This window comes from Roseibium sp. RKSG952, from assembly GCF_009711355.1.
The window spans coordinates 1-54,026 of record NZ_SMMF01000941.1; the positions used below are offsets into that span (position 1 = coordinate 1).

Here is a 54,026-nt window from a genome sequence, read left to right on the forward strand (position 1 = left end):
CACAATCGGTCGACGGAGCGCAGGAAATCTTCTTTGAAATGGAGGATAAGCTGCTTCGCGTCATCATGCGCCCTGCAATGATCGTGGCATGGGTCTGCGGTTTGATCATGGTCTTCACGCCGGGGATTGTCGGATGGGACTGGTCATGGCCCTGGGTCAAAGGTGCAGCCGTGATTGGAATGACCTGGTTCCATCACTGGCTGATGGCGCGACGCAAAGACTTCTTAGAGGGACGAAATAAGCTCACTGGGCGCCAGTACCGCATGATGAACGAGGTACCGACCGTTTTGATGGTTATCATCGTTCTGGCGGTCGTTCTGAAGTTCTGAGGGCCTGTTTGACTCCGACTGCTGTCACGCTTATGTAGAGATCAACACGCCCGTCCGGGCGGCGTATCTTCCGTATTGAATTTCCACTCTGTGCCGCGACCTATGCGGACAAGGTTCGTATCATCATGACAACTGAATCCCTGAATCTGGCCGACCTGAAGGCCAAAAGCCCCAAAGACCTTCTGGCGATGGCCGAAGAGCTGGAGATCGAAAACGCCTCGACCATGCGAAAAGGCGAAATGATGTTCCAGATCCTGCGCGAACGCGCGGATGAGGGCTGGACCGTTGGCGGTGACGGTGTGCTGGAAGTCCTGCAGGACGGCTTCGGCTTTCTGCGCTCGCCTGAGGCGAACTATCTGCCGGGTCCGGACGACATCTACGTCTCACCTGAAATGATCCGCCAGCATTCGCTGCGGACTGGGGACACGGTGGAAGGTGAGATCAAAGCCCCTGATGATAACGAGCGCTACTTTGCCTTGACCAAGGTCACCAAGATCAACTTTGAAGATCCTGAGAAGGCCAAGCACAAGATCCTGTTCGACAACCTGACGCCTCTGTATCCGGATGAGCGTCTGAAGATGGAAATCGAAGATCCCACTATCAAGGACAAGTCGGCCCGTGTGATCGATCTGGTGGCACCCATCGGTAAAGGTCAGCGTTCGCTGATCGTGGCGCCTCCGCGGACCGGTAAAACCGTCATCCTGCAGAACATCGCGCATTCGATCGAACAGAACCACCCTGAGTGCTATCTGATCGTCCTGCTGATCGACGAACGCCCGGAAGAGGTGACCGACATGCAGCGCTCGGTGAAGGGTGAGGTCGTGTCCTCGACCTTCGACGAGCCGGCAACACGCCACGTGGCCGTATCTGAGATGGTGATCGAAAAAGCCAAGCGCTTGGTCGAACATAAACGAGATGTTGTTATTCTTCTCGACTCGATCACAAGACTTGGTAGAGCATTCAACACTGTGGTGCCATCCTCGGGTAAAGTTCTGACCGGTGGTGTAGACGCAAATGCTCTACAACGTCCCAAGCGTTTCTTTGGCGCGGCGCGGAACATCGAAGAGGGTGGTTCGCTGACCATCATCGCCACCGCCCTGATCGACACCGGTAGCCGGATGGACGAAGTGATCTTTGAAGAATTCAAAGGCACCGGTAACTCGGAAATCGTTCTGGACCGTAAGATCGCAGACAAGCGCGTGTTCCCGGCGATCGACATCCTCAAGTCCGGTACCCGGAAAGAGGATTTGCTGGTCGACAAGGGTGATCTGGCCAAGACCTTCGTTCTGCGCCGCATCCTCAACCCGATGGGCACCACCGACGCAATCGAGTTCTTGTTGTCCAAGTTGAAACAGACGAAGACGAACGGTGAGTTCTTCGATTCGATGAACACCTGACACAGGTCTTAAACGACGCGAGGCCTTCGAATGGATACGATATTCGCCTTGGCCAGCGCACAAGGCAAAGCAGGGGTGGCGGTCATCCGCCTCTCTGGCCCGCAGGCTCATGCAGCCGCGGGCGCGCTGACTGGTTCCGATTTACCACCCAGGGGAATGCGGTTGCGTGAGCTGCACGCAAGTGATGGATCAAGGTTGGACGATGGGCTGGTTTTGACTTTTGCAGCACCGGCAAGCTTTACCGGCGAGGATGTCACCGAACTGCAAATTCACGGAAGCACCGCTTCGGTCAATGCAGTGTTGCGCTGCCTGTCCGATATGAAAGACTTGCGAATGGCAGAGCCCGGTGAATTCACCCGCCGGGCATTGGAAAACGGCAAGATGGATCTGGCTCAGGTCGAAGGCCTTGCCGATCTGATCGATGCCGAAACCGAAGCGCAGAGAAAGCAGGCCCAGACCATTCTGGCAGGTGAGCTTGGGGATCTGGCCGAACGCTGGCGGCGGGATCTGATCCGGGCTGCCTCACTGTTGGAAGCAGTGATTGATTTTGCCGATGAAGAAGTGCCAACGGATGTATCACCCGAAGTTCGCGAACTGATTACAGGGGTAATGGGCGATCTGGAGCGTGAAGCGCGCGGGGTAAAGATTGCGGAGCGTATTCGTACGGGTTTCGAAGTCGCCATTGTTGGGCTGCCGAACGCTGGGAAATCTACGCTTCTGAACGCACTTGCAGGACGGGAAGCGGCGATAACGTCTGAGTACGCTGGAACCACCCGAGATGTGATTGAAGTGCGAATGGATTTAGCCGGGCTACCAGTTACCCTTCTGGATACTGCCGGGTTGCGGGAAACCGAAGATCATGTCGAAGGATTGGGGATAGCGCTGGCCCGGAAACGCGCTGAAACAGCGGACCTGCGTGTGTTTCTGACAGATGATCCAACTGAGCTTGGGGTCGAGATGCAGCCGGGAGATGTGCAGGTATTGCCTAAATCAGATCTCAGGGGCAGTGGTGAAAACGGGATCTCGGGAAAGACAGGGCAAGGGATTGATCAACTGATTTCCCAGATTTCGCGTGTTTTGTCTGACCGAACCACAAGCACTGGTATTGCAACCCGGGAACGCCACCGCGTTGCAATGACAAAAGCACTGGACGCGCTTAGCCAGGCTATGACGGTTCTGGAATCAGGACCTGACCTGTATGATATTGCTGCCGAAGAGTTGCGCACAGCCATTCGGGCACTTGAATCTTTGGTTGGCAGAATAGATGTCGAGAATCTTCTGGATGAGATATTCTCCAGCTTCTGCCTTGGTAAGTAAGGAGTGTTTCACGTGAAACATTCACAGTTCGACGTCATTGTTATTGGTGCAGGTCACGCCGGTGCTGAGGCCGCGCATGCTTCAGCCCGTATGGGTGCAGTCACTGCTTTGGTAACCTTGTCAGAAACAGATATCGGTGTGATGTCCTGCAATCCGGCTATTGGCGGATTGGGTAAGGGGCATCTGGTGCGCGAGATTGATGCGCTGGACGGCGTCATGGGGCGTGTTGCGGATCAGGCGGGTATACAGTTTCGTCTATTGAACCGTCGAAAGGGCCCTGCTGTTCAAGGCCCACGGGCTCAGGCAGACCGAGCCTTGTATCGTGCGGCGATGCAAAGAGAAACGCGCAATCGAGAAAATCTTTCGGTGATTACCGGTGAAGTTGTTGATTTCCTGATGAATGGGAACCGTGTTTCAGGTGTGAAGCTTGCAGATGGTTCGGAAATCCCGGGAAAATCAGTAATTCTCACCTCGGGTACCTTTCTGCGCGGTGTTATTCATATCGGAGATGTATCTCGCCCCGGTGGTAGAATGGGCGATCGACCATCTGTAAAGCTGGCAGAGCGGCTGGATACTTATTCACTACCTATGGCGCGCTTGAAGACGGGTACACCTCCACGTCTGGATGGTCGGACAATCGATTGGTCAGATTTGGAAAGGCAGGATGGTGACGAAGAACCTACCTTGTTTTCGTTCCTGTCCAAAACCGTTGTTGCTCCACAGATTGCTTGTGGAATCACACATACGAACGCCAAGACACATGAAATAATCGAAAAGAACCTCTCGCGTTCGGCGATGTACGGTGGTCATATCGATGGGGTGGGGCCGAGATATTGTCCTTCGATCGAAGACAAGATCGTGCGATTTGCGGATAAGGATTCGCATCAGATCTTCCTTGAGCCAGAAGGGGTCAATGATCATACTATTTATCCCAATGGTATCTCAACATCGCTCCCCCAAGATGTGCAGGTGGAATATGTCCAGTCGATAAAGGGATTGGAGAAGGCCGAGATTCTTCAGCCGGGATATGCCATCGAATATGACTACATCGATCCCCGCATACTAACAGCTTCGTTGGCTCTTCCAGAGATTCCTGGACTATATCTTGCAGGTCAGATCAATGGAACCACAGGATATGAGGAAGCAGCAGCCCAAGGGCTTGTTGCTGGTCTTAACGCCGCGTTGGAGGTTCAAGGGAAAGATCCTGTCCATTTCACGCGTGCCGATAGCTATATCGGAGTGATGGTGGACGATCTGACCACCCGTGGAGTCGCGGAACCTTACCGTATGTTCACCTCACGCGCCGAGTTTCGATTGTCGTTGCGCGCTGACAATGCAGATCAACGTTTGACGCCAATCGGGAATCAGATTGGTTGCATTGGAAGTGAACGGCAGACCTCATTCAACGATAAGATGGATAAGCTTGATAAAGCTAAGGGAAAGCTCACAGATCAAACCTATACGCCTAAAGAAATTCGCACAGCCGGAATTGAGGTTAACCAGGACGGGAACCGACGCGATGGGATGGCGATCTTGGCGTTTCCGAACGTAACCTTCGATGATCTGCTTCCTCTCGTTGAGGGATTGGGTGAAACCGAAGATGAAATTCGTCGGCAAGTAGAGCGGGATGCCTTATACGCAAACTACATTGCACGGCAGAAGCGCGATGTCGAAGCAATGAAGCGGGATGAATCGTATGTAATTCCACGTGATTTTGACTTCTTTGCTCTGGACGGTCTTTCCACAGAAATGAAGCAGAAGCTGTCCAATGCGAAGCCTGCAAACATAGCGCAGGCAGGGCGGGTTGAAGGTGTAACACCCGCAGCTTTGACGCTGGTCCTCGCTAAATTGCGGCGTGAACAGAAAGCGCTCAAGGCATGATCCCTGAAAACAATGCGGTTCTTAAGCGTTTAGATGTTTCACGTGAAACATTAGACCGCCTGTCGACTTACGTCGATCTAGTTGCTCGTTGGAACCCAAAGATCAACTTGGTGTCGCGCAAAAGCCTGGAAGATATCTGGGATCGGCATATTCTGGATTCTGTTCAGGTCTTTCGTCTTGCAGACAAAGTAGACCACTGGGTTGATCTGGGAAGCGGTGGGGGTTTCCCGGGAATGGTCTGCGCAATCATGGCAATTGAGACTTCACCCGAAACGCGGTTTACATTTGTTGAAAGCGATCAGAGAAAATCCGCTTTTCTGAGAACTGTGTCTCGAGAATGCGGAGCTAATTGCAAAGTGATCTCCAAACGAATCGAAGCTGTTGAGCCATTGAATGCCGACATACTTTCTGCACGTGCGTTGGCGGATCTGCGCCAATTAATGTCCTTTTGTGATAGGCATTTAGGAGAAAATGGCACAGCTTTGTTCCCAAAAGGCGCGATCTGGAAAAAAGAGCTGTCTGATGCCCGCGAGGAATGGAATTTCGAAGCGGAGCCTATTACAAGTTTAACTGAACCCCAGGCCGTTATCCTGAAGATCAAAGGAGTCTCACGTGGTTGATCTGTCTCGCCCTTCAGGGCCCCGGATTATCGCGGTTGCCAATCAAAAGGGTGGGGTGGGAAAGACAACGACGGCGATAAACCTAGCAGCTGGATTGGCCGAGGCAGGTTGCAGGGTTCTGGTGGTGGATCTGGATCCACAAGGAAATGCCTCGACAGGTTTAGGTGTCGAAGATCGGGATTGGACGACCTATGATCTGATTCTGGACGACGCCCCGTTGAAAGCGGTTGTTCAGGAAACCGAAATCGGTGGTCTTTATGTGGTTCCTGCAACCGTCGATCTTAGCTCAGCTGATATTGAGCTTATTTCCAATGAAAAGCGCAGCTATCTTTTGCACGATGCGCTCAGACAGACTGCAATTGATGAGTTCTCGTTCGATTTTGTACTGATCGATTGCCCACCCTCGCTGAATCTTCTCACTGTAAACGCAATGGTTGCGGCGCATTCCGTCCTTGTGCCACTGCAAAGTGAGTTCTTTGCTCTGGAGGGGTTGTCACAACTGATGCTGACAATTCGTGAGGTTCGGCAGACCGCGAATCCGGATCTCAGAATCGAAGGTGTTGTGTTGACCATGTATGACAACCGCAACAACTTGTCCCGCCAGGTTGAAAAGGACGCACGTGACAATCTGGGTGAGATGGTATTTAAAACCAAAATACCCAGAAATGTGCGGGTCAGCGAGGCGCCATCATATGCGCTTCCGGTTCTGCAATATGATTCCGGGTCCTTGGGCGCTATGGCTTACCGGCATCTGGCGCGCGAGATCATGCATAAAAATAACAAAGTGGCCGCCTGAGCGGCTGTCAGGAGGGCGAGTTGAGCGCCAAGAAAGGAAAACCCAGAGGTTTGGGGCGGGGGCTGTCCGCATTGATGGCGGATGTCACACAGGATGTTGAAGGCCGCGTTTCTGCTGAACCGCGCCGCCCGGACATGAAAGTTCCAATCGAAAAGCTTCGCGCCAACCCAAATCAGCCGCGTCGCACTTTTGCCCCTGAACAACTGGATGAACTAGCGGCATCGGTTAAGGAAAAAGGGATCATTCAGCCACTGATCGTGCGCGCTGTGAACGACAGCGAATACGAGATTGTTGCCGGTGAACGTCGCTGGCGCGCTGCGCAAATGGCGCAGTTGCACGATATCCCGGTAATTATACGCGAGTTTGACGATACCGAAGTACTGGAAGTCGCGATTATCGAGAACATCCAGCGCGCGGATCTCAACGCTGTTGAAGAAGCGGCAGGCTATAAGCAGCTGATGGATCGATTTGGCCATACGCAGGAAAAGCTGGCCGAGGCCTTGGGAAAAAGCCGAAGCCATATCGCCAACTTGCTGCGTTTGTTATCATTGCCGATTGATGTGCAAACCCTTGTAATCGAAGGGAAACTGTCTGCCGGTCATGCTCGGGCGTTGATTACGGCAGAAGATCCGTCGGAACTGGCAAAAATTGTTGTCCGTGACGGTTTGTCAGTGCGTGCAACCGAGGCTTTGGTGAAGAAGCAACAGCAAGGTGATGCAGATCGTCCTGCGCCAAAGTCGCGGAACCTGAATGCGGGCAAGGATGCGGATACACGGGCATTGGAAAAGGACCTTTCTGCGATCCTGGCCATGAAGGTTGCGATTAACCACAAGGCGGGTACTGAGACAGGGCAGGTGGTTCTCACCTACGAAAACCTTGATCAGCTAGACGATCTTTGCGCGAAACTCAGCCGTTAGGCCGGGTCCAGATAAAGATCATCACGCCGCTCAGTACGACAGCTTGAATGATCAGAACATGTGACGGAACTGAGAAAATCAGGGACAACCCAAAGACAGCGGCGACCGATATGGTGGCCGCTTTTTTTGCGGCTGGTCGAATTGCCCCGGATTGCTGCCAATCTATGATCATGGGGCCAAATGTTCTGTGGCTCAAAAGCCAGTTGTGCAGGCGGGACGATGAGCGTGCAAAAAAGAAAGCCGCCAGAAGCAGAAAGGGAACCGTTGGCAATAAGGGCAGCACTACACCGATTGCCGCCAGCGCAACGCAAAGCAATCCCAATCCTGCCCAAAGAAACTGCATGCTTTACCCCAATAGTTCCCGAATAACGGCATTCAGAACTGCGCGACCATCTCTTGTCGCCTTTATACGGTTATCCTCCTGGCACAACATGCCAATCTCGCAGAGATCATCTACTTTGTCCTGATCGAGAGAGGTACCAGACAGTAGTTTGAATCGATCAACATCTAGACCTTCTGCAATTCTCAAACCCATCATGAGGTATTCATTGGCCTGATCCGAGCGACTGAGCTCTTCTCTATGGGATTCACCGGAACCTGCTGAGACGGCATTTATCCATGTATTCGGGGACAGGTGCGTTTCAGTTGCGAATTTGCGCCCTTGTGATGTGATGCGGCCATGGGCTCCGGGGCCAATTCCAACATAATCACCATAGCGCCAGTAGATCAGATTGTGCTGAGATTCCGCTCCGGGCCGAGCATGGTTCGAGACTTCGTAGGCTGGCATGCCGTGGCTTTCGCAGATTTCCTGAGTCGCAAGGTACATGTCAGCCGCGCTGTCATCCTCGGGCAGACCGCGTAGTTTGCCGATTGCATAGCGGTCACCGAACGCGGTGCCGTCTTCGATCGTCAACTGATAAAGGGACAGGTGGTCGACCGCCATCGATAGTGCTTCGTTCAATTCTGCGCGCCACGCCTCTACAGTTTGATGCTGGCGCGCATAGATCATGTCAAAGCTGACGCGATCAAAACAATTCCGCGCGATGTCAAATGCTGCGCGCGCTTCAGCCACTGTGTGAATGCGACCCAACCGCCTCAGGTCTTCGTCGTTCAAAGCCTGAACACCCATGGAAATGCGATTCACCCCGGCATCACGGTAGGCGGCAAAGCGACCAGCTTCGACTGATCCGGGATTGGCCTCAAGCGTGATTTCCATGTCGTTGGCAGGGCGCCACAAGGCCCGCGCTTCATCAATCACTGCTGCGACTGTTTCCGGGTCCATCAGAGACGGAGTGCCACCGCCAAAGAAGATCGTATTCAAGACCCGGTCTGGCGTTTCAGATGCTGAGCGTTTCAGCTCACTCAGATATGCATCAAGCCATTGTTTTTGATCAATTTTCTTTGATACATGGCTATTGAAGTCACAATAGGGGCACTTGGCCTCGCAAAAAGGCCAATGCACATACAGGCCAAAGCCCCCGTTGCGCCAATCATCCGCCAAAGCAGCCCTTCACGAACATCTCCACCGCGCGACCGCGATGGCTGATCTTGTTCTTTTCCCAGCGATCCATCTCGGCAAAGGTAATGTCGTATCCGTCAGGGACAAACATTGGGTCATAGCCGAACCCTTCGGAACCGCGGATCGGCCAGACAAGGTGGCCTGGCGCGACGCCTTCGAACACTTCATCATGACCATCGGGCCAGGCCAGAACCAGCGTGCTGCGGAATTGAGCGGTGCGCGGGTGCGGGGCGTCTTTGGCCTCCAATTCGTTATGCGCGCGCGTCATCGCCATCAGGAAATCGCGGCCATTGCCGGTTTCTGCCCAGTCGGCAGTATAAACGCCCGGCGCGCCGTCCAGCGCGTCGATGGTAATCCCGGAATCGTCCGACAGGGCAGGCAGGCCGGTGGCCTTGGCAGCGGCATGTGCTTTGATCCGGGCATTGCCGACGAATGTATCTTCGGTTTCCTCGGGTTCCGGCAGGTTCATCTCACCTGCGCCAACAACCGTCACACCAAAAGGTTCTAGGAGATGAGTCATCTCCTCAAGCTTGCCTTTGTTATGCGTGGCCACCAGCAGCCTGTCCCCGTCGAACTTGCGGGTCATGCGGTGGCAGCCTTTTGAGCAGCGGCCAGCTCGGCAACGCCTTTTTCAGCCAGATCCATCAGCTGATCCATCTGTGCGCGGCTGAAGACAGAACCTTCGGCACTCATCTGAACTTCAATCAGTTTGCCCGAACCGGTCATGATGAAATTGCCATCGACGCCGGCCTCACTGTCTTCTGGGTAGTCCAAGTCCAGCACCGGTTGGCCTGCATAGATACCGCAGGACACCGCTGCAACCGGATCGACCAGCGGGTCAGAAATCACGTCGCCAGCTTTCATCAGCTTGTTCACGGCCAGACGCAGCGCAACCCAACCGCCGGTGATCGAAGCGCAACGGGTGCCGCCATCGGCCTGAATTACATCACAGTCCACGGTGATCTGACGTTCGCCAAGTGCAACCCGATCCACACCGGCGCGCAGGGCACGGCCGATCAGCCGCTGGATTTCTACCGTGCGACCACCTTGCTTGCCACTGGCTGCCTCGCGCCGCATCCGGGTGTTGGTTGCGCGGGGAAGCATGCCGTATTCGGCAGTGACCCAGCCCAAACCCGATCCCTTGATGAACGGTGGCACGCGATCCTCGATCGTGGCGGTGCACAGTACGTGGGTGTCGCCTATTTTGATCAGGCAGGAACCTTCGGCATGTTTGGTGAACCCTGTTTCGATTGAAACCGGGCGCATTTCGCTTAAATCTCGTCCAGAGGGTCGCATGGAAAATCCTTTGTTTGCTGGGTTGGGGATAACGTCCCCGTGCCTTAGGATGCAACCCCGATTGACCTTTCATTTGCCTGCGATTTAATGCCGGTCCAGCAGGGGAAGACGCATGAGCGAAGCGCGCAAAATTCTGGACGAGATGAATGACCGGTCACGCGAGGTGTTCCGGCTGATCGTCGAGAGCTATCTGGATAGCGGAGAACCGGTTGGCAGCCGTACGCTGACCCGCACTTTGTCGGAGAAGGTCAGCGCCGCGACCGTGCGCAACGTGATGCAGGATCTGGAGTTTCTCGGCTTGCTTGACAGCCCTCATGTCAGTGCGGGGCGGATTCCCACGCAGCAAGGGCTGCGGATGTTCGTGGACGGATTGCTGGAAGTGGGTGATCTGGGCGCGGATGATCGGCAGAAGCTGGACGAAACATTAGGCTCTAATGCAGGCGATGTGGGCGGAATGCTGGATCGTGTCGGTTCGGCTTTGTCACACGTGACACATGGCGCATCGCTGGTTCTGACGCCCAAACATGAATCCGAGATCAAGCATATCGAATTCGTTTCATTGGCCCACGACCGCGCTTTGGTGGTTTTGGTCTTTGCCGATGGGCATGTTGAAAACCGCCTGTTTACGCCTCCTCCAGGACAGACGCCCAGTTCGATGCGCGAAGCGGCGAACTTCCTGAACGCGCTGATCGAAGGACGCACGCTCAGTGAAGTGCGGCGTCAGATGCAGTCCCAGATCACAGCGCGCCGGCAAGAAATCGACGTGCTCGCGCGTGAGATGGTAGAAAGTGGCATGGCCGCTTGGGATGGGGACGGCACCGACTCAGCCCGTTTGATCGTGCGTGGGCGAGCGAATCTGCTGGGAGAACCCGGCGAAGCCGAAGAGCTGGACCGAATCCGAACGCTGTTTGATGACCTCGAGCGCAAGCAGGACATCGCTGAATTCCTCGAATTGACCGAGGAAGGCGAGGGTGTGCGCATTTTTATCGGGTCTGAGAACAAACTTTTCTCACTTTCGGGTTCCTCTTTGGTGGTGTCTCCATATATGAACGCTGATCGAAAGATAATCGGTGCGGTCGGGGTCATCGGACCCACGCGTCTGAATTATGGACGGATCGTGCCGATCGTGGATTATACGGCGCAACTGGTCGGCAAACTGATTTCCGACCGGAGCTAGAGGGTAAGAGATGGCAGAGCCCAAGAACGAAGATTTTCTGGACGATATCGCAACCGCCGAGGCGGAAGAGCTGGCCGAGGAATTTGCCGAGATCAGCGAAGAGGCGCTGGAAATTGATGCGCTGCGTGCTGAGCGGGACGATTTCAAGGACAAGTTCATGCGTGCACTGGCGGATGCCGAAAACGCGCGCAAGCGTGGTGACAAGGCCCGTCGGGATGCTGAACAGTACGGCGGATCGAAACTGGCCCGCGACATGCTGCCGGTTTACGACAACATGAAACGAGCGCTCGAAGCCGCAACCGACGAGCAGAAAGAGGTGGCAGGTCCGCTTCTGGAAGGCGTCGAGCTGACCATGCGCGCATTGAAAGACGTGTTCCAAAAGCACGGGATCGAAGTGATCACGCCCGAAGTTGGTGACCGGTTCGATCCGAATGTGCATGAGGCGATGTTTGAGGCACCGGTCCCCGGTACCCGTGCTGGTGACATTATTCAGGTTTCGGCCGAGGGCTTCATGCTGCATGATCGCCTGCTGCGCCCGGCGCAGGTCGGGGTATCTTCGACCCCGGCAAGCTGAACGATTTCAGTTCAAACGAATATTGAGGCGGTCAGGTTCTGGCCGCCTCTTTCAGTTTGTAGATCAGGTCCAATGCTTCACGTGGAGTCAATTCGTCCGGCAGGATTTCATCGAGCATGTCGGTGACAGGTGATGCCTTGGGCGCAGGTGGTGGTGGAGGGGGCGCAGCCGAAAACAAAGGTAGGTCGTCGATCAGGGCTTTTTGCTTACCGCCTTCGCGTTCGGTTTTTTCCAGCTGATCCAGCACGATACGCGCGCGTTCGACCACAGATACCGGCAGTCCGGCCAATTGGGCGACCTGTACACCATAGGATCTGTCTGCCGCACCTTTGTGGACCTCGTGCAGAAAGATGACCTCACCTTCCCATTCTTTCACTGCGACAGTAGCGTTTTCGACGCCTTCCAGTTTTCCGGCCAACACGGTCAATTCGTGGTAATGCGTTGCAAACAGCGCACGGCATTTGTTTGAGGCGTGAAGATGTTCCAGCGTGGCCCAGGCGATGGACAATCCGTCATAAGTGGCTGTGCCGCGGCCGATCTCATCCAGAATGACGAGGGCACGGTCATCTGCCTGATTGAGGATGGCAGCGGTCTCGACCATTTCGACCATAAAGGTCGAGCGTCCGCGCGCCAGATCATCCGACGCTCCGACGCGGCTGAACAACTGGCTGACAAGGCCGATATGCGCCTGCTCTGCCGGGACGTAGCTGCCCATCTGGGCAAGCAGGGCGATCAGCGCATTCTGACGTAGGAACGTCGATTTACCGGCCATGTTGGGACCGGTCAGCAGCCAGATCGCCGCGCCATCGTTGGCGCTGAGATCGCAGTCATTGGCGATGAAGGCGTCGCCGCTTTGCTGGCGCAGGGCGTGTTCGACAACCGGATGTCTGCCACCCTGAACATCAAAGGCGCGCGAGGCATCGACTAGAGGACGGCACCAGTTTTCTCCACGCGACAGATCGGCCAGAGCGGTGGTCAGATCCAATTCAGCCAACCCTCGGGCGGCTTGGTTCAGGCGGGCGGCTTTTCCCAGAATTTCATCAGAAAGCGTTTGATAGAGCCGCTTTTCGATCTCCAGCGCCAGATTTCCGGCGTTCAGAATACGGGTTTCGATCTCGGACAGCTCGACTGTGGTGAACCGCACCTGATTGGCTGTGGTCTGCCGATGGATGTAGGTTTCGCTGAACGGCGGGTTCAGCATTTTCTCGGCATGGGTGGCCGTGGTTTCAATGAAGTAACCCAGCACGTTGTTGTGCTTGATCTTCAGTGATGTGATGCCAGTGTGTTCCGCATATTTCTGCTGAAACCCGGCGATGACCGAGCGGCCTTCGTCGCGCAGGGTGCGGGCTTCGTCCAGCTCGGCATCGTACCCCGGCGCGACAAAACCACCGTCGCGGGCCAGCAACGGGGGTTCTGCTACAAGGGCGTCATCGAGCAGGTTCAGTAGATCATCGAAACCGGTCAGGTTTTGCAGTGCAGTTGCGAGAAGGACAGGTACGTCTTGATTGGCGCAGAGTTCGGCGATTGCGGATGCTTGTGTCATACCATTGCGAACGGCCGCCAGATCGCGGGGGCCGCCGCGATCCAGCGACAGGCGGGACAGTGCACGGTCCAGATCGGGAGTTTTGCGCAGCGCTTCGCGCAGATCCGATGCGATCAGGCTATCTTCGGCAGCGAAACTCACCGCATCCAACCGTCCATGGATGACGTCCAGATTGCGGGAGGGGCTTGAAAGGCGTTGCTCCAACAGGCGCGCGCCACCCGGTGTCACGGTTCGGTCGACCACAGACAGCAGCGAACCTGCGCGACCTCCGGACAGGGAGCGAGTCAGTTCCAGATTTCGTCGAGTTGCAGCGTCGATCTGAACAACTCGGTCTTCGGATTCCTTGAGTGGGGTCTGCAGCAGCGGCAGTTTGCCCTTTTGAGTGATCTCCAGATAGTCGATCAACGCACCCATGGCCGAGATTTCCGCGCGTCCAAAACTGCCGAACGCGTCCAGAGCACCCACGTGGAACAATCCGCATATGCGTTTTTCCGCCGCAGTGCTGTCAAAGCTGGCGCGCCCGATTGGTGTGAGCGAGATACCCAAATCCGCAACCGGTTCGTTCAGTTTGTCCTGAATCCCATCGGCCACGATCAGCTCGGATGGTGCCAGCCGTGCCAGCTCCGGGCTAAGACGCACGGACGTCAAAGGCATCACGTGAAACGCCCCGGTCGAGATATCGGCCCAAGCCAGAGCAGCCTCATCCCGGACCTCGGCATATGCGGCAAGGAAGTTGTGGCGGCGGGCCTCCAACAGCGCGTCTTCTGTCAGTGTGCCGGGCGTCACCAGACGCACGACATCGCGCTTTACCACTGATTTAGAGCCCCTTTTCTTCGCCTCAGCGGGGCTTTCCATCTGCTCGCAGACGGCGACACGAAACCCTTTGCGGATCAGTGTCAGCAAATAGCCTTCGGCCGCGTGAACAGGGACGCCGCACATCGGAATGTCGGATCCGTTGTGCTTGCCGCGCTTGGTCAGGGCGATGTCCAGCGCTTCGGCTGCGTTGACAGCGTCCTCAAAGAACATCTCGTAAAAGTCACCCATGCGATAAAACAGCAGGGCGTCGGCATGGGCCTCTTTGATCTCGAGATATTGCGCCATCATCGGCGTGACTGTGGACAAGGCTGACCCCTTCTGGCGTATTCCGGACGCGACCTTACAAATCCCCCACCCGCGACGAAAGGTGAAAAGTATTCTCGTTGAGGCGCGCCTCTTGCTGCGCTATGAGGCGAAAGCCCAACAGATGTAAAGAAACGACCTATCTCATGCCCAAAGCGAAGATCACTAAAGAAGAGGCGCTGGCCTTTCACCTCGAACCAACTCCCGGCAAGTGGGAGGTTCAAGCCACCGTTCCGATGACCACTCAGCGTGATCTGTCGTTGGCCTACAGCCCCGGCGTGGCTGTTCCATGTGAAGCAATCGCGGAATCCCCGGAAACAGCCTACGACTATACCAACAAGGGCAATCTGGTTGCTGTGATTTCAAACGGCACAGCGGTTTTGGGTCTTGGCAATCTGGGTGCGCTGGGCTCGAAACCGGTGATGGAGGGCAAGTCAGTCCTGTTCAAACGGTTCGCTGATGTGAACTCGATCGATATCGAATTGGATACCGAAGACCCGGATGAGTTTTGTCGTGCTGTGCGCCTGATGGGGCCGACCTTTGGTGGCATTAACCTTGAAGATATCAAAGCGCCCGAGTGTTTCATCATTGAACAGCGCCTGAAGGAAGAGATGGATATTCCTGTCTTCCATGATGACCAGCACGGCACGGCGGTGATCTGTGCGGCGGGTCTGCTGAATGCGCTGCATATTTCGGGCAAAAAGATCGAAGACGTAAAGATCGTCCTGAATGGCGCGGGTGCGGCAGGGATCGCTTGTATCGAGCTGCTCAAGTCGATGGGCGCACGGCATGAGAACTGCATCGTCTGTGACACCAAGGGTGTAATCTATCAGGGCCGCACCGAGGGTATGAACCAGTGGAAGTCGGCGCATGCCATCACCACGGATCTACGCACTCTGGAAGAGGCCATGAAGGGCGCGGACGTCTTCCTTGGCGTGTCGGTTAAGGGTGCTGTGACGCAGGATATGGTTGCGTCAATGGCAGATAATCCGGTGATCTTCGCCATGGCGAACCCTGATCCCGAGATCACGCCGGAAGAGGCGCATGAGGTGCGGGTCGATGCGATCGTCGCCACCGGGCGCAGCGACTATCCGAACCAGGTGAATAACGTTCTGGGTTTCCCATACCTGTTCCGTGGTGCGCTGGACATTCATGCCCGTGCCATCAATGACGAGATGAAGATCGCCTGCGCCCACGCGTTGGCGCGTCTGGCGCGCGAAGATGTGCCGGATGAGGTTGCGATGGCCTATGGAAAATCGCTGACCTTTGGTCGCGATTACATCATCCCGACGCCATTTGACCCGCGCCTGATCCACCGTATCCCACCCGCTGTTGCCAAGGCTGGTATGGATACCGGGGCGGCGCGGCGTCCGATCATCGACATGGACGCCTATGAGCTGAGCCTGAAATCCCGCATGGACCCGACTGCCAGCATCCTGCGCGGCCTGAACGCACGTGCCCGCGCAGCGCAAAGCCGCATGATCTTTGCCGAGGGCGATGATCCGCGCGTTCTGCGCGCAGCGGTCATGTATCAGCGCTCGGGCTTCGGAAAGGCGCTGGTTGTTGGTCGTCCCGATGACGTCAAAATCAAGCTTGAGGCCGCAGGGCTTGGCGATGCTGTTCGCGAGCTGGAGGTGGTGAACGCCGCCAACACCATGCACCTCGATGCCTATAAGGAGTTCCTCTATAAACGTCTGCAGCGTAAGGGATTTGACCGGAAGGATATCCACCGTCTGGCCGCGCGTGACCGGCACGTGTTCTCATCTTTGATGCTGGCCCATGGACATGGCGATGGTCTGGTTACGGGCGCAACCCGGAAATCAGCGCATGTGTTGGATCGGATCAATCACGTCTTTGACGCGGATGCGGCCCATGGCGCTGCCGGTGTCACCGCATTGCTGCACAAAGGCCGGATCGTCCTGATGGGCGATACGCTGGTTCACGAATGGCCGGATGAGAACGATCTGGCCAATATCGCAGAGCGCGCAGCAGCCGTTGCCCGTCATATGGGACTGGAGCCGCGTGTTGCATTCGTCAGCTTCTCGACCTTTGGTTATCCGGTCTCGGAACGTGCGGAAAAAATGCATGTCGCCCCCGAAGTTCTGGACGGGCGCGGCGTAGATTTCGAATACGAAGGCGAGATGACCGTCGACGTTGCCCTGAACATGGATCAGCAAGAGGCTTACCCGTTCTCGCGCCTGACCGGTCCTGCGAACATTCTGATAGTCCCCGCACGGCACTCGGCCAGCATCTCGACCAAGCTGATGCAGGAAATGGGTGGCGCGACCGTAATCGGTCCGATCCTGTCGGGTGTCGATAAACCCATCCAGATCTGTTCGACCGTTTCGACTGCAAACGACATCCTGAACATGGCCATCCTGGCCTCTTGCGATATCGGATAAGCGATGACGATCTGGAACCTTGGCTCAATCAATGCCGATATGGTCTACGGCCTGCCGCACTTGCCCGGTCCGGGGGAAACCCTTGCGGCCAAGGGGCTGGAACGGTTTCTGGGCGGCAAGGGTGCGAACATGTCCGTTGCCGCCGCACGCGCCGGATCTCAGGTCAGCCATATCGGAGCTGTCGGGCCTGACGGGCGCTGGGCCAAGGACCGTCTGACCGAGTATGGTGTGGATACACGCCATATCACCGAAGTGGATGTACCAACCGGGCATGCAATCATCGCGGTCGATGCCGAAGGTGAGAACCTGATCGTTCTTTACCCGGGGTCCAACCACGCGCTTGAGGTTCAGCAGCTGGAACAGGCGCTGTCTTTGGCCTCGGCAGGCGATCTGCTGGTCATGCAGAACGAAACCAATGCACAGGTCGAGGCTGCCCGACTGGGGCATGAGCTTGGTCTTACAGTCTGTTACGCAGCAGCGCCGTTTCAGGCGGATGCGGTTGAGGCTGTCTTGCCCTATCTGGATTTTCTGATCCTGAACCAGATTGAAGCGGAACAGCTACAGCAAGCCACCGGTCTCAGCGCTGCAGACTTGCCGGTCGAGCATGTGGTCGTGACACTAGGTTCCGATGGCGCCCGCTATCATAAGCGCGGCAAAGATCCGGTGGTGTTTGATGCCCACAAAGTTCAGGCCGTGGATACGACCGGGGCAGGTGATACCTTTACCGGCTATGTCCTGGCAGGGATGGACCGAGGCATGCCGCTGGCGCAGGCCATAACACAGGCAAACCGTGCCGCGGCTTTAATGGTGACGCGACACGGTACGGCTGATGTGATCCCTGATCTCAAGGAAGTTCAGGCGGCTCGTTTCGATTAGGAACCGACAAAGGGTGCTGCACTGCCCCAAAGCTGTTTTACCCGGGCGTCGCGACCGCAGGCCTTGCGATAGGCTTTGTACGCATTCTTTTGGCGCTTGGGACCAAAACGGGTGAAGACCAGCTTGTCTCCCTTGTAGTAATCCTGGTGATAGGCTTCCGCAGGATAAAAGGTTGATTGTTGCAGGATTGGCGTCACGACTGTTTGTCCCAATGCCTGCTGGGCATTTGCCTTAGCCTTCTGCGCCTGTGCTTTTTCGCCTGCGTTAGAGACGAAAATTGCCGTGCGATAGCTTTCACCACGGTCACAGAACTGACCACCAGCATCTGTCGGGTCGACCGAGCGGAAGAACATGTTCAACAGTGTTTCACGTGAGACGCGGGCGGGGTCAAAGGTGATCTGTACAGCCTCATAGTGGCCTGTACCGCCTTTGGAAACCTGATCGTAAGTCGGGTTTGCAGATTTGCCGCCGGTATAACCCGAGACTGCGCCGATCACGCCGGGTACCGATTCAAAATCGGATTCAACACACCAGAAACAGCCGCCGGCAACGGTCAGTGTTTCAGTTCCTGCAGCAGGTGCAGGCATCGCGCGTAACAACGCAACCAGAGCAATCAGAACAAACAGAAGAGCGGACTTGAAATGATCGAAACTGTAATTCCGGGTCATGGGAGATCTCCTTTGAGATCAGGCTGCCGTGCGACCCGGAAGTTGGCAATCCACTGACATCATTTGTCACGTGCTGGTGAGACGAGTTTATCGGTCAGCCCAGCAACTGCCCCAGTTTCATAGCGACACCCATGTCGCCTGAAATCTTGAGCTTGCCCATCATCACACCCGTCATCGGGTTCAGTTTACCGGTAAGCAACTTGCCCAGATTGTCACGAGAGATGCGAATGGTGCAGTCGGTATCTCGATCCTGTGTCGTTGCAGTGTTGTCGGCGAGGACGATGACACCATCCTCACCGCAATCGAACTTGAGCGATCCGTCAAAGGTTTTGCCGCCCAGACCCTTTTGGATACCGTCTGCTATTTCCTGAAGCATATGAATTCCTTTCGCAGTTGTGCCCTGCGTAAAGAGAAGTCTCAGCTTCAGGCAAGCATGACCCTACTGGAACCAGCCAAGGCTAGCCGTTGATCAACGCCTGTTTGGTTGGCTCACAGATCTGACCGTCATAAAAAGCTGTCAGGACATCCTGAAACTCGGATGGTGCGCCGGGTACAGCCGCAAACAAGGTCATGGACGAGCGTAGCTTCTTGGCATCGACCTTTCCCAGAATACCAGCCGGGTCCGAGCCCTTGTGCGACAGCATCAGGCGGGACACCTGAATCAGGCGCTCACGCAGGACCGGATGCCCAAGATAGGCGGTTGCCTCATCCAGATCTTCGATTCCGTAAAGCTGGGCCATATGAGATTGGCCCAGTTCTGCCAGTTGCGGAAAAACGAACCACATCCAGTGGCTGGTTTTCTGCCCCTGTTCAAGTTCACGCAGGACATCCGGCCAAACCGTGTCCTGCGCTTCGATGAACATTTCGAGCTCTTCGTTTATGCCTTCGTCTTCAGTCACTTGGACAAACGCTTGTCACGAGCGGCCAGAAGTTTCAGACGCAGAGCGTTCAGCTGGATGAAACCAGCCGCATCGGTCTGGTCATAAGCACCGGCGTCTTCTTCGAAGGTCACGTGCGCTTCGGAGTACAGCGAGTGATCCGACCAGCGGCCCACGGTCGAAGCCAGACCTTTGTACAGTTTCACACGAACGGTGCCGGTGACATGTTCTTGCGACTTGTCGATGGCTGCTTGCAGCATTTCCCGCTCGGGCGAGTACCAGAAGCCGTTATAGATCAGCTCGGCATACTGCGGCATCAGCTGGTCTTTCAGGTGCATCGCGCCACGGTCCATGGTGATGGATTCGATACCGCGGTGCGCTTCCAGTAGGATGGTGCCGCCAGGAGTTTCATAGATGCCACGCGATTTCATACCGACGAAACGACCTTCGACCAGGTCTAGACGACCAATGCCGTGCTTACCGCCGTATTCGTTCAGCTTGGTCAGGATTGTGGCCGGGCTCATCGCTTCGCCATTGATGCTGACTGCGTCGCCTTTTTCAAATCCGATTTCGATGAACTCGGGCTCGTTCGGCGCGTCTTCGGGATGGACGGTGCGCTGGTAGACATAGTCGGGCGCCATATCGGCGGGGTCTTCCAGAACCTTGCCCTCGGACGAGGTGTGCAGCAGGTTGGCATCGACCGAGAAGGGGGCCTCGCCACGTTTGTCCTTGGCGATCGGAATCTGGTGTGCTTCTGCCCATTCGATCAAACGGGTACGGCTGGTCAGATCCCACTCGCGCCACGGGGCGATGACCTTGATTTCGGGGTTCAGTGCATACGCGGCCAGCTCAAAACGAACCTGGTCGTTGCCTTTGCCGGTCGCGCCATGCGCAACGGCATCAGCACCGGTTTCTTTTGCGATCTCAACCAGACGTTTCGAAATCAGCGGACGCGCGATTGAGGTGCCCAGCAGGTACAGACCTTCGTATTGTGCGTTGGCGCGGAACATCGGGAAGACGAAGTCGCGAACGAACTCTTCGCGGATGTCCTCGATATAGATGTTTTCGGGCTTGATCCCCAGCATTTCAGCCTTTTGGCGTGCCGGTTCAAGCTCTTCACCCTGACCCAGATCGGCGGTGAAGGTTACAACCTCACAGCCATACTCGGTCTGCAGCCATTTCAGAATGATCGAGGTATCAAGGCCACCGGAATAGGCCAGAACAACTTTCTTGGGCGCGGACATCTGACTTCCCTTTATGCGTAGAACGATTGGCCCCTAGCGGGTTTTCGACCCGGGGGCAAGTTGCGAGCATTGACGCAGGACGGGAATTGGGATGAAACGATTGCAAAGATAACAAGGATTGGTTGAGAGGGCGGTTCAGAATGCTTGGTTGGCAGATTTTCATCCATTCAGTTCGAATGGTGTTCAGTAATCTACAGGAAGCTTTGCAGATTGGATTGATACCATCAGTTGCCGCCGCGATATTCAGTACCCTCGTCCTGGGCCTGACGAGTGCGAACGGGATTGATGCGGGTGATCCAGCAATGCACTTGACTGCGAAAGACGCGCTGAACGTCGTTGTAGCAGCGTTGATCAATGTCCTTGTGAGCTTGTGGATTTTCGTCGCCTGGCATCGGTTCGTACTGCTGGAGGAGTATCCCAAAGGTTGGATCCCATCGTTCAATTTAGACCGGATTGGAGCCTACATCTGGTGTACGGTCCAGCTTATCGTTGTTTGTGTGATCGCATCGGTGGTAATTCTGGTACCGCTGCTTTTGATTGGCTCAATTTTGGCCGCCATCGTGCCGCCATTGGGTTACCTGCTTCAACTTCTGCCGTTTGCCGCCTTCTTTGTTGTTTATGTGCTTTTCATAAGGCTTGGCGCAGCCTTGCCAGCCGCGGCGATTGGGGAACCGCTTGGTTTTATGGACGCGAAAAGAGCAACTGAAGGCTCGAACGGCACCATCACAATTGTTGTGTTGCTTCTGGCGTTTGTTCAGGTTGTCCTCAGTCTTCTGATCTTTCAGGCCAGTCAGATCTTGCCTATAGTGGGAATAGCAAGCCAAACGATTATCGGGTTGGTCATTTCGCTGGTAAATGTCAGCGTTCTGACCACGGTGTACGGTATTTACGTCGAAAAACGCGAGCTGGCCTGATACCCGTACACATATGTATTCCTTGCCCTTTGGGCAGCGATACGACACTGAGACCGATATGACCGATTTCATGACCCGCGCCCGCGCTGCCGAACAGGCGATGCGCACTGTGTTTCCTGCAACGCCACTGCAGCGGAATGCTCATCTGTCCGATCGCTACGGGGCTGATATCTGGCTCAAGCGCGAGGACCTCAGCCCGGTGCGGTCCTACAAAATCCGCGGCGCGTTTAATGCCATGCGTAAGCAGCAGGGTCAGGAATTGTTTGTGTGTGCCAGCGCAGGCAATCATGCGCAGGGCGTGGCCTATATGTGTAAGCATCTGGGCGTGAAGGGCGTGATCTTCATGCCGGTGACGACCCCGCAGCAGAAAATCCAGAAGACCCGGATATTCGGCGGGGATAACATCGAAATTCATCTGACCGGCGACTATTTTGATGACACGCTGGCGGCCGCGCAAAGCTGGTGTGCGCAGCAGGGCGGGCATTTCCTGTCACCTTTTGACGATGATGACGTGATTGAGGGCCAGGCTTCGCTGGCGGTTGAGATCGAAGCCCAGTTGGGTGCTGTCCCGGATCACGTGATCCTACCGGTAGGTGGGGGCGGCATGTCCTCTGGTGTTGCGACATGGTTCGGGGATCGCTCGCACTGCCTGTTTGTCGAACCCGCAGGTGGGGCGTGTCTGCGTGCTGCGCTTGCGGCAGGTCATCCCGTTGCCTTGGATCACGTGGATACCTTTGTAGATGGCGCTGCTGTCGGTCGCATTGGCGCGAAGCCATTTGAGCTTTTGCGTTCACGACACCTCTCAGACGTTTTGGTCATGTCCGAGGATCGCATCTGCGCAACCATGATCGAGATGCTCAATGTCGAGGGCATCGTTTTAGAACCAGCAGGCGCTTTGGCTGTCGAAGCGATAGGTGACGTTCAGAGTTTTGTTCGCGGCAAAACGGTTATCTGTGTGACCTCGGGCGGGAACTTTGATTTTGAGCGTTTGCCCGAGGTCAAAGAGCGGGCGCAGCGTTATTCCGGTGTGAAGAAATACTTCATCTTACGTCTGCCGCAGCGTCCAGGCGCGTTGAAGGAATTTCTCGGCATACTCGGGCCGGAAGATGACATTGCCCGCTTCGAATATATGAAGAAATCGGCACGCAATTTTGGTTCGGTCCTAATCGGAATCGAAACCCGCAAACCCGAGAATTTCATGCGCCTGTTTGCTCATCTGGATGAGGCCGGATTCACTTACACGGATATCACCGAGGATGAGACGCTTGCCCAGTTCGTAATCTGATTCACTTCAGATTATCTGCCAGACCTGCCTCGAACACGGATCTGGACTGGTCAAACTCAGAATAGATTTCGGCAAGGTTGACGTCAGAACCTTCTCCGGCCGCGGCTTTTCTTTCCCCGTCCTGACAGAGCTTTGAAAATCTGTCGAAACCCAGGCTCAGTGCGCTGCCTTTGAGGAAATGCAGGTTCTGCTCAATCTCGGTTCTGGAGGTGTCCTCACGCAGTTTCGAGATCACTTCCTGCACCTCGTCCATGAAAATCTGGACAACCTCATCAAACTCATCCGCGCCCACTTCATCGCGCAGCTGATTTACCCGGGGCCAATGTATCATCATGCCCTCCGTCTGGACCTGCTTACCTCTCTGATAGGGCGTAACGCGTAAACAGCTGATTAAAATCGCTCATGCGAAGTAGCCAACCCGCTTTCACTCAATTTTAAGCTGCAGATTTTAGCTTCTCCACATCTCGGTTTCAGGGAATGCGTGGGGTAAAAGGTGACGCCAGCCAGTAAGACAGACACTGTGGGCAAACCGAAATTTGGTGCAATCCAGAAGGTGCTGGTTGTTGATGACAGCCGCCTTCAACGAAGAATTCTTGTGGCCTCGCTTAAAAAGTGGGGTTTTGAGGTTGTCGAGGCTGACAACGGCGAAGATGCGATCGCGTTGTGTAAGGTTGATCCACCAGATCTGGTTCTCAGCGACTGGGTGATGCCTGGCATGGGTGGGCTTGAATTTTGTCGGGCTTTCCGTGCGCTGGAAATGGATCAGTACACATACTTCATTCTTCTCACTTCCAAGAGCGAAAAGCAGGAGGTCGCACGGGGCCTTGATGCAGGCGCAGATGATTTCCTGATCAAACCGTTAGAGGCGGATGAATTGCGGGCCCGGATTTCCGCAGGCGCCCGCATTTTGGATATGCAGCGCGAACTCTCTGACAAGAACCGGCTGATCGAAAGCGCCTTTGAGGAGTTGCGGTTGGCCCATGATGCCATCGACAAGGATCTGATGCAGGCGCGTAAAATTCAGGATTCACTGGTGCCCGAGCTTCGGCGCGACTTCGGGAACTCGCGGGTCAGTATGTTGCTGAAGCCCTGTGGCCATATTGGCGGTGATCTGGTCGGTATGTTCTCGCCCGGTCCAAACCGTCTGGGATTTTATAGCATCGATGTTTCGGGTCACGGTATTACGTCGGCCATGATGACGGCGCGCTTGGGCAGCTATCTTTCCAGCAAGCATTTCGATCAGAATGTCGCGATGGAGCAGCGATTTGATAAATTCTATGCACTGTTGCCGCCCGAGAATGTTGCCGCGACACTTAACTCGCGCCTGATGGCCGATGCCGGGATCGAAGAGTATTTTACGATGGTCTACGCCATCGTCGATTTGCGCAACGGTCACCTCAAAATGGTTCAGGCCGGGCATCCGCATCCACTGCTGCTGCGCAAGGATGGCAGTACCGAATTTCTGGGCACAGGTGGTCTGCCTATCGGTCTGATTGAAAACGCGGTTTTTCAGCAAACGGATGTCTACATGAAGCCGGGTGACAAGTTGTTGCTCCATTCAGATGGATTTACCGAGTGTCGGTTGGCGGACGGCAGCCTTCTGGATGAAGAAGGTCTTCAGGCCATGGCGCAGGACTGTCTTTCCGATGGCGGCGGCTCGGATTTTCTGGACGACATGTTCTGGCGATTAACGCAGGTCATGTCGCCTGATGATGGTATGGGAGACGATGTTTCAGCCGTCTTCTTCGAATACAATCAGTCCTAAAGCCCTTGCATATGACGTATGGCAAAGTGGCGGTCACCTTCATTGCCCAGCATTCTGGTGGCGTCTGACGTGTCCATCCAAACGGCCTCGTGGAATTCTTCGGAGGGCGGTCCCATTGGGCGGACTGGCCGCGCGCGGTATATATAGCAGACTTTCTCGGCCCAAAGATCGTATTCCGGCATATAGGTGAAACGCCGAAATGCACCCACACGTCGCGGTGCTGTTATTAGCCAGCCGGTCTCTTCAAAAACCTCTCGGTGAAGGGCCGTTATTGGAGATTCACCCGGGTCAATTCCCCCGCCGGGAAGCTGGAGTTCCGGGTTCAGACCGTCATCATACCAGGTTACGAGCAATGAGCTGCCTCGCGGTAACAAAGCATACACTCCGGGCCTCCGAATGTACCGTCGCCCCGGTTCCGGGGTTTCACCGAACCTTCTGATCATGTATGGCCCCTTTCAACCCGGTTTGTTCGACCTATATGGTGGCGGTATGCCAACCTGTGGCGTGTAAGGAAACCCCATGTCTCTTGGAACGAAAATCGCGTGGGACGATACCGTCCTGCCCTTTCAACTTGATGTATCGGATATGCGTGGCCGTGTGGCGCGTTTAGACGGGGTGCTGGACGGCATCCTGAAACAGCACGACTATCCGGAACAGGTCGAAGCCCTGGTGGCCGAGATGGCCCTGCTGACCGCATTGATCGGCCAGACCGTTGCGCTGCGCTGGAAGCTGTCCCTTCAGGTTCAGTCCAAGGGCGCGGTACGCATGATTGCGACCGACTACTATGCGCCGCAGAAAGACGGAGAGCCCGCACAGATCCGTGCCTATGCCAGCTTTGATCGGGATCGCCTGACCGATGGCGCACCCTTTGACCAGGTGGGCGAAGGGTATTTTGCGATCATGATCGACCAGGGTGAGGGAACCCAACCCTATCAAGGGATCACTCCGCTGGCGGGCGGTTCACTTCGCGCCTGTGCCGAGGCCTATTTTGCGCAGTCCGAGCAGCTGCCAACCCGCTTTTCGCTGAGCTTTGGCAAATCGACCGAGCCTGGCGTGGGTGAACATTGGCGCGCCGGGGGCATCATGCTGCAGCACATGCCCAAAGCGTCCCCGTTTGTGGCATCTGGGGAAGGTAGTGGCGAGATACTCTCGGCTTCGGATCTGGTTGATGGCGATGAAGGTGAAAATTGGGGCCGGGTCAACATCCTGCTCGATACGGTCGATGACCTCGAGCTGATCGGGCCATCGATTGCACCAACTGACTTGTTGATCCGACTGTTTCACGAGGAACAGCCGCGTGTCTATGATGCGCAGATGGTCAAGTTCGGCTGCACCTGTTCCGAAGATCGCGTGCGCCAAAGCCTGTCGATCTATTCGGCACGGGACATTGCCAAGATGACCACTGACGAAGGAACCGTGACTGCCGATTGTCAGTTCTGCGGTGCCCATTACGTGTTGGATCCAAGCACAGTTGGCTTCGACGCCGAAGATGCGGATCGTGCCTGATCCGATTTCGCAACTGACGGCGGCGCTGAGCCGCCCCGGTGACGGGTCGAGCGACTTTGATCTGAATCCTGAAACCGTTTTGCCAGCGGGACGCAAGCTGCGCCCCGCTGGTGTTCTGGTTCCGGTATTGTTGTCCGGTGAAACACCGCGCCTGATCCTGACCAAGCGCTCGTCGGCCCTGAAACATCACCCGGGCCAGATTGCTTTTCCCGGTGGAAAACAGGACGAAGGCGATGCAGATGTCACTGCAACAGCCTTACGTGAAGCGCAGGAAGAGATTGGTTTACCGCCAGATCTGCCGCGAATTCTAGGCCACTTGCCAACCCATGAAACCGTAACGTCCTTTACCGTGACACCTGTCGTGGCGGTGTTAGAGAATGGTTTTGATCCAATCCCGGAACCCGGAGAAGTGGAAGAAGTCTTTTCAGTTCCGCTTGCGCATGTTCTGAACCCGGCGAATTATGTCGTCGAGTCGCGTCGTTGGCGCGGCCAAAGACGGTACTATTTCGCTGTGCCTTACGGCCCCTATTACATTTGGGGTGCAACGGCACGGATGCTTCGGGGTTTGGCGGCGCGAGTGAGTGAATGACGCAGATCACAGAAGACTGGATCAGAGTTGAAGCAACACAGGATGTATGCTCGGCTTTGACCAACGCCGGTGCGCAGGCCTTGTTCGTGGGTGGGTGTGTGCGCAACGCGCTTTTGAATGCCCCGGTTTCCGACATTGACATAGCCACGGACGCGCATCCCGAACGGGTGCTGGAGTTGACCAGTAAGGCTGGTCTGAAAGCCATCCCGACTGGTATCGATCACGGCACAATTACAGTGGTTAGCGGTGGTATCCCGCACGAAGTGACGACTTTCCGACGCGATGTCGAAACCGATGGGCGGCGCGCGGTCGTTGCGTATTCGGACGCAGTCGAAGAAGATGCCGCCCGGCGCGATTTCACAATGAACGCACTTTATGCGCGGCCGGATGGTACCATTCTGGATCCACTGGATGGTCTGCCCGATTTACGGGCGCGCCGCGTCAGGTTCATCGGGAATGCAGAGGACCGGATCAAAGAGGATTATCTACGGTCACTGCGGTATTTTCGGTTTCATGCTTGGTACGGCGATGCAGATGCCGGGTTTGACCCCGAGGCACTGTCTGCGATCGCCTCGCACCTCGAGGGTCTCGAGAAACTCTCACGCGAAAGGGTTGGGGCTGAAATGCTGAAGCTGCTTGGTGCACCCGATCCCGCGCCTTCGGTGGCTGCGATGCGAAGTGCAGGCATTTTGGCCCGGATTCTGCCCGGTGCTGACGACAAGGCCCTGCCAATTCTTGTGAAACTTGAAGAGGATGCGGGAGCACCCCCCGACCCGATTCGCCGATTGGCTGCAATCGCGCCACCGGTAGTTGCCCGAACTCTGCGCCTCAGCAAAGCTCAACTGCAACGCCTGACTCGTATGCGGGACGAGGCCATGGGAACCGCAGGTGTTGCTGAACTTGGCTTTCGATATGGTTCAACAGGGGGGCTGCACGAAACGCTTCTGCGTTGCGCGTTTCTTGAACAACCCTGGACCGATGATCTTGCCATTGCCCTTGAAAAAGGGGCTGCGGCCAGCTTTCCGATCAATGCAAATGATCTCATTCCCAAATACAGCGGTCCGGCGCTGGGCAAAAAACTGGCCGAACTTGAGGCGCGCTGGATTGCGTCGGGTTTCCTTTTGGACCGCGATGAATTGCTGGCGGAATAAAATGAAGTCTCAAAAGGGGATGACAAAGCGGATCATTTGTGGCTAGGGTGCGCGTGTCACATGGATGGAGGAATGCGAATGTATTACGGGATCTGGTTCGGCTAAGGCTGGAACACTTTACCCGTTGGGGTGGTGTTCTGACGCCATCTTCTTTCGCATGACTTATTTTGACTCGCTCAATCGGAGCAATCTCCATGTTTCGCTATTTCGAAAACCTCGTAGACCCTTTTGTCGCTTATGACGAAGTAGACACGCCACCAACGCGGCTGTGGCCCTTCATGCTGGACTACTCGCGCCCATTCGTGCGCGTGTTTGTCTGGGCTGCACTTCTGTCAATCATCGTGGCTGGGGTCGAGATCGGCTTGATCTATTATATGGGCCGCGTCGTCGACCTGCTGTCGGGTTCACCGACCGAAGTCTGGCAGGCGCACGGCACAGAACTGCTGCTGATGGCAGCCTTTGTTCTGCTATTGCGGCCCGCGCTGCACGTGATTGATGTGCTGTTGCTGAACAACGCGATCTTGCCGAACTTTGGGACGCTGATCCGCTGGCGCGCGCACAAACACGTTCTGCGCCAGTCGGTTGGCTGGTTCGAGAATGACTTTGCCGGACGTATCGCAAACCGGATCATGCAGACACCGCCCGCTGCGGGGGAGGTGATCTTTCAGGTCTTTGACGCGATTTCCTTCTCGCTGGCCTATCTGATCGGTGCGGCCATTCTATTGATGGCGGCTGATCCTCGGTTGTTGGTGCCGCTGTTGATCTGGCTTGTGCTCTATGGGCTGCTGGTGCGCTGGACGGTGCGGCGGGTTGGCCCGGCTTCGCAAGCCGCATCTGATGCGCGTTCCACGGTGACCGGGCGTGTGGTGGACAGCTATACCAATATCCATTCGGTCAAGATGTTTGCCCATGCGGATCAGGAACTGGACTATGCTCGCGAGGCTATCGAGGCAACGCGCCGCACATTTCAGGTCGAGATGCGCATCTTCACCATCATGGACGCAGTTCTGGTCACGTTGAACGGACTGTTGATCATCGGTGTTGTCGGTTGGGCGATTGCCTTGTGGATGCAAGGCAGTGCATCGGTTGGCGTTGTTGCAGCTGCAACTGCCCTGACGCTGCGGCTTAATGCGATGACCGGATGGATCATGTGGGCGCTGACCAGCTTTTTCCGCCAACTGGGTGTTGTCGCCGAGGGAATGGAAACCATCGCGCAGCCTGTTGATCTGTTGGATGTCAAAGGCGCACGGCCCTTGCAGCTGACTTCGGGCGAGATTGAAATTCGCGATCTGTCTCACCACTACGGTCGTGAAACGGGTGGTCTGGACCATATCAACCTGACCATCCAGCCAGGTGAAAAGATCGGTCTGATCGGGCGTTCCGGTGCCGGGAAATCGACTCTGGTAAAGTTGCTTTTGCGGTTTTACGACGTCGAACGCGGTGCAATCCTGATCGATGGCCAGGACATCAGTTCTGTCACCCAGGACAGTCTGCGTCAGCGGATCGGGATGGTTCAACAGGACAGCGCGTTGCTGCATCGGTCGGTGCGCGACAATATCCTGTACGGTCGCCCCGATGCGACCGAAGAGCAGATGATTGCCGCCGCCAAGCAAGCCGAAGCGCATGAGTTCATTCTGGACCTTCAGGACCCGCAAGGCCGGACAGGATATGACGCGCATGTGGGTGAGCGGGGTGTCAAACTCAGCGGTGGTCAGCGCCAGCGTGTGACGCTTGCGCGGGTGATCCTGAAAGACGCACCCATCCTTTTGCTGGACGAGGCGACATCTGCGCTAGATTCCGAGGTCGAAGCATCGATTCAGGAGACCCTCTACGGCATGATGCAAGGCAAGACCGTGATCGCGATTGCGCACCGGCTGAGTACCATTGCTCAGATGGACCGGATTCTGGTGATGGATGGTGGTCGGATCGTCGAAGAAGGCGCCCATGCGGAATTGTTGTCGCACGGTGGTCTTTACGCTCAGTTCTGGGCGCGGCAATCTGGCGGCTTCATGAACCCGGAGGCCGCTGAATGAGAATCGCAGATCTGATTTATCCGTTCACGGACACCGAAACGCCCCCACCGCAGACGTTGGGGGCGTTTATTCGCTGGTGCCTGTCCGGCGCATGGCCGATGTTGTTTGTCGCCGCCTTCTTTTCCGCCACCGCAGGCGCGATGGAGGCCGGAACGGCATGGATCCTTGGCCATGTTATCGATGTGGCAACCGCAAGCGGACCAGAAGAGTTTTTATCCGCCCGAAATGCCTGGATGATCATCGGGGCGATCGCGTTTTTCATGCTGATCCGCCCGATCCTGTTCGGGCTCTCATCGCTATCGAATAACTACATCGTGATGCCGAACATCACGCCGTTGGTTCTGGCCAAGCTCAATCGCTGGACGCTGGGCCAGTCGGTGACTTATTTCGATGACGATTTCGCGGGCCGGATTGCCCAAAAGCAGATGCAGACCTCGAATGCGATGGCGTCAGTCGTGTCGGAAACCATCAGCGCGATTGTCTTTGCCTTGGCGTCGCTTGTCGGTTCATTGCTTTTGTTAGGGTCTATTCATCCGCTGGTTATGGTTCCGTTCGCGGCTTGGCTTGCCATCTATTTCTGGCTGATCCGCTGGTATCTGCCACGTATCCGCAAACGCTCGGCCGCGCGCGCAGGGGCGCGGGCAATGGTGTCGGGGCAGGTGGTTGATACCATAACCAATATCAAAACCGTCAAACTGTTTGCGCACTCCGAGTTCGAAGATCACGCCGCCCGTAACGCAATGGTCGAATTGCGGGAAAGATCGCTGGATTTCGGAAAGTTGTCAGCGAGCTTCCGCTTTATCCTGATGACGCTTGCCGGGGTTCTGCCTGTGTTGTTGTTGGGTGCCACGGTGCTGTTGTGGCAGGGCGGCAGTGCAACGACCGGCGACATCGTTGCTGCCGGCGCTGTGTCCATTCGCATCGCTCAGATGACCGGTTGGGTCAGTTTCACGCTGATGGGCCTTTATGCCAATGTTGGCGAGATCGAAAATGGCATGAACACTCTGGCCAAGCGAAACCGCGTTGAGGATGCGGCGCGCGCTGTTGATCTGAAAGTTGCCGAAGGCGGGATCAGGTTCGATGACGTCAGCTTTGCCTATGGTCGGAATATCGGGGGTGTAACAGATCTGGATCTGACGGTACAGCCCGGCGAAAAGCTGGGTATCGTCGGGGCTTCTGGTGCAGGTAAGTCGACCCTGGTTTCTCTTCTATTGCGGCTCTATGACAGGGAAAACGGTGCGATATTGATTGATGGTCAGGATATCTCACAGGTGACCCAGGACAGCCTGCGCCGTCATATCGGCATGGTCACGCAGGAAACTGCCATGTTCAATCGCTCGGCGCGCGAAAACATCCTGTATGGACGCCCGGATGCGACGGAAGAAGAAATGATCGCGGCCGCACACAAGGCCGAAGCGCATGAGTTTATTCTGGGCCTGCAGGATGCTCAGGGCCGGACAGGGTATGACGCCCATCTGGGTGAGCGAGGTGTGAAGCTGAGCGGAGGACAGCGTCAGAGGATCGCATTGGCCCGCGCAATCCTCAAGGATGCGCCGATCCTTGTATTGGACGAGGCAACCTCAGCCCTTGATTCAGAAGTTGAGGCGTCCATCCAGACCGCCCTGCATCGCGTGATGGAAGGCAAAACGGTTCTTGCTATTGCACACCGCTTGTCGACGCTCAGCGAAATGGATCGGATCATCGTTTTAGATCAAGGCCACATCGTCGAGGACGGTGCACACGACACTCTGCTGGCACAGGGCGGGCTTTATGCGCGGTTCTGGCATCGCCAGTCCGGCGGCTTCATTCAGACCGAAGCTGCGGAATAGGGGTTCTTTTACAGCGTAAGCCCGGCTATCAGGCCCCCCATGACGCAGGATTACACCATTCTCCGCCTTGGTCATCAGGGCGACGGTATCGCCGATGGCCCAGTTTACGCCCCTCGAACCCTTCCGGGCGAGGTGGTCAGCGGCACGCTTGTTGGCACCCTGCTGAATGATATTCGCGTCAACACGCCATCAGATGACCGGGTCAAGGCACCCTGCCGCCATTACAAAGCCTGTGGCGGGTGCCAGTTGCAGCACGCATCAGACACGTTCGTTGCTGACTGGAAAGTTGAAGTGGTGCGGACAGCGCTCGCAGCACAAGGGTTGGAGGCACCGATGCGTCCGATCCATACCTCACCTGAACGCTCCCGCCGCCGTGCAACCGTTGCTGTAAGGCGCACGAAAAAGGGCACTCTGGCTGGCTTTCACGGTCGTGCGTCTGACACGATCACCGAAATCCCTGACTGTCACCTGCTGGACCCAGCGCTGATAGCCGCCATTCCCGTTGCCGAGGCGTTGGCAGTGCTGGGTGGCAGCCGTAAGGGTGTTCTTGCCGTGACCCTGACCCTGTCCGAGGCGGGTCTTGATGTGTCGGTCAAAGGTGGCAAGCCGCTGGATGGGCCGTTGGAGCTGGCGCTGGCGCAAGCGACGGAACAACATGGGCTGGCTCGCCTGACTTGGGATGATGAGGTGATCGCAATGCGCCAACCGCCAGTACAGCGGTTTGGCAAAGCGCAGGTTGTTCCACCTCCCGGCGCATTTCTGCAGGCGACAAAAGATGGAGAACAGGCTCTGACACAGGCTGTTCTGGAAATTGTCGGATCATCTAAACAGGTTGTCGATCTGTTTGCCGGTAGTGGTACCTTCTCGCTTCCACTGGCCGAAGGATCCGAGGTCCATGCGGTCGAGGGTGAAGCGGCCATGACCCGTGCGCTGGATCAGGCATGGCGCAAGGCGGAAGGTCTCAAGAAAGTGACAACCGAGGCGCGCGATCTGTTTCGCCGTCCCCTGATGCCTGATGAACTGAAGTCCTTTGACGCAGTTGTTCTGGATCCACCACGTGCCGGTGCCGAAGCGCAGGTTCAAGAGCTGGTGCAGGCCAAACGCCCTCTCATCGCCTATGTATCGTGCAATCCGGTCAGCTTTGCGCGTGACGCAAAAATTCTGGCTCAGGCCGGTTACACCCTTGAATGGGTGCAGGTGGTTGACCAATTTCGGTGGTCGTCACACACCGAACTCGTAGGCTATTTCAACATGTCGAAAAAATCATGAATCAACAGGAGAGCGCCCAAATGGGGATCAGGCAGCGTTTGCAGGGCTTTGTCGAAAGCGCTGGTTTTTCGCAATTCATCACCGGTGTGATCCTGATCAACGCCGTCCTGCTGGGTATGGAAACCTCTCCCAGTCTCATGGACAAGGCTGGCCCAGTGATCGTTTTTCTGGACAGCGTCTGCCTTACTATCTTTGTGGCTGAAATCGCGATGAAGCTGATTTCGACCGGGCGTCGTTTTTTCAGCAATGGCTGGAATGTCTTTGATTTTGTGATCGTCGGTATCGCTCTTGTGCCGGGCGCTGGCGGCTTGTCGGTCTTGCGTGCACTGCGGATTTTGCGGGTCCTGCGCGTGATCTCGGTGGCGCCACGCCTGCGTCGCGTGGTCGAAGGGTTCATCTCGGCACTGCCCGGCATGGCCAGCGTTTTCCTTTTGATGGCCATCCTTTTCTACATCGGCGCGGTGATCGCGACCAAGCTGTTCTCACAGTCCTTTCCGGAATGGTTCGGTGATCTCGGTCTGTCTGCCTATACCTTGTTCCAGATCATGACGCTGGAAAGCTGGTCGATGGGTATCGTGCGCCCCGTGATGGAAGTGTACCCCTATGCATGGATGTTCTTTGTTCCGTTCATCATGGTGACGACCTTTGCGGTGGTGAACCTTCTGGTTGGTCTTATCGTGAATTCGATGCAGGACGCCCATCATGCCGAGGATGGTGAAAAGACCGATGCCTATCGCGATGAGGTGCTGGAACGGCTTGAGATCATCGAGAAACACCTGATTGCGCAGTCAAACAGCAAAAAGTGATTTCAGTTTTTAGCTTTTTTGGCATAATAGCCAAAAAAAAGCAGCAGGCAGTGAAAATATGGATCGTCGAGCATTTGGTTTGGGGGCAATGGCAACGCTGAGCCTTTCAGCATGCGCATCAGCAGGCCCCAGATTTCTTTCCTACAACGGACCCGAGGTGACGTCGCTGGTCGTCAACAAGGGTGCACGCAAACTCTATCTTTTGCACCATGAACAGGTTCTGAAGGAGTATGACGTGGATCTTGGGTTTGCGCCGAGCGGCACCAAGTTCAAGCGTGGGGATGGCCGTACACCGGAAGGGTCGTATCTGATCGACCGCCGAAACCCACGCAGCCGGTATCATCTGTCGCTAGGCATTTCCTATCCTGACTCGAAAGATATCGCTCAAGCCAAGGCCGCAGGCGTTGATCCGGGTGGAGATATTTTTATCCACGGGCAACCCAATCTTCGTTCCGAGTTCAAGCGAGCAAGGAAGACACCTGATTGGACAGCTGGTTGCATCGCGGTCAAGAATGAAGAGATCGAAGAGATCTATGCGATGGTCAACGAAGGTACGCTGATCACGCTACGGCCCTGAACCGGCTCACAGCGGCTTCCAGTCCTTGAACCCAAAGAGCACGTAGTCGCGCTGGTAGGTTTCGGCCGCCAGCGCCTCAAGCTCAGCATCATAGATATCAGACAGCAAGAACGGAACGTCCGCTTCTGAAGTGGCAAGTTTTGGCGGGTTTGTGTGCCCAACCTTACGGGCCAACTCGGGTAGTGCGGTTTCGATTTCTTCTTCTCGCAGAATGAAGTCGGGCATGGCAAAAACAGACATCCCCTCAAGCGTGCTTGCCTGACTGCACCACAGACCGTCGACGCGGATGGGTGTCTGGCCTGCCAGAATATGGCGCAGAAAGACCAGAAAGGCTGAGAACGCCTCATAATGCTGTTCTTTTGAATAGTTATTTTTTCGAACCTGACCGGGAAAGGGAATCTTGTACTTGTTCCGCAGCATGTTGCGGATGTTGAGATATGCGCCCGGGCCTTTGTTGAGGATGTGACTGCAAAACACCGAATGCGCGCGCGCCATCGGATGCCTTAGCACCGTGAACTTGCGATGCCCTGGATTGGTTTGCATCCATTGGCGCATCTGCTTGCGGTTACGATCGGTCAACAGGTCCCGCGCATCCACGGTATCCAGATCAGCCAGCCATTGTGCAACAACAGTTTCTGGTCCGCCGCGGATCGGCAGATACATCAATGGCGTTTTTAGGGCTGCAATGTACCGCGAGACCGCTGGTCCGCGGCGCGGCTCAAAATTTGGAACTCGATGCAGATTGAAGCTGTCGATTTTTGACAGCGCATTTTCCATCTCAGCCGGATTTGTCACCTTTGACAGGGCCGGAGCAGGATTCTGAGGCTTCAGCCTGTCATCAAGTGCATCCAGTCGGGATCCAACTCCCAGCCATGCGGCCAGACCATTCAGAACCTCTAACAGGTTCAGATCATCATAATTAATATAAAATGCTGTTTGGCCGGTCTTCTGCAGATGGTTCTGCAGCATCTGTTTGAATTCCTGCTGCTCATCCAGGTAGCTGGCAAAATCCACCGGATCAAATTCGATCTGAGCGTCTTTTCGTACCTTTATGTTGGTCAGCTGCCATTGCTTGGTTTTGCGGGCGATCTTCAGTGACACATAGCTATCCAGCGGGTTACGCGACAGAATGATCTTGGCGCATCGCGGATCATCCAGTGCCGGCTGCAGAACCCGTGGATCGTGTTCCTGAAAATAGCGAAAACCATTCAAGGCATCCGGTGCAGCCCGGATCGCATCAAGCAGACGCATAGGGTCTTTGTCGCGTTCCTCCAGCGAAACCCCGAACAACTCATCAGATTTTAGCCGTCCGATAAAATGGGGATTGAATGCCTCGCCATGGCACGCCACGCCGTCCAGTGCATTCAAGTTGGCTTCCAGCAGGTTCGAGCCGGTACGCATAGCAGCCAGAACGATGAAATAGTCGAACTTTGTGCCCATATCCGACTATTGAACCAGATATGGTTTGCGGAATTGCCGGGTCTGAGCACCAAAAACATCATCCACCGGAAAATCACCCACCAGATACGGGTGCATACCCTGATTTTTGAGATTCTGCAGGAATTTTCCGAAGCCGGTCAGATCAACCATGGTTGGCGCTTCGGACAAATGAGCCGGTTGACCGGTCCCGATTTCATCAATCACCGTCTGAAGCGGCTCCATCGGAGATTCAACGAACTCTGCCATCGTCCAGATGCGGACTTTTGCTTTGGTCCAGACTGAATCCAGCACCTCAAGCTGCTTGGTTTCAATCTGCTGCAAACGCGCTGCTTCATTCCTGATGTCGGCAAAATTCATGTTCGAGCGGAACAGCGGTACAGCCCAAGCGCCGGTGACCACCGATATCTGCGCGTTCTTGTCCCGTGCAAGGAACCAGTTGATCTTTTGTGTGTCGGCAGGGCCGAACTGAAAGCACTGTCTCTCTCCACGTGTGTTCCAGATCAGGTTAGAGACAAAAGCGGTCGGGTTGTAATCCCGCAGTTTTGCACCATCGCTCAATGCACCGTTGATTGTGGTTTCTCCGCCTGCAAATTCAGCTCTTTCAGGTCCGAACAAATGACCATGGACGCGTGTTCCAGTCGCGTTGCCGAGCCAGGATTCGAAATCCTCGAACAGTTCAGAGAAGCCCTGAAAGACGGAATAGGGAAACGAGGTCAGGCCGTTTTCACTACCGTGTCGCGGAAAACGGCTTTGCATATACAGGCCGTCGCGACCCCGGGTTCGACGCTCGACCGCTTTGGCAAAAACCCGGTCAATCTTGCCGGGGTTTGGTTCAGCCAGTTTCATTGCCTCTGTCTGATCGGTGAGAAATGTCTGGTACAACCGATCCGCATGAGGCCAGATTTTACGTGCAACAAAGCAATCGGATCGGCGCAGCAACTGCAAATGGTCGTCGTAGAAAATATGCGGGCGGCCCTGATAGTCGAACTTGGACAAGGTCAGTGACCGGCTTTCGATATGGATCGAGTACAGGCGAGCCAGCGTCTGAAAATAGCTTTCGTCCGGTATCCAGACACGCCGGAAATAACGATCATACACCTTCCGTTTCGGGTCCTGCAGAATCGCCGTGAGGGTTTGTCGCGTCAGACACCACCATTGGCTGCCCATATGTGGAACCAGCCCATCGGGTATTTTGCGTCGAAAACCCAGAAGGCGTTGCAGTTTCACATAGGAATCGAACAGTTTCCGGTGTTTTCGCCATGAAAACGGAAAGCGCAGCGTAAATCTCTCAAGATCCAGGCCACCGACGGTCCAGCTCACATCAGCCGTGGTCGCGCTCTCGATAAAGTCTTCGCGCGGCCGTTCGGACAGGTAGTCGACCAGTTCCTGCACTGGCCGCAACGGCAGGCAGGAACCCGAGGACAAATAGACATGGCGCACATCGGGGAACCGTTCCAGTATCAAGGTCGCAGCCGATTGCGAGGCCGCAACGATGCCCCAACCGCCCCATTCGCAGATGTGCCGTTCGCTAAACAATATCAGCGGATCATCTGAACAGGATGAGACGAAATTGGTAAAAGTCTCTTCATGTACTTTACGGTCTACGTGAATGACCACCGGGCAGCCCGCAGCGGTCCAGTGACGGGCGACCTGTTCCGCCCGATCCAGCGCAGTGTGAACCAGCATGACGATGCCCAAGGTGCTCATGCCCAGTTCCCCTTTGACATCAGACCAAGGATCTCAAGCTGCCGCCAGTTGATGTACTTTTCGGACCACTTGCACCAAAAGACCGGCTGATCTTCCAGTTGTTCCAGATAGGCACGATACTCACCCGACGCGCGATAGTGCTGGTTTCGTGTCATTTCCTCGCGCGCTTTTTCACCCAGAATATCAATCAGTTTAGCATGCAGCAGCGCGCCACTGGTTTTCTCGCCACCCCACTCGTCGTAAACCTGATTCAGGCCACGAGGCAGAAGAGAGTGGGTCGAGCTGACATAGACATAGCGCTTGTCCCATTTTACCAGCGGGATTTTGTTTAGTGCAGGCGCCTTTTCCGGGTTGTCCTGAAAGAAAACGCGGCTGCGGGGGCCACCTTGAATCCACAAATTCCCGTAGGTCGGATTCTTGGAGATCATGTAGTTTCCCGAGTCGAACCAAGGAGAGATTTCAAACGGATCCTGCCCTTCGTGATACACCGCCTCCTGAACCGGGCCTTCCGGATACATGTCAATCAGCATCGTGCCGAAGCTGCGAACACCTGTGCTGTCCAGCCAGTCGGTCAGGGCCCGGATCGGGCGCGTGTCACAGAACGGGTAAATGAAGAACTCGTCCGGATCGACCGTCAAAACCCAATGATCACGCGCGTATTTGCGCAGCAGGTAGTTTGACCAGTCGAGACCGAAAGAAGCGCGCTTGTAGCTGGCTCTGGCTCTCCAGAGCGAGACATCTGGCTGTTCGCTCAGATACTCAGCAGTGCCATCATCGCTGTTGTTGTCGACAAAGAGAAAGTGGTCGATGCCCAGCTTACGATAATAAGACAGAAAATAGGGCAGCCGGATCTTCTCGTTGCGTACGACGCTCATCAACAGAACGCTGTCGCTTTGGATGTTCGCGGTGTTATCTTTGAAAGGTTTCAACTCGCGTCGTTTACGCACACAGCGCAAAAGGCGGCGCTTGCGCCGCAATCTCATCCGATAAGAATCCAAAAGGCTCACGCGACTGCCTAACCTTCTATGACGCGAGCATGCCCGGGCTGGCCTGAGCCGAGATCGTACCGGGCAATTACCGTTTTATGACACTTTAGCACCTTGAGAAGCAATGTATTTAAAAGGTGTTAGCCTGAAACGGGTTTTCCAACGGGATCGTTCCCCATTCAGTTCCAGCCTTTTGAATTCATCAAACCCAGACCCTCAAGCTGCGCCCATCCGGTGTAACGGACAGAGTGTGCGTTCCACAGGTTGGGTGCTTCGACGATTGCATCATAGTATGGCCCGAATAGGTCGGGATCATGAAAATGCTGCCGCCTCTCTTTTTCGGTTTCCGCGCTTTTGATGACCTGAGGCAAGAATTTTGTATGCAACAACACACCGGCGGGTGTGTCGCTCCCGGGCCCGTCATAGGCAAAATTCAAGTGCCGTGGCAGAGCAGAATGGCATGAATTTACATACGCATAGCGTCTGGACCAGTGAACCAATGGGATCTTGTTGAGTGTCGGTGAACGATCAGGATGATCGGCAAAAAACACTCTCTCCCGCATTCCACCCTGAACCCAGAGGTTTCCCAATGGGTTTTGACGCTGTGCGCGATAGGGGCCGCTGTCGAACCAATTCAGTAGGTCCAGTGGATTGGACTGCGGATCGTATTCGTGCTGATCCAGGTGACCTTTGGGATACATGTCCAGCATCAAGGCACCAAAGGCGCCATGGCCGTGGTTTTGAAGCCATGCCGTCAGATCCTGCAGTGATCTCGTGTCGTGATGGGCGTAGATCAGTAATTCGTCGGCATCCACCATCAGGGTCCAATGGTCGTGGCCGTACCGCATTTGCAGCCAAGTCAGCCAGTCCAGACCAAAGCGAGAACCGCGATAGCTGGCATCGGTTTGCCACAGGGAAACGTCCGGCTGTTCCTGCAAATACGCGACCGTTCCATCGTCGCTGCCATTATCCACCATCAGAAAGTGATCAACGCCAAGGCTGCGATAGTGACGAAAGAACCAGGGCAGGCGCTCGAGTTCATTGCGCAGGGTTGTGAAGGACAGGATGTCGCCCTGTGCGATCAATCGGGTTCTGTCCAACAGGCTGTTCAACTGGTGACGGCTGCGAAAGGATCGCCACAGCAGCCGTCGTCTTTTCATGCGCAACCGATACATCTGCAGCCACCCGATTGTGTCGTGCATCTGTTCCTCGGCGTGGCTCATTTTTGATAGTCGCCAGTCTGATGCCAGCGCCAGGCGTCGGCAATCATTGTCTCTAACGTTGATCTTTTTGGCTGCCAGCCCAATTCGGTTTCAGCACGGGCAGAGCCCGAAACCAGCTTGGTACAGTCACCTTCACGACGTGGACCGGTGATATAGGGCACCGTACGATTGGTGACCGCTTTCGAATGACTGATCACGTCCAGTACCGAAAACCCTGAACCGGTTCCGAGGTTGAATACTCGACTGCCCTTATCCTGTTCCAGCCAATGCAAACCCAGAACATGCGCGTCCACCAGATCGCAGACATGCACATAATCACGAATGCAGGTGCCATCCGGTGTATCGTAATCCGTGCCATTCACGGTCAGCGCATCACGTTTGCCATCGATCGCATCCAGCATGAGCGGAACCAGATGAGTTTCCGGTCGGTGGAATTCACCAACTTCGCTGTCCGGATCGGCGCCAGCCACGTTGAAATAGCGAAAGATCACGTGTTTCAGCCGGTGTGACGCCTCGAAATCGCGCAGGATATCCTCGATCGCGCGTTTTGATGCGCCATAGGCATTCAGCGGATGCTGTGGCGTGTCCTCGTCCAGAACCACATTGTCATGCTCTCCATATGTGGCACAGGTCGAGGAGAAGACGAAATTCAAGCAATCTGCTGCAACAGCGGCTTCGATCAAGTTCAGTGATCCGGTGACGTTGTTTGACCAGTATCTGCCCGGTTTTGACATGGCCTCGCCAACCTGACTGAGTGCGGCAAAATGCATGACGGCAGCCGGTTTGTATTTGGCAAAGACCTCGTCCAGCCGCTCACGATCCAACAGGTCTCCGCGTTCGAACGGGCCGAATTTCACCGAATCCTGCCATCCGGTAACGAGATTGTCGTAGGTGACCGGAACATAGCCCGCGCGCGCCAGAGCCTTGCAGGCATGTGATCCGATATACCCGGCGCCGCCGGTTACGAGTATGTTGTTCATTTTTGGTCCCACAACATCCGGTCAGAATGTCGATTTGGTTATTCGGAGGCACGTAAGGGGGCTATTCCAGCCCCATCGCAGCCATCATCTCTTCGATCTTTGCTACGTCCTGCGGATTGTTCAGTTCCCAGAACTGCCGACCCTTGGCTTCAACCTCGACACACAGAACTTTGCGCCCGTTTTCCATGAAACGCAGCTGTTCAAGCCCTTCCAATGTCTCAAGCGGCCCGGTTGGCCAGCCTGGATAGGCCGACAGAGCGTCTGGTCGATAAGCATAGACGCCAACATGATGAAACACCGGGGTTGGTTCGGTACTGGCATAGGTTTCCGAGGTGAAAGGGATGACCTCTTTCGAAAAATACAGTGCGCTGTGATCTGTACCGAAAACGGCAGTTGTGCCCCCGACGCGGTCATGCTTGCGGTCATTCAGCAAACCGTTCAGGGCATCCCCGTCGCAGCGCAACACAGGGGTCGCAACGCCTGCCTCGGGTGCAGCGCGCAAGCCTTCGATCAGGTCTTCGACAAACCAGTGCGGCGTCAGGGGTGCGTCCCCCTGCAGGTTCACAACGATGTCATACCCATTGCCCAGAACCGAGTGCGCCTCGGCGCAGCGTTCGGTGCCATTGGCACAGTTTTCCGAAGTCATTGTGACTTCGGCCCCGAAACCTTCCGCAACTTCGCGAATGCGGTCGTCATCGGTGGCCACCACAACGCGGTCGACGCCAGCGACCGATTTTGCGGCACGCCAGGACCGTTCAATCAGCGTCATCGATTTACCGGTCGCACCAGTCAGCGGCACAAGAGGTTTGCCCGGATAGCGCGACGAGGCGTAGCGGGCAGGGATCGCAATCAGAACGGACATCAGGCCTCCTTCAGTTCAACACCCGGAGCATAGGCGATGAAGAACGGGTTGGCATAGCCGTCCTTGCCATATGTCAGCGGGGAGTGATCGTCGAACCGCACGACATCACCGCCGGCACCCGCCAGCACTGCGTGCCCGGCGGCCGTGTCCCATTCCATAGTGCGACCTACACGAGGATAGATGTCGGCCTCGCCGGTGGCGACCAGGCAGAATTTCAGCGACGAACCCGCGCTTTTGCTGTCCTGCACCTGATATTTGTTGATGTAATCGTCGGTTGCCTGATCACGATGGGATTTTGAGGCGACGACCAAAAGCGCCGTATTGTCCGGGTTAGAGACTGATATTGGTGTCAACTCGCCTGTCTGCTCTTTGTTCAGAGCACCGGTTTCTTCAACCGATTGCCCATCAGCCAGAGTATAGAACATACGCCCTCGCGCAGGGGCATAGACCACACCGCGGGTCGGGACACCATTCTCGACCAGCGCAATGTTCACCGTGAAATCACCACGGCGGTTGATGAATTCTTTGGTACCATCCAGCGGGTCGACAATCAGGAACGTATCGCCCTTTTCCGAATGCGAGGCGGCCTGTTCTTCGGTCACCAGCAGGATATCGGGGAATGCCGTACGCAGTCCTGCCGAGATCAGGGCATCTGCGGCTTCGTCTGCCTCGGTGACGGGGCTGGCATCCGATTTGACCTTCACGTCGAAATCATCCGCCTCGTAAATCTCCATGATCTTGTCGCCTGCTTCCAGGGCCAGACGTCGGATGACGGGAATGAGGGCGTCGTAGGTCACAAAAATGCTCCGTTCCTGAGGTTTGTTGATCCGAAAACCTGACCGACTTATGATGTGCCGGATACGGAACGGCAAGAATTTCATGCCAGATTGCAGGCGATAACGCAGGAAAGAACGTTCGAGTGTTCTATTACAAGCGAAATCAATCGCTGCTGGGCGGTGCATTCACGACGGCGGAACTCGTGTTCCATGCCGTTGTGCGCAACGTGCGATCACAGCATTCCAATGCGGTGATCGCCATCGTGATGAACATCATACAGGTTCTGGCGCTTGTTGTTGTATTCTATCTGATCATGTCCCTCGTCGGGACGCGGGTGGCAAAGATCCGGGGTGAATATGTCCTGTATCTGTTGTCGGGTGTCTTTTTGTTCCTGACGCATATCAAGGCTGTCGGTTCGGTCGCCGGTGTCGGTATCGGCAACAACCCGATGATGCTGCATTCGCCAATGAATATAATGGTGATGTTGCTGGCCGCTGCATTCGGTTCGTTTTACACGCAAATTGTATCGTTGATCGTGATCCTGTTCCTATACAGCGTGACGATCTCCCCGATCGAGATTCAGGATCCGGGTGGTGCATTCGCGATGCTTGTTTTGGCCTGGTTCACTGGGTGTACGGTTGGTCTGATCTTCATGGCACTGAAACCATGGATTCCGCAGACTTCGGAGATACTCAACAATGTCTATCGCCGGATGAACATGATCTTTTCCGGAAAGATGGTCGTGGCGAACGCGCTCGGGGGTGCCTGGCTGGCGGCATTCGCGTGGAACCCATTGTTTCACGTAATCGACCAATGCCGGGGGTTCGTATTCCGGAACTATTTTCCAAGAAACACGAGTTGGGAATACGCTCTTTGGGTCGGGCTCGCGTTGATGATGATCGGGTTGCTGGGCGTGTTCTTTACCCGCAAACACGTATCGCAGAGCTGGAGTGCGCGACGCTAGGTTGCAACGCGCAGGGTCAGGTTGATGCGGCCGCCTTTGGGCAACAACCGGGATGAACCAAACCGGATCCGGTCGATCCCGTGATAGGCAAGACGCGCCGGACCTCCCATGATGACAACGTCACCCGAGTTCAGCCAGATGGACTCGGTCTTGCCGCTCCGGGTGGTGTTTCCAATTCGAAAGAGCGCATCATCGCCCAGCGAGACGGACAGTACGGGCCAAGAGAAATCCGCTTCGTCCTTGTCCTGGTGCAGGCCCATCCGGGCACCCTCGCCATAATAGTTGATCAGGCAGCAATCGGGATCGCGATCGGGACTGCAGAGATCTTTCCACATCTGCAGTATAACATCCGGAATAGCAGGCCATGCCGCGCCTTTCGGATGGGTGTCCTGATACCGATACCCGGCTTTGTCTGACACCCAGCCCAGACCCCCGGCCGAGGTCATGCGTACGGACATCTGCTTGCCCGATGGGGTGGTGGGATGGAACAGGGGCGCGGATTTCAGAATCGGACGCAAGACATCGATCAGCTGCGTCTGCGCTGCCCCGTCCAGATAGCCTTTTCTGATATCGAACCCCCGCAAAAGCAGCCGTGCCATTCAAGAATCCCCAATCCTTGCCAAAACCTTGCCAAAAAAGGCTACAGAATCCCGAAAACCTGCATTTCAGAACGCTTGCAGGCCTCTTGTCCCGCCCTTATATACGCCGGGACGCGCGATGGTGTAGTGCTGTCGCGCAGCACTGATCGGGGCCGGATGCCATAACGGGTCCGGACCTCGGGACATCGCCTTGAAGAGAAAGGGATTGAAAATATGGGAAAAGTAATCGGCATTGACCTCGGTACCACAAACTCGTGCGTTGCCATCATGGACGGCTCGCAGCCGAAGGTCATCGAAAACGCAGAAGGGGCGCGGACCACGCCCTCGATCGTCGCCTTCACCGAAGATGAGCGACTGGTCGGTCAGCCTGCAAAACGCCAGGCGGTCACCAACCCCGACAACACCATCTTTGGCGTAAAGCGTCTGATCGGTCGTCGTGTGGATGATGCAGAAGTCGAAAAAGACAAGAAAATGGTGCCGTACGCCATCGTCGATGGCGGCAATGGCGACGCTTGGGTTGAAGCCCGCGGTGAAAAATACTCCCCAAGCCAGATCTCGGCCTTCACTCTGGGCAAGATGAAGGAAACCGCCGAGAGCTATCTGGGTGAGGAAGTCACGCAGGCGGTTATCACCGTTCCGGCATACTTCAACGACGCACAGCGTCAGGCCACCAAAGACGCCGGCAAGATTGCAGGTCTGGAAGTGCTGCGGATCATCAACGAGCCGACAGCAGCTGCGCTGGCCTATGGTCTGGACAAAGAAGAAACCCAAACCATCGCGGTTTATGACCTTGGTGGTGGTACCTTCGACGTGACCATTCTGGAAATCGACGACGGCCTGTTCGAGGTTAAGTCGACCAACGGCGACACCTTCCTGGGTGGTGAAGACTTTGACATGCGCATCGTCAACTACCTGGCGGACGAGTTCAAAAAAGAACACGGTGTCGATCTGTCTCAGGACAAGATGGCCCTGCAGCGTCTGAAAGAAGCTGCTGAAAAAGCCAAGATCGAGCTGTCCTCGACCTCGCAGACCGAAATCAACCAGCCGTTCATCTCGATGGGTGCAAACGGTCAGCCGCTGCACATGGTCATGAAACTGACCCGTGCCAAGCTGGAATCGCTGGTTGGAGACCTGATCAAGAAGTCGATGAAGCCTTGCCAGGCTGCTCTGAAAGACGCAGGCCTGTCGGCGGGCGATGTGGACGAGGTTGTTCTGGTCGGTGGTATGACCCGGATGCCGAAAGTGATCGAAGAGGTCACCAAGTTCTTCGGTAAAGAGCCGCACAAGGGTGTGAACCCGGACGAAGTTGTTGCCATGGGCGCCGCCATTCAGGCCGGTGTTCTGCAGGGCGACGTCAAAGACGTGGTTCTGCTGGACGTGACCCCGCTGTCGCTGGGCATCGAGACGCTGGGCGGCGTGTTCACCCGCCTAATCGACCGCAACACGACGATCCCGACCAAGAAGTCTCAGGTCTTCTCGACCGCTGAGGACAATCAGAACGCCGTGACCATCCGCTGTTTCCAGGGTGAGCGCGAAATGGCTGCGGACAACAAGATCCTGGGTCAGTTCAATCTGGAAGAGATCCCGCCCGCACCGCGCGGCATGCCTCAGATCGAGGTGACTTTTGACATCGATGCCAACGGCATTGTCTCGGTTTCGGCCAAGGACAAAGGCACCGGCAAAGAGCAGAAGATCACCATCCAGGCCTCGGGCGGTCTGTCGGACGAAGATATCGACAAGATGGTCAAGGACGCCGAGGAAAACGCCGAGGCAGACAAGGCCCGCAAAGAGCTGGTCGAAGCCAAGAACCAGGCCGAAAGCCTTGTCCACGCGACCGAGAAATCGATCGAGGAACATGGCGACAAGGTCGACCCGTCGACCGTCGAAGCGATCGAGCTGGCCGTTGCCGCGCTCAAGGATGAGCTGGAAACGGACAATGCCGACAAGATCAAGTCGGGCATCCAGAACGTGACCGAAGCGGCCATGAAACTGGGCGAAGCCATCTACAAGGCGCAAGCGGAAGAGGGCGAAGATGAGCCTGCCGCCGCAGATGCCGCACCGGGTGATGACGATATTGTCGATGCCGAGTTCGAAGATCTGGACGACGACAAGCGTAACTAACGGGTAACCGGGCCAATTTGGGCCGGTCCGGTTGCCGGGCCGGCCCGATTACGTTGAGGCATAAGGAAATACTGATGTCAAAACGCGACTATTACGAAGTGCTCGGCGTGTCCAAGAGCGCTTCGTCGGATGAAATCAAAAAGGGCTTTCGCAAAAAAGCCAAAGAGCTTCATCCAGACCGCAACAAGGACAATCCGGATGCTGAAGCGCAGTTCAAAGAGGCCAACGAGGCCTATGATGTGCTGCGTGATGCCGACAAAAAAGCTGCTTATGACCGCTTCGGTCATGCTGCGTTTGAGAATGGCATGGGTGGCGGTGGTCGTCCCGGTGGCGGATTTGGCTCTGGTGATTTCTCCAGCGCGTTTTCGGATGTCTTCGACGATCTGTTCGGCGATTTCATGGGTGGCCAGCGTGGTGGCGGCGGTGGACGTCGCGCGGCACGTGGATCGGACCTGCGCTACAACCTGCGCGTAACGCTGGAAGAAGCCTATTCCGGCCTGCAGAAAACTATCAATGTACCCACTGCCGTGGCCTGTTCATCCTGTGATGGCACCGGTGCGGAAAGTGGTGTTGAGCCAACAACCTGTCCGACCTGTTCGGGTATGGGCAAGGTGCGGGCGCAACAGGGCTTCTTCACGGTCGAACGAACCTGTCCGACCTGTTCGGGCCTCGGTCAGATCATCAAGAACCCCTGTAAATCCTGCAACGGCGCGGGCCGTGTTGAAAAAGAGCGTGCTCTTTCGGTCAATATCCCTGCTGGTGTTGAGACCGGTACTCGTATCCGCCTAGCTGGCGAGGGTGAGGCCGGAATGCGCGGTGGCCCTCCGGGTGATCTCTACATATTTGTCGAAGTCGCGCAGCATCAGCTGTTCGAGCGTGACAGCATAAACCTTTACTGCCGCGTTCCGGTAAGCATGGCCAAGGCCGCGCTGGGCGGTTCGATCGAAGTACCGACCATCGATGGTGGTCGTGGTCGCGTGCAGATCCCGGCCGGCAGCCAGTCTGGCCGCCAGATGCGTCTGCGTAGCAAGGGTATGCCCGCGCTGCGTGGTGGCGGAGTTGGCGACATGTTCATCGAACTGGCCGTCGAGACCCCGGTGAACCTGACCAGCCGTCAAAAAGAACTACTGCGTGAGTTCGAGGATCTGGGCGAAGACAACCATCCGGAGTCAAAGAGCTTTTTCTCATCAGTCAAATCCTTTTGGGATGGGATGAAGGGCTAAGAGCCCAGCAATCAAGAATGTCAGGCCGGTTCGTCAGAGCCGGCTTTTTTGTTCCTTAGGTCCAGTTTGATCTGAAACCGGCTCAGATTGGCCCTTGAAACCCGGTCCAAGCCCTGAGATTGTCCGCCCGAACCGTTGGGGTGCCCTGTCTTAGGGCTGAGAGGCGTGAATGCGCTAACCCATCGAACCTGATCCGGGCAATACCGGCGTAGGGAACGGTCTTAGTGCACAGACGTTTTCCATGCCCGTTGCCCTTTGAATATGGAGCAACGACATGGCGCATATCGCCCTGACAATCGCAGGATCGGACAGCGGAGGTGGTGCCGGAATTCAGGCCGACCTCAAGGCGATGTCTGCGCTGGGTGTCTATGGCGCCAGCGTTCTGACTGCAGTGACGGCGCAAAACACTCAGGCGGTGACCGCGGTACACGGCATTCCATTGGAGGTGATCTCCGCGCAGATCGAAGCGGTTCTGAGCGACCTCGACGTCGGTGCGATCAAAATCGGGATGTTGGCAACGCCCGAAATCATCCAGACAGTGGCTCAGGGGATTTCTGGTTTCGAAGGTCCGGTGGTGCTCGACCCGGTGATGGTCGCTAAATCCGGTGACGCCTTGTTGGCTGCTGAGGCGGTTCAGACCTTGCGTGACGTGCTGTTGCCCCGTGCAACGGTGATAACGCCCAACCTGCCCGAAGCTGCCTGTCTGCTGGAACAAACCGCAGCCAGAACGCCCGAAGATATGATCGCCCAAGGTCTTGGCCTTTGTGAGATGGGTGCACGTGCCGTTCTGATGAAGGGCGGTCATGGAGAGGGCGAAATCTGCCACGACTTACTGATTGATGCGTCGGGTAAAGTGGCTGATTTCAAAGCGCCTCGCAAATCCACAAGAAACACCCACGGCACCGGGTGCACTTTGTCATCCTCGATTGCCGCCGGACTTGCACAGGGATTGAACCTGACAGAAGCAGTGACTCAGGCGCATGGATATCTGCAGGGCGCAATTGCCCGCGCGGATGACCTTTGCATAGGGCAGGGCCATGGTCCGGTGCACCATTTCCATCAGGTCTGGTCGGCGTGACGGTCTGGTCGGTCATAGGTGCCGGTGTTGCCGGTCTGGCGGTTGCAAGCGAACTGGTTTCCCGTGGCGCACGTGTTCAGGTCTTTGATCCTGGCGGCCCGCCTGGCCCACATGGGTGTTCCTGGTGGGCTGGTGGCATGCTGGCACCATGGTGCGAATACGAGAACGCCGAGGAACCTGTGCTGCGACTGGGTCAGCAGGCCATCGATTGGTGGGCGGACCGGACGCAGGTACACAGACAAGGTACCCTCGTTGTTGCCAATGTCCGGGATTTGCCGGATCTGCGTCGTTTCGCGTGTCGTACCGAAGGTTTTGAACAGGTCGGACAGGCAAAAATCGCTTTATTAGAGCCTGATTTACATGGATTCGGAAAGGGTTTGCATTTTAGCGCAGAGGCGCATGTCGATCCCCGGCAGGCGCTGAACGATCTTTATCGTCAGCTGCGCGAACAGGGGGTGGAGTTTCATCAGAAACTCGCACCTGCGAAGTTGGAGAATGCAATCGACTGCCGCGGGCTGCATGCGCGTGAGTACTTGCACGATCTGCGCGGCGTGAAGGGTGAGATGTTGGTGATCCGCTGCCCGGATGTGGCGTTGAACCGCCCCGTACGCCTGCTGCATCCACGCATGCCGCTATACATCGTGCCGCGCGGCGACGGCATCTACATGCTGGGCGCGACGATGATCGAATCCGAGGACAGCAGCCGCATCACTGCGCGTTCGATGCTGGAGCTGCTGAGCGCGGCCTATGCCCTGAATCCGGCCTTCGGAGAAGCTGAGGTCTTGGAAATCGGTGTCGATCTTCGCCCAGCCTTTCCCGACAACTTGCCACGCATCCGGCGACTGGGTCGGACAATCTATGCCAATGGCCTCTATCGCCACGGCTATCTGCTGGCGCCTGCATTGGCTCAGGGCGTTGCCGATCTGGCGTTGGAAAACAAACACTCGGAGATGGTTGATGAAGATCGTCCTTAACGGTGAATCGTGCGACGTGCGCGCGGAAACCTTGTCTGAACTACTGAAGGAATGCGGGTTCTCTGGTCGCGTTGCCACGGCAGTGAACGAAGATTTCGTCCCGTCCAGTCTGCGCATTGCCCACAAACTGGCCGAAGGCGACCGGATCGAAGTTGTTGCACCAATGCAGGGGGGCTGAGCATGAAACGGTTTTACGGCACCGATTTACCAAACCCCCTGATGCTGGGAACAGCGCAATATCCCAGCCCTGCCATTCTGGAACAGGCGTTTCGCCAAAGCGCAGCAGGCGTGGCCACGGTTTCGCTCCGCCGTGAAGGGGCGGGCGGCGCGGGACAGACGTTCTGGACCATGATCCGTGAGCTTGGCGTGCTGGTTTTGCCGAACACGGCTGGATGCCACACGGTCAAAGAGGCAGTTACCACGGCTCATATGGCACGTGAGGTGTTTGATACGCCCTGGATCAAGCTGGAACTGATCGGTCACACGGACAGCCTGCAGCCGGATGTGTTTCAGCTGGTCGAGGCCGCTCGTATCCTGACCGAGGATGGGTTTCAGGTGTTCCCTTACACAACGGACGATCTGATCGTCGGAGAACGCTTGCTGGCCGCCGGCTGCGAGGTCCTGATGCCCTGGGGCGCGCCAATCGGGTCAGGTCGCGGGCTGAACAACGAATACGCATTGCGTGCCATGCGCTCTGAATTCCCGGATGTGCCCTTGGTTGTTGATGCAGGCATCGGTCTGCCAAGCCATGCGGCGCATGCAATGGAGCTGGGCTTTGATGCCGTCCTTCTGAACACAGCCGTTGCCCGTGCCGGCGATCCGGCTGCGATGGCCAAGGCGATGGCGCTGGCGGTTCAGGCCGGACAATTGGCCCATCAGGCCGATCCGATCGAAGCGCGCGACATGGCCGAGGCCTCTACTCCCGTTATTGGAAAGGCGTTCCTGTCATGACCCTTGATCGATTTTATCCAATCTTTGATCACTCTGACTGGTTGCGCCGAATGCTGCCTTTGGGCGTCAAGCTGGTACAGCTGCGCATCAAGGATCAGCCAGACGACGTCGTGTGTCGCGAAGTTGAAGTGTCACAAGCCTTGTGTCGCGAACATGGTGCTGTGCTGGTGGTAAATGACTACTGGCAGGCAGCTATCGAAGCAGGCTGTGACTGGATCCACCTGGGTCAGGAAGATCTGGATGACGCCGATCTCAGGGCGATCCGCAAGGCCGGTCTGAAACTGGGTGTTTCAACCCATGATGATGACGAGCTCGAGCGCGTCCTGGCAATGGGCCCGGATTATGTCGCGCTGGGCCCTGTATACCCGACCATCCTGAAAAAGATGAAATGGCATCAACAGGGCTTGCCGCGGGTGACCGAATGGAAAGCACGGGTAGGTGACATCCCCTTGGTCGGTATTGGCGGCATGAGTGTCGAACGCGCGCGCGGCGTATTCGAGGCTGGCGCGGATATCGTTTCAGTTGTCACCGACATCACTCTCAACGACGACCCCGAAGGGCGTGTGCGTGAATGGATCGAGGTCTGCAAATGACGCGTTATTCCCGACAAATGATCCTGCCCGAGGTTGGAGATGATGGGCAGAAACGCCTTTCCAGATCGCGGGTTCTTGTGATCGGCGCTGGTGGTTTGGCAGCACCTGCTTTGCCTTTGTTGGCCGGGGCGGGGGTTGGACATCTGACGGTGATGGATGGGGATGTCGTCGAGCAATCGAACCTCCATCGTCAGACCTTGTTTACAGAGAAAGACTGCGGCCGCTCAAAGGCAGAGGTGGCTGCTCAGCGTTGCCGGGAACTAAACAGAGAAATCGAAATCTCTGATTTGAATCAGTCTCTAACAAGTGAAAACGTGGCAAACTTGGTATCCAAACATGATTTGGTGTTGGACTGCGCGGACAGCTACGCGGCCAGCTACACCTTGTCAGACAGTTGCCTGGAGCTGAGAAAACCCCTGATCAGCGCGTCTGTTCTGGGGCTGTCGGGATATGTCGGTGGGTTCTGTGGCAGAGCCCCCTCATTGCGCGCGGTTTTCCCCGAAGCTCCTGATAGTGGCGCAAGCTGCGCCACAGCAGGGGTGCTGGGTCCCGTGGTTGCGATGTTGGGTTCGCTTCAGGCGCAGATGGCGTTGAGCGTCATCCTTGGTCTTGAGCCGAGCCCCCTCGGGCATCTCGTGCAGTTCGATGCGCGTACGTTCCACAGTACCGGATTTCGCTTTGATCAAGCACCCGAGCCAGCACAGGCATTCCGCTTTGTTTCCGCCAGTCAGCTGAGCGAGGCCGACGTGATTGTTGAGCTAAGGGATGCGGCGGAGGCGCCGGAGTTTATTCATCCGAGTGCCAAACGGACGACTCCTGAAGATCTCATATCAGAGCCTAACAAGGAAAAAAGACTGGCCCTGTGTTGCACGACCGGCCTGCGGGCATGGCGCGCTGCTGAACGTATTCAACCAGATTGGCCGGGCGAGATCGTCCTCGTCGCGGCCTCAACCTCGTGAACAGAAGGAAACGCGAGACATGAAAAAGCTGATTACAGCTGTTGCCCTGCTGGCCGCTACGCCTGCATGGGCCGAAGACAAGATGACTTTGTTGCTGGATTGGTTCGTGAACCCGGATCACGGACCGATAATCATTGCGCAGGAAAAGGGTTACTTTGCCGATCAGGGGCTTGAGGTCGAGGTCATACCGCCTGCAGACCCGTCAGCCCCGCCGCGTCTGGTTGCAGCCGGACAGGCCGATCTGGCGGTATCCTATCAACCGCAGTTGCACTTGCAGATTCACGAAGGCCTGCCGCTCAAGCGTGTCGGTACGCTGGTTGCAACACCGCTGAACTGCCTGCTGGTGCTCAAAGACGGTCCGATTGAAACGCTTGCCGATCTCAAGGGTAAGAAGGTTGGTTTTTCAGTAGCGGGCGTCGAAGAGGCTGTTTTGTCCGCGATGCTGGGCGTGCATGACGTCGCCTTGGATGACATCGAAATGATCAACGTCAATTTCTCTCTGTCTCCGTCGCTGATGACCGGGCAGGTCGATGCAGTTATCGGGGCATTCCGCAACTTTGAACTGAACCAGATGGATATCGAGGGTGTCGCCGGCCGTTGCTTCTATATCGAAGAAGAAGGTGTGCCACCCTATGATGAACTGATCTATGTCGCCAATCCTGAAACGATGGACACCGACAAAGTCGCCCGCTTTCTGGCCGCAACCGAGAAGGCCACACAATACATCGTCAACAACCCGGAAGAAAGCTGGGAAATCTTCGCCGCAACCTCAGTTGAATTGCAGGATGAGCTGAATGCCCGCGCCTGGGTAGATACATTGCCCCGCTTCGCGCTGCGCCCTGCGGGTTTTGACGCAGGCCGCTATGCCCGGTTCGAGGCTTTCCTGAAAGACAGCGGCATGATCGACAGCATCAACCCTGTCAGCGACATCACTATCGATGTGACGTCACAATGAGCGATTATGGCAAAGCCTTCACTTTGATGCGTGATACTGCACAGGGGCCGTGGCGGGACTACACCCGCCACGCCTTTGTCGAAGGGATGAAGGACGGAACGCTCCCACGTGAGGCGTTCCTGCATTATCTGCGACAGGATTATGTGTTTCTGATCCACTTTTCCCGCGCCTGGGCGCTGGCGGTGGTGAAATCGGAAACACATGATGAGATGCTGGCTGCCTCCCGCACCGTGAATGGTTTGATCAGTGAAGAGATGAAGCTGCATATCGGCATTTGCGAGGCCGAAGGCATCCCGCAGGATCAGCTGTTCGCCACGCCGGAGCGGGCCGAAAACCTCGCTTATACACGCTATGTGCTTGAGGCGGGTTACAGCGGTGATCTGCTTGATCTGCTCGCGGCCCTTGTACCTTGCGTTATGGGATATGGTGAAATCGGCACCCGCCTTGCTGCCGAGGCGACCTCTGAGACCTATCGTGACTGGATCGACGCTTATTCGAGCGATGAGTATCAACAGGCCTGCTATGCGGTTGGTGAACTGTTGGATTCGGCTCTAACACGGCGCATTGGTTCAGATTTTGAGGCATCCCCACGCTGGGATCGCCTGTGCCAGACGTTCCGTACCGCGACTGAGCTTGAGGTCAACTTCTGGCAGATGGGCTTTACCCCATGACACCAGCGCCCGATCTGATCTTCAAGGGCCAGGCGTCTATCGGCAGCGCGAGCCTGTTCGCGCCATTGTCGCTGTCGCTGGCGTCCGGGCAGTGGACCTGCCTTTTGGGTGGATCGGGCGTTGGAAAAACCACAGTCCTGCGGTTGATCGCGGGGCTGGACACAGGCGCTGATTTTTCTGGCCTGATCGCCGCCAGTGACGGGAAACCAGTCGCTGAGCGTATCGCCTACATGGCGCAGAACGATCTTTTGCTGCCATGGGCGACCGTTGCGCAGAACGTCTCGCTGGGTGCACGGCTGCGGGGCGAGAAAATCGATCGGAATCGACGGGATCGTTTGATCGCGCGCATGCGATTGACGGACCACATGAACAAGAAACCTGCCGAACTTTCGGGTGGTCAACGTCAGCGCGTGGCTCTGGCCCGCACGTTGATGGAGGATCGACCGATTGTCCTGTTGGATGAACCTTTTTCCGCCCTCGATGCTAGAACCCGGGCCGATATGCAGGATCTGGCAGCAGAGGCCTTGCAGGGTCGGACCGTTCTGCTGGTTACCCATGATCCGGCCGAGGCGGCACGGTTGGGACAAACAATTGTGGTCATGACCCGGCACGGATTGACCCATTGCCAACCCCCGCACGCGCCCGCCCCGCGCAAAGTCGACGATCTGGAGACGTTGGAAACACAA

General features: G+C 56.1%; 53 protein-coding genes and 1 riboswitch. Of the genes, 34 read left to right on the plus strand and 19 right to left on the minus strand.

The genetic code is table 11. From position 1 onward, the window contains the following. The 7 genes from E1297_RS28240 to E1297_RS28270 form a co-directional block, all read left to right on the plus strand. Positions 1–329, plus strand: a 329-nt coding sequence (locus E1297_RS28240) for a CopD family protein (protein WP_155144145.1), incomplete at its 5' end; no start/stop codon positions are given. A 125-nt stretch (positions 330–454) separates the two neighbouring features. After that, on the plus strand, positions 455–1,726 hold the full coding sequence (gene rho, locus E1297_RS28245) for a transcription termination factor Rho (protein WP_155144147.1): 1,272 nt from the start codon (positions 455–457) through the stop codon (positions 1,724–1,726). A gap of 30 nt (positions 1,727–1,756) precedes the next feature. Continuing rightward, a complete protein-coding gene (gene mnmE, locus E1297_RS28250) occupies positions 1,757–3,043 on the plus strand; it encodes a tRNA uridine-5-carboxymethylaminomethyl(34) synthesis GTPase MnmE (RefSeq protein WP_155144149.1) in 1,287 nt (428 codons plus the stop codon). A 12-nt stretch (positions 3,044–3,055) separates the two neighbouring features. Beyond that, a complete protein-coding gene (gene mnmG, locus E1297_RS28255; RefSeq protein ID WP_368669710.1) occupies positions 3,056–4,924 on the plus strand; it encodes a tRNA uridine-5-carboxymethylaminomethyl(34) synthesis enzyme MnmG in 1,869 nt (622 codons plus the stop codon). After that, entirely contained in the window at positions 4,921–5,544 is a 624-nt protein-coding gene (gene rsmG / locus E1297_RS28260; protein ID WP_155144151.1) for a 16S rRNA (guanine(527)-N(7))-methyltransferase RsmG, read from the plus strand. The genes mnmG and rsmG overlap by 4 nt, the downstream gene beginning before the upstream one ends. After that, positions 5,537–6,340: an AAA family ATPase gene (locus tag E1297_RS28265; protein ID WP_170335770.1), complete on the plus strand. Its 804-nt coding sequence runs from the start codon at positions 5,537–5,539 to the stop codon at positions 6,338–6,340. Before rsmG ends, E1297_RS28265 begins: the two co-directional genes overlap by 8 nt. Positions 6,341–6,360: 20 nt before the next feature. After that, positions 6,361–7,257, plus strand: coding sequence for a ParB/RepB/Spo0J family partition protein (locus tag E1297_RS28270; RefSeq protein WP_155144153.1), 897 nt, complete (start codon positions 6,361–6,363; stop codon positions 7,255–7,257). Here the strand turns inward: E1297_RS28270 and E1297_RS28275 are convergent. Genes E1297_RS28275 through rph form a run of 4 tightly spaced genes read right to left on the minus strand, consistent with a single transcriptional unit; the run spans position 7,247 to position 10,072 of the window. Beyond that, positions 7,247–7,600 (minus strand): YbaN family protein, encoded by a 354-nt coding sequence (locus E1297_RS28275; RefSeq protein WP_155144155.1) that lies wholly within the window; start codon positions 7,598–7,600, stop codon positions 7,247–7,249. The genes E1297_RS28270 and E1297_RS28275 overlap by 11 nt on opposite strands. Positions 7,601–7,603: 3 nt before the next feature. Continuing rightward, positions 7,604–8,758, minus strand: a complete 1,155-nt coding sequence (hemW, locus tag E1297_RS28280; RefSeq protein ID WP_155144157.1) for a radical SAM family heme chaperone HemW — start codon at positions 8,756–8,758, stop codon at positions 7,604–7,606. Then, positions 8,748–9,362: an RdgB/HAM1 family non-canonical purine NTP pyrophosphatase gene (gene rdgB / locus E1297_RS28285; protein WP_155144159.1), complete on the minus strand. Its 615-nt coding sequence runs from the start codon at positions 9,360–9,362 to the stop codon at positions 8,748–8,750. Before rdgB ends, hemW begins: the two co-directional genes overlap by 11 nt. Next, positions 9,359–10,072, minus strand: coding sequence for a ribonuclease PH (gene rph, locus E1297_RS28290; protein WP_155144161.1), 714 nt, complete (start codon positions 10,070–10,072; stop codon positions 9,359–9,361). The genes rdgB and rph overlap by 4 nt, the downstream gene beginning before the upstream one ends. 112 nt (positions 10,073–10,184) lie before the next feature. On the opposite strand from rph, the gene hrcA reads away from it, so the two are divergent. Together hrcA and E1297_RS28300 are read left to right on the plus strand one after the other, a co-directional pair. Next, entirely contained in the window at positions 10,185–11,249 is a 1,065-nt protein-coding gene (hrcA, locus tag E1297_RS28295; RefSeq protein ID WP_155144163.1) for a heat-inducible transcriptional repressor HrcA, read from the plus strand. Between the two features lie 10 nt (positions 11,250–11,259). After that, positions 11,260–11,823 carry a nucleotide exchange factor GrpE gene (locus tag E1297_RS28300; RefSeq protein WP_155144165.1) on the plus strand — a complete coding sequence of 188 codons (564 nt, stop codon included), beginning with the start codon at positions 11,260–11,262 and terminating at the stop codon, positions 11,821–11,823. A gap of 31 nt (positions 11,824–11,854) precedes the next feature. Here E1297_RS28300 and mutS read toward each other — a convergent pair whose 3' ends face one another. Next, a complete protein-coding gene (mutS, locus tag E1297_RS28305) occupies positions 11,855–14,488 on the minus strand; it encodes a DNA mismatch repair protein MutS (protein ID WP_368669711.1) in 2,634 nt (877 codons plus the stop codon). 143 nt (positions 14,489–14,631) lie between these two features. Here mutS and E1297_RS28310 point away from each other — a divergent pair, with 143 nt between their 5' ends. Beyond that, positions 14,632–16,887: an NADP-dependent malic enzyme gene (locus tag E1297_RS28310; protein ID WP_155144167.1), complete on the plus strand. Its 2,256-nt coding sequence runs from the start codon at positions 14,632–14,634 to the stop codon at positions 16,885–16,887. A 3-nt stretch (positions 16,888–16,890) separates the two neighbouring features. Then, complete coding sequence (locus E1297_RS28315) at positions 16,891–17,763, plus strand: ribokinase (protein WP_155144169.1); 873 nt, start codon at positions 16,891–16,893, stop codon at positions 17,761–17,763. On the opposite strand, the gene msrA is transcribed toward E1297_RS28315, so the two are convergent. The 4 genes from msrA to E1297_RS28335 all read right to left on the minus strand — a co-directional run bounded on the left by msrA (position 17,760) and on the right by E1297_RS28335 (position 20,553). Beyond that, positions 17,760–18,431: a peptide-methionine (S)-S-oxide reductase MsrA gene (gene msrA / locus E1297_RS28320; RefSeq protein WP_155144171.1), complete on the minus strand. Its 672-nt coding sequence runs from the start codon at positions 18,429–18,431 to the stop codon at positions 17,760–17,762. The two genes, E1297_RS28315 and msrA, sit on opposite strands and share 4 nt — an antisense overlap. A gap of 94 nt (positions 18,432–18,525) precedes the next feature. After that, the gene (locus E1297_RS28325) at positions 18,526–18,807 is read right to left on the minus strand and encodes an SCP2 sterol-binding domain-containing protein (protein WP_155144172.1); all 282 of its coding nucleotides are present in this window, start codon (positions 18,805–18,807) and stop codon (positions 18,526–18,528) included. An 82-nt stretch (positions 18,808–18,889) separates the two neighbouring features. Beyond that, on the minus strand, positions 18,890–19,330 hold the full coding sequence (locus tag E1297_RS28330; protein ID WP_368669712.1) for a DUF1810 domain-containing protein: 441 nt from the start codon (positions 19,328–19,330) through the stop codon (positions 18,890–18,892). After that, positions 19,327–20,553 carry an argininosuccinate synthase gene (locus tag E1297_RS28335; RefSeq protein WP_155144174.1) on the minus strand — a complete coding sequence of 409 codons (1,227 nt, stop codon included), beginning with the start codon at positions 20,551–20,553 and terminating at the stop codon, positions 19,327–19,329. The genes E1297_RS28330 and E1297_RS28335 overlap by 4 nt, the downstream gene beginning before the upstream one ends. 140 nt (positions 20,554–20,693) lie before the next feature. Here E1297_RS28335 and E1297_RS28340 point away from each other — a divergent pair, with 140 nt between their 5' ends. Further along, on the plus strand, positions 20,694–21,467 hold the full coding sequence (locus tag E1297_RS28340) for a hypothetical protein (protein ID WP_155144177.1): 774 nt from the start codon (positions 20,694–20,696) through the stop codon (positions 21,465–21,467). A gap of 58 nt (positions 21,468–21,525) precedes the next feature. Beyond that, positions 21,526–22,752: a threonine ammonia-lyase IlvA gene (ilvA, locus tag E1297_RS28345; protein WP_155144179.1), complete on the plus strand. Its 1,227-nt coding sequence runs from the start codon at positions 21,526–21,528 to the stop codon at positions 22,750–22,752. 1 nt (position 22,753) lies between these two features. Here ilvA and E1297_RS28350 read toward each other — a convergent pair whose 3' ends face one another. Beyond that, positions 22,754–23,083: an Hpt domain-containing protein gene (locus E1297_RS28350; RefSeq protein ID WP_155144181.1), complete on the minus strand. Its 330-nt coding sequence runs from the start codon at positions 23,081–23,083 to the stop codon at positions 22,754–22,756. A 189-nt stretch (positions 23,084–23,272) separates the two neighbouring features. Between E1297_RS28350 and E1297_RS28355 the strand changes: the two genes are divergently transcribed. Continuing rightward, positions 23,273–24,517, plus strand: coding sequence for a SpoIIE family protein phosphatase (locus E1297_RS28355; RefSeq protein WP_209016037.1), 1,245 nt, complete (start codon positions 23,273–23,275; stop codon positions 24,515–24,517). Here the strand turns inward: E1297_RS28355 and E1297_RS28360 are convergent. Continuing rightward, complete coding sequence (locus E1297_RS28360) at positions 24,514–24,960, minus strand: NUDIX hydrolase (RefSeq protein WP_155144182.1); 447 nt, start codon at positions 24,958–24,960, stop codon at positions 24,514–24,516. The two genes, E1297_RS28355 and E1297_RS28360, sit on opposite strands and share 4 nt — an antisense overlap. A gap of 76 nt (positions 24,961–25,036) precedes the next feature. On the opposite strand from E1297_RS28360, the gene E1297_RS28365 reads away from it, so the two are divergent. From E1297_RS28365 to E1297_RS28400, 8 genes are all read left to right on the plus strand, one after another. Further along, entirely contained in the window at positions 25,037–26,023 is a 987-nt protein-coding gene (locus tag E1297_RS28365) for an Hsp33 family molecular chaperone HslO (protein WP_155144184.1), read from the plus strand. Further along, positions 26,016–26,612, plus strand: a complete 597-nt coding sequence (locus E1297_RS28370) for a CoA pyrophosphatase (protein WP_209016038.1) — start codon at positions 26,016–26,018, stop codon at positions 26,610–26,612. Before E1297_RS28365 ends, E1297_RS28370 begins: the two co-directional genes overlap by 8 nt. After that, positions 26,609–27,763 (plus strand): CCA tRNA nucleotidyltransferase, encoded by a 1,155-nt coding sequence (locus tag E1297_RS28375; RefSeq protein ID WP_155144186.1) that lies wholly within the window; start codon positions 26,609–26,611, stop codon positions 27,761–27,763. The genes E1297_RS28370 and E1297_RS28375 overlap by 4 nt, the downstream gene beginning before the upstream one ends. A gap of 194 nt (positions 27,764–27,957) precedes the next feature. After that, complete coding sequence (locus tag E1297_RS28380) at positions 27,958–29,796, plus strand: ABC transporter ATP-binding protein (RefSeq protein ID WP_155144188.1); 1,839 nt, start codon at positions 27,958–27,960, stop codon at positions 29,794–29,796. Next, complete coding sequence (locus E1297_RS28385; protein WP_155144190.1) at positions 29,793–31,625, plus strand: ABC transporter ATP-binding protein; 1,833 nt, start codon at positions 29,793–29,795, stop codon at positions 31,623–31,625. Before E1297_RS28380 ends, E1297_RS28385 begins: the two co-directional genes overlap by 4 nt. Before the next feature lie 39 nt (positions 31,626–31,664). Beyond that, positions 31,665–32,894: a class I SAM-dependent RNA methyltransferase gene (locus E1297_RS28390; RefSeq protein ID WP_155144192.1), complete on the plus strand. Its 1,230-nt coding sequence runs from the start codon at positions 31,665–31,667 to the stop codon at positions 32,892–32,894. Between the two features lie 20 nt (positions 32,895–32,914). Continuing rightward, a complete protein-coding gene (locus E1297_RS28395) occupies positions 32,915–33,700 on the plus strand; it encodes an ion transporter (RefSeq protein ID WP_155144194.1) in 786 nt (261 codons plus the stop codon). A gap of 58 nt (positions 33,701–33,758) precedes the next feature. Then, on the plus strand, positions 33,759–34,277 hold the full coding sequence (locus E1297_RS28400; protein ID WP_155144196.1) for a murein L,D-transpeptidase family protein: 519 nt from the start codon (positions 33,759–33,761) through the stop codon (positions 34,275–34,277). A 6-nt stretch (positions 34,278–34,283) separates the two neighbouring features. Here E1297_RS28400 and E1297_RS28405 read toward each other — a convergent pair whose 3' ends face one another. The 7 genes from E1297_RS28405 to cysQ form a co-directional block, all read right to left on the minus strand. Beyond that, positions 34,284–35,717 carry a sulfotransferase family 2 domain-containing protein gene (locus tag E1297_RS28405; protein ID WP_155144198.1) on the minus strand — a complete coding sequence of 478 codons (1,434 nt, stop codon included), beginning with the start codon at positions 35,715–35,717 and terminating at the stop codon, positions 34,284–34,286. 6 nt (positions 35,718–35,723) lie between these two features. Next, positions 35,724–37,424 (minus strand): beta-1,6-N-acetylglucosaminyltransferase, encoded by a 1,701-nt coding sequence (locus E1297_RS28410; RefSeq protein WP_155144200.1) that lies wholly within the window; start codon positions 37,422–37,424, stop codon positions 35,724–35,726. Continuing rightward, entirely contained in the window at positions 37,421–38,299 is an 879-nt protein-coding gene (locus E1297_RS28415) for a glycosyltransferase family 2 protein (protein WP_209016039.1), read from the minus strand. The genes E1297_RS28410 and E1297_RS28415 overlap by 4 nt, the downstream gene beginning before the upstream one ends. Before the next feature lie 290 nt (positions 38,300–38,589). Next, a complete protein-coding gene (locus tag E1297_RS28420) occupies positions 38,590–39,633 on the minus strand; it encodes a glycosyltransferase family 2 protein (RefSeq protein WP_196223425.1) in 1,044 nt (347 codons plus the stop codon). Continuing rightward, the gene (galE, locus tag E1297_RS28425) at positions 39,630–40,613 is read right to left on the minus strand and encodes a UDP-glucose 4-epimerase GalE (RefSeq protein WP_155144204.1); all 984 of its coding nucleotides are present in this window, start codon (positions 40,611–40,613) and stop codon (positions 39,630–39,632) included. The genes E1297_RS28420 and galE overlap by 4 nt, the downstream gene beginning before the upstream one ends. 61 nt (positions 40,614–40,674) lie before the next feature. Further along, entirely contained in the window at positions 40,675–41,475 is an 801-nt protein-coding gene (locus E1297_RS28430) for a manno-octulosonate cytidylyltransferase (protein ID WP_155144207.1), read from the minus strand. After that, complete coding sequence (gene cysQ, locus E1297_RS28435) at positions 41,475–42,272, minus strand: 3'(2'),5'-bisphosphate nucleotidase CysQ (protein ID WP_368669713.1); 798 nt, start codon at positions 42,270–42,272, stop codon at positions 41,475–41,477. Before cysQ ends, E1297_RS28430 begins: the two co-directional genes overlap by 1 nt. Positions 42,273–42,394: 122 nt before the next feature. Here cysQ and E1297_RS28440 point away from each other — a divergent pair, with 122 nt between their 5' ends. Then, positions 42,395–43,216, plus strand: coding sequence for an ABC transporter permease (locus tag E1297_RS28440; RefSeq protein ID WP_209016041.1), 822 nt, complete (start codon positions 42,395–42,397; stop codon positions 43,214–43,216). Here E1297_RS28440 and E1297_RS28445 read toward each other — a convergent pair. After that, the gene (locus E1297_RS28445) at positions 43,213–43,815 is read right to left on the minus strand and encodes an alpha-ketoglutarate-dependent dioxygenase AlkB (RefSeq protein WP_155144209.1); all 603 of its coding nucleotides are present in this window, start codon (positions 43,813–43,815) and stop codon (positions 43,213–43,215) included. The two genes, E1297_RS28440 and E1297_RS28445, sit on opposite strands and share 4 nt — an antisense overlap. 213 nt (positions 43,816–44,028) lie before the next feature. Here E1297_RS28445 and dnaK point away from each other — a divergent pair, with 213 nt between their 5' ends. The 11 genes from dnaK to E1297_RS28500 all read left to right on the plus strand — a co-directional run. Further along, positions 44,029–45,936, plus strand: a complete 1,908-nt coding sequence (dnaK, locus tag E1297_RS28450; RefSeq protein ID WP_155144211.1) for a molecular chaperone DnaK — start codon at positions 44,029–44,031, stop codon at positions 45,934–45,936. Between the two features lie 74 nt (positions 45,937–46,010). Continuing rightward, on the plus strand, positions 46,011–47,159 hold the full coding sequence (gene dnaJ / locus E1297_RS28455; protein WP_155144212.1) for a molecular chaperone DnaJ: 1,149 nt from the start codon (positions 46,011–46,013) through the stop codon (positions 47,157–47,159). A gap of 126 nt (positions 47,160–47,285) precedes the next feature. Then, a riboswitch (TPP riboswitch) is annotated at positions 47,286–47,391 on the plus strand. Between the two features lie 42 nt (positions 47,392–47,433). Beyond that, on the plus strand, positions 47,434–48,237 hold the full coding sequence (gene thiD, locus E1297_RS28460; RefSeq protein ID WP_155144213.1) for a bifunctional hydroxymethylpyrimidine kinase/phosphomethylpyrimidine kinase: 804 nt from the start codon (positions 47,434–47,436) through the stop codon (positions 48,235–48,237). Further along, on the plus strand, positions 48,234–49,211 hold the full coding sequence (locus E1297_RS28465) for an FAD-dependent oxidoreductase (protein ID WP_368669714.1): 978 nt from the start codon (positions 48,234–48,236) through the stop codon (positions 49,209–49,211). The genes thiD and E1297_RS28465 overlap by 4 nt, the downstream gene beginning before the upstream one ends. Further along, positions 49,195–49,389 carry a sulfur carrier protein ThiS gene (thiS, locus tag E1297_RS28470; RefSeq protein ID WP_155144214.1) on the plus strand — a complete coding sequence of 65 codons (195 nt, stop codon included), beginning with the start codon at positions 49,195–49,197 and terminating at the stop codon, positions 49,387–49,389. Before E1297_RS28465 ends, thiS begins: the two co-directional genes overlap by 17 nt. Positions 49,390–49,391: 2 nt before the next feature. Beyond that, the gene (locus E1297_RS28475) at positions 49,392–50,162 is read left to right on the plus strand and encodes a thiazole synthase (RefSeq protein WP_155144215.1); all 771 of its coding nucleotides are present in this window, start codon (positions 49,392–49,394) and stop codon (positions 50,160–50,162) included. Then, complete coding sequence (locus E1297_RS28480; RefSeq protein WP_155144216.1) at positions 50,159–50,755, plus strand: thiamine phosphate synthase; 597 nt, start codon at positions 50,159–50,161, stop codon at positions 50,753–50,755. The genes E1297_RS28475 and E1297_RS28480 overlap by 4 nt, the downstream gene beginning before the upstream one ends. Further along, positions 50,752–51,714 (plus strand): ThiF family adenylyltransferase, encoded by a 963-nt coding sequence (locus tag E1297_RS28485; protein ID WP_155144217.1) that lies wholly within the window; start codon positions 50,752–50,754, stop codon positions 51,712–51,714. Before E1297_RS28480 ends, E1297_RS28485 begins: the two co-directional genes overlap by 4 nt. Positions 51,715–51,733: 19 nt before the next feature. Further along, on the plus strand, positions 51,734–52,669 hold the full coding sequence (locus E1297_RS28490; RefSeq protein WP_155144218.1) for an ABC transporter substrate-binding protein: 936 nt from the start codon (positions 51,734–51,736) through the stop codon (positions 52,667–52,669). Next, positions 52,666–53,340, plus strand: coding sequence for a thiaminase II (gene tenA / locus E1297_RS28495; RefSeq protein ID WP_155144220.1), 675 nt, complete (start codon positions 52,666–52,668; stop codon positions 53,338–53,340). The genes E1297_RS28490 and tenA overlap by 4 nt, the downstream gene beginning before the upstream one ends. After that, on the plus strand, positions 53,337–54,026 hold a 690-nt coding region (locus E1297_RS28500), incomplete at its 3' end, for an ABC transporter ATP-binding protein (RefSeq protein ID WP_155144297.1). The genes tenA and E1297_RS28500, both read left to right, overlap by 4 nt.

Excerpts from the sequence above, each read along its gene's own strand:
- rho (WP_155144147.1), top strand. The coding sequence starts at position 455 with ATGACAACTGAATCCCTGAATCTGGCCGACCTGAAGGCCAAAAGCCCC.
- mnmE (WP_155144149.1), top strand. The coding sequence starts at position 1,757 with ATGGATACGATATTCGCCTTGGCCAGCGCACAAGGCAAAGCAGGGGTG.
- rsmG (WP_155144151.1), top strand. The coding sequence starts at position 4,921 with ATGATCCCTGAAAACAATGCGGTTCTTAAGCGTTTAGATGTTTCACGT.
- E1297_RS28275 (WP_155144155.1), bottom strand. The coding sequence starts at position 7,600 with ATGCAGTTTCTTTGGGCAGGATTGGGATTGCTTTGCGTTGCGCTGGCG.
- rdgB (WP_155144159.1), bottom strand. The coding sequence starts at position 9,362 with ATGACCCGCAAGTTCGACGGGGACAGGCTGCTGGTGGCCACGCATAAC.
- rph (WP_155144161.1), bottom strand. The coding sequence starts at position 10,072 with ATGCGACCCTCTGGACGAGATTTAAGCGAAATGCGCCCGGTTTCAATC.
- hrcA (WP_155144163.1), top strand. The coding sequence starts at position 10,185 with ATGAGCGAAGCGCGCAAAATTCTGGACGAGATGAATGACCGGTCACGC.
- E1297_RS28300 (WP_155144165.1), top strand. The coding sequence starts at position 11,260 with ATGGCAGAGCCCAAGAACGAAGATTTTCTGGACGATATCGCAACCGCC.
- E1297_RS28310 (WP_155144167.1), top strand. The coding sequence starts at position 14,632 with ATGCCCAAAGCGAAGATCACTAAAGAAGAGGCGCTGGCCTTTCACCTC.
- E1297_RS28315 (WP_155144169.1), top strand. The coding sequence starts at position 16,891 with ATGACGATCTGGAACCTTGGCTCAATCAATGCCGATATGGTCTACGGC.
- msrA (WP_155144171.1), bottom strand. The coding sequence starts at position 18,431 with ATGACCCGGAATTACAGTTTCGATCATTTCAAGTCCGCTCTTCTGTTT.
- E1297_RS28325 (WP_155144172.1), bottom strand. The coding sequence starts at position 18,807 with ATGCTTCAGGAAATAGCAGACGGTATCCAAAAGGGTCTGGGCGGCAAA.
- E1297_RS28335 (WP_155144174.1), bottom strand. The coding sequence starts at position 20,553 with ATGTCCGCGCCCAAGAAAGTTGTTCTGGCCTATTCCGGTGGCCTTGAT.
- E1297_RS28340 (WP_155144177.1), top strand. The coding sequence starts at position 20,694 with ATGCTTGGTTGGCAGATTTTCATCCATTCAGTTCGAATGGTGTTCAGT.
- ilvA (WP_155144179.1), top strand. The coding sequence starts at position 21,526 with ATGACCGATTTCATGACCCGCGCCCGCGCTGCCGAACAGGCGATGCGC.
- E1297_RS28350 (WP_155144181.1), bottom strand. The coding sequence starts at position 23,083 with ATGATACATTGGCCCCGGGTAAATCAGCTGCGCGATGAAGTGGGCGCG.
- E1297_RS28360 (WP_155144182.1), bottom strand. The coding sequence starts at position 24,960 with ATGATCAGAAGGTTCGGTGAAACCCCGGAACCGGGGCGACGGTACATT.
- E1297_RS28365 (WP_155144184.1), top strand. The coding sequence starts at position 25,037 with ATGTCTCTTGGAACGAAAATCGCGTGGGACGATACCGTCCTGCCCTTT.
- E1297_RS28375 (WP_155144186.1), top strand. The coding sequence starts at position 26,609 with ATGACGCAGATCACAGAAGACTGGATCAGAGTTGAAGCAACACAGGAT.
- E1297_RS28380 (WP_155144188.1), top strand. The coding sequence starts at position 27,958 with ATGTTTCGCTATTTCGAAAACCTCGTAGACCCTTTTGTCGCTTATGAC.
- E1297_RS28385 (WP_155144190.1), top strand. The coding sequence starts at position 29,793 with ATGAGAATCGCAGATCTGATTTATCCGTTCACGGACACCGAAACGCCC.
- E1297_RS28390 (WP_155144192.1), top strand. The coding sequence starts at position 31,665 with ATGACGCAGGATTACACCATTCTCCGCCTTGGTCATCAGGGCGACGGT.
- E1297_RS28395 (WP_155144194.1), top strand. The coding sequence starts at position 32,915 with ATGGGGATCAGGCAGCGTTTGCAGGGCTTTGTCGAAAGCGCTGGTTTT.
- E1297_RS28400 (WP_155144196.1), top strand. The coding sequence starts at position 33,759 with ATGGATCGTCGAGCATTTGGTTTGGGGGCAATGGCAACGCTGAGCCTT.
- E1297_RS28405 (WP_155144198.1), bottom strand. The coding sequence starts at position 35,717 with ATGGGCACAAAGTTCGACTATTTCATCGTTCTGGCTGCTATGCGTACC.
- E1297_RS28410 (WP_155144200.1), bottom strand. The coding sequence starts at position 37,424 with ATGAGCACCTTGGGCATCGTCATGCTGGTTCACACTGCGCTGGATCGG.
- E1297_RS28415 (WP_209016039.1), bottom strand. The coding sequence starts at position 38,299 with ATGAGCGTCGTACGCAACGAGAAGATCCGGCTGCCCTATTTTCTGTCT.
- E1297_RS28420 (WP_196223425.1), bottom strand. The coding sequence starts at position 39,633 with ATGAGCCACGCCGAGGAACAGATGCACGACACAATCGGGTGGCTGCAG.
- galE (WP_155144204.1), bottom strand. The coding sequence starts at position 40,613 with ATGAACAACATACTCGTAACCGGCGGCGCCGGGTATATCGGATCACAT.
- E1297_RS28430 (WP_155144207.1), bottom strand. The coding sequence starts at position 41,475 with ATGTCCGTTCTGATTGCGATCCCTGCCCGCTACGCCTCGTCGCGCTAT.
- E1297_RS28445 (WP_155144209.1), bottom strand. The coding sequence starts at position 43,815 with ATGGCACGGCTGCTTTTGCGGGGGTTCGATATCAGAAAAGGCTATCTG.
- dnaK (WP_155144211.1), top strand. The coding sequence starts at position 44,029 with ATGGGAAAAGTAATCGGCATTGACCTCGGTACCACAAACTCGTGCGTT.
- dnaJ (WP_155144212.1), top strand. The coding sequence starts at position 46,011 with ATGTCAAAACGCGACTATTACGAAGTGCTCGGCGTGTCCAAGAGCGCT.
- thiD (WP_155144213.1), top strand. The coding sequence starts at position 47,434 with ATGGCGCATATCGCCCTGACAATCGCAGGATCGGACAGCGGAGGTGGT.
- thiS (WP_155144214.1), top strand. The coding sequence starts at position 49,195 with ATGAAGATCGTCCTTAACGGTGAATCGTGCGACGTGCGCGCGGAAACC.
- E1297_RS28475 (WP_155144215.1), top strand. The coding sequence starts at position 49,392 with ATGAAACGGTTTTACGGCACCGATTTACCAAACCCCCTGATGCTGGGA.
- E1297_RS28480 (WP_155144216.1), top strand. The coding sequence starts at position 50,159 with ATGACCCTTGATCGATTTTATCCAATCTTTGATCACTCTGACTGGTTG.
- E1297_RS28485 (WP_155144217.1), top strand. The coding sequence starts at position 50,752 with ATGACGCGTTATTCCCGACAAATGATCCTGCCCGAGGTTGGAGATGAT.
- E1297_RS28490 (WP_155144218.1), top strand. The coding sequence starts at position 51,734 with ATGAAAAAGCTGATTACAGCTGTTGCCCTGCTGGCCGCTACGCCTGCA.
- tenA (WP_155144220.1), top strand. The coding sequence starts at position 52,666 with ATGAGCGATTATGGCAAAGCCTTCACTTTGATGCGTGATACTGCACAG.